The sequence below is a fragment of the Virgibacillus sp. LDC-1 genome (assembly GCF_030137545.1).
Taxonomy (GTDB): domain Bacteria; phylum Bacillota; class Bacilli; order Bacillales; family Amphibacillaceae; genus LDC-1.
The window spans coordinates 1-57,047 of sequence record NZ_JARUVL010000011.1; the positions used below are offsets into that span (position 1 = coordinate 1).

General features: G+C 39.8%; 70 protein-coding genes, 1 rRNA gene, 2 pseudogenes and 2 other annotated features (1 of these 75 running past the window's edge). Of the genes and pseudogenes, 71 read left to right on the forward strand and 2 right to left on the reverse strand.

All coding sequences use genetic code 11. The features are described from left to right. Positions 1-5 precede the first annotated feature (5 nt). Positions 6-121 (forward strand): 5S ribosomal RNA (gene rrf, locus QBK89_RS10370). Positions 122-175: 54 nt separating this feature from the next. On the opposite strand, the gene QBK89_RS10375 is transcribed toward rrf, so the two are convergent. Then, positions 176-796 carry an NUDIX hydrolase gene (locus tag QBK89_RS10375; RefSeq protein WP_284140983.1) on the reverse strand — a complete coding sequence of 207 codons (621 nt, stop codon included), beginning with the start codon at positions 794-796 and terminating at the stop codon, positions 176-178. A 154-nt stretch (positions 797-950) separates the two neighbouring features. Between QBK89_RS10375 and QBK89_RS10380 the strand changes: the two genes are divergently transcribed. The 69 genes and pseudogenes from QBK89_RS10380 to QBK89_RS10720 all read left to right on the forward strand — a co-directional run bounded on the left by QBK89_RS10380 (position 951) and on the right by QBK89_RS10720 (position 55,897). Continuing rightward, on the forward strand, positions 951-1,649 hold the full coding sequence (locus QBK89_RS10380; protein ID WP_284140984.1) for an MgtC/SapB family protein: 699 nt from the start codon (positions 951-953) through the stop codon (positions 1,647-1,649). 241 nt (positions 1,650-1,890) lie between these two features. Next, on the forward strand, positions 1,891-2,358 hold the full coding sequence (locus tag QBK89_RS10385; RefSeq protein ID WP_284140985.1) for a CtsR family transcriptional regulator: 468 nt from the start codon (positions 1,891-1,893) through the stop codon (positions 2,356-2,358). 45 nt (positions 2,359-2,403) lie between these two features. Continuing rightward, positions 2,404-2,940, forward strand: a complete 537-nt coding sequence (gene mcsA / locus QBK89_RS10390; RefSeq protein ID WP_284140986.1) for a protein-arginine kinase activator protein McsA — start codon at positions 2,404-2,406, stop codon at positions 2,938-2,940. Continuing rightward, a complete protein-coding gene (mcsB, locus tag QBK89_RS10395; protein ID WP_284140987.1) occupies positions 2,937-4,004 on the forward strand; it encodes a protein-arginine kinase McsB in 1,068 nt (355 codons plus the stop codon). Before mcsA ends, mcsB begins: the two co-directional genes overlap by 4 nt. 88 nt (positions 4,005-4,092) lie before the next feature. After that, on the forward strand, positions 4,093-6,519 hold the full coding sequence (gene clpC / locus QBK89_RS10400) for an ATP-dependent protease ATP-binding subunit ClpC (protein ID WP_284140988.1): 2,427 nt from the start codon (positions 4,093-4,095) through the stop codon (positions 6,517-6,519). Positions 6,520-6,756: 237 nt separating this feature from the next. After that, entirely contained in the window at positions 6,757-8,127 is a 1,371-nt protein-coding gene (radA, locus tag QBK89_RS10405) for a DNA repair protein RadA (RefSeq protein ID WP_284140989.1), read from the forward strand. A gap of 242 nt (positions 8,128-8,369) precedes the next feature. After that, positions 8,370-9,470 (forward strand): PIN/TRAM domain-containing protein, encoded by a 1,101-nt coding sequence (locus tag QBK89_RS10410; protein ID WP_284140990.1) that lies wholly within the window; start codon positions 8,370-8,372, stop codon positions 9,468-9,470. Positions 9,471-9,649: 179 nt separating this feature from the next. Beyond that, positions 9,650-11,119: a glutamate--tRNA ligase gene (gltX, locus tag QBK89_RS10415; RefSeq protein WP_284140991.1), complete on the forward strand. Its 1,470-nt coding sequence runs from the start codon at positions 9,650-9,652 to the stop codon at positions 11,117-11,119. Between the two features lie 44 nt (positions 11,120-11,163). Beyond that, positions 11,164-11,376, forward strand: a binding site (T-box leader). Between the two features lie 59 nt (positions 11,377-11,435). Further along, on the forward strand, positions 11,436-12,095 hold the full coding sequence (gene cysE / locus QBK89_RS10420) for a serine O-acetyltransferase (protein WP_284140992.1): 660 nt from the start codon (positions 11,436-11,438) through the stop codon (positions 12,093-12,095). Further along, positions 12,085-13,488, forward strand: coding sequence for a cysteine--tRNA ligase (gene cysS / locus QBK89_RS10425; protein WP_284140993.1), 1,404 nt, complete (start codon positions 12,085-12,087; stop codon positions 13,486-13,488). The genes cysE and cysS overlap by 11 nt, the downstream gene beginning before the upstream one ends. After that, complete coding sequence (locus tag QBK89_RS10430) at positions 13,488-13,886, forward strand: Mini-ribonuclease 3 (RefSeq protein WP_284140994.1); 399 nt, start codon at positions 13,488-13,490, stop codon at positions 13,884-13,886. Before cysS ends, QBK89_RS10430 begins: the two co-directional genes overlap by 1 nt. A 15-nt stretch (positions 13,887-13,901) precedes the next feature. Beyond that, positions 13,902-14,645 (forward strand): 23S rRNA (guanosine(2251)-2'-O)-methyltransferase RlmB, encoded by a 744-nt coding sequence (rlmB, locus tag QBK89_RS10435; protein ID WP_284140995.1) that lies wholly within the window; start codon positions 13,902-13,904, stop codon positions 14,643-14,645. Position 14,646: 1 nt separating this feature from the next. Continuing rightward, positions 14,647-15,156 carry an NYN domain-containing protein gene (locus QBK89_RS10440; RefSeq protein WP_284140996.1) on the forward strand — a complete coding sequence of 170 codons (510 nt, stop codon included), beginning with the start codon at positions 14,647-14,649 and terminating at the stop codon, positions 15,154-15,156. Positions 15,157-15,364: 208 nt separating this feature from the next. Further along, entirely contained in the window at positions 15,365-16,018 is a 654-nt protein-coding gene (gene sigH / locus QBK89_RS10445; RefSeq protein WP_284140997.1) for an RNA polymerase sporulation sigma factor SigH, read from the forward strand. 133 nt (positions 16,019-16,151) lie between these two features. Then, on the forward strand, positions 16,152-16,301 hold the full coding sequence (gene rpmG, locus QBK89_RS10450) for a 50S ribosomal protein L33 (RefSeq protein ID WP_284140998.1): 150 nt from the start codon (positions 16,152-16,154) through the stop codon (positions 16,299-16,301). Between the two features lie 34 nt (positions 16,302-16,335). Beyond that, a complete protein-coding gene (gene secE, locus QBK89_RS10455) occupies positions 16,336-16,509 on the forward strand; it encodes a preprotein translocase subunit SecE (protein WP_284140999.1) in 174 nt (57 codons plus the stop codon). Between the two features lie 190 nt (positions 16,510-16,699). Further along, positions 16,700-17,233 (forward strand): transcription termination/antitermination protein NusG, encoded by a 534-nt coding sequence (gene nusG / locus QBK89_RS10460; protein WP_284141000.1) that lies wholly within the window; start codon positions 16,700-16,702, stop codon positions 17,231-17,233. A 206-nt stretch (positions 17,234-17,439) separates the two neighbouring features. Next, positions 17,440-17,865, forward strand: coding sequence for a 50S ribosomal protein L11 (rplK, locus tag QBK89_RS10465; protein ID WP_284141001.1), 426 nt, complete (start codon positions 17,440-17,442; stop codon positions 17,863-17,865). 225 nt (positions 17,866-18,090) lie between these two features. After that, positions 18,091-18,783 carry a 50S ribosomal protein L1 gene (rplA, locus tag QBK89_RS10470; protein ID WP_284141002.1) on the forward strand — a complete coding sequence of 231 codons (693 nt, stop codon included), beginning with the start codon at positions 18,091-18,093 and terminating at the stop codon, positions 18,781-18,783. Between the two features lie 48 nt (positions 18,784-18,831). Next, positions 18,832-18,972, forward strand: a sequence feature (ribosomal protein L10 leader region). Positions 18,973-19,002: 30 nt separating this feature from the next. Beyond that, a complete protein-coding gene (gene rplJ, locus QBK89_RS10475; protein WP_284141003.1) occupies positions 19,003-19,503 on the forward strand; it encodes a 50S ribosomal protein L10 in 501 nt (166 codons plus the stop codon). Positions 19,504-19,560: 57 nt separating this feature from the next. Next, positions 19,561-19,926, forward strand: a complete 366-nt coding sequence (gene rplL / locus QBK89_RS10480) for a 50S ribosomal protein L7/L12 (RefSeq protein WP_284141004.1) — start codon at positions 19,561-19,563, stop codon at positions 19,924-19,926. 127 nt (positions 19,927-20,053) lie between these two features. After that, entirely contained in the window at positions 20,054-20,656 is a 603-nt protein-coding gene (locus QBK89_RS10485; protein ID WP_284141005.1) for a class I SAM-dependent methyltransferase, read from the forward strand. 547 nt (positions 20,657-21,203) lie between these two features. Continuing rightward, positions 21,204-24,740 carry a DNA-directed RNA polymerase subunit beta gene (rpoB, locus tag QBK89_RS10490; protein ID WP_284141006.1) on the forward strand — a complete coding sequence of 1,179 codons (3,537 nt, stop codon included), beginning with the start codon at positions 21,204-21,206 and terminating at the stop codon, positions 24,738-24,740. 146 nt (positions 24,741-24,886) lie between these two features. After that, positions 24,887-28,492: a DNA-directed RNA polymerase subunit beta' gene (rpoC, locus tag QBK89_RS10495; protein WP_284141007.1), complete on the forward strand. Its 3,606-nt coding sequence runs from the start codon at positions 24,887-24,889 to the stop codon at positions 28,490-28,492. A gap of 217 nt (positions 28,493-28,709) precedes the next feature. Further along, a complete protein-coding gene (locus QBK89_RS10500) occupies positions 28,710-28,961 on the forward strand; it encodes a ribosomal L7Ae/L30e/S12e/Gadd45 family protein (protein WP_284141008.1) in 252 nt (83 codons plus the stop codon). A gap of 150 nt (positions 28,962-29,111) precedes the next feature. Next, entirely contained in the window at positions 29,112-29,531 is a 420-nt protein-coding gene (rpsL, locus tag QBK89_RS10505; protein ID WP_284141009.1) for a 30S ribosomal protein S12, read from the forward strand. Positions 29,532-29,569: 38 nt separating this feature from the next. Then, positions 29,570-30,040, forward strand: a complete 471-nt coding sequence (gene rpsG / locus QBK89_RS10510) for a 30S ribosomal protein S7 (protein ID WP_284141010.1) — start codon at positions 29,570-29,572, stop codon at positions 30,038-30,040. A 38-nt stretch (positions 30,041-30,078) separates the two neighbouring features. After that, positions 30,079-32,157: an elongation factor G gene (gene fusA / locus QBK89_RS10515; protein WP_284141011.1), complete on the forward strand. Its 2,079-nt coding sequence runs from the start codon at positions 30,079-30,081 to the stop codon at positions 32,155-32,157. A 128-nt stretch (positions 32,158-32,285) separates the two neighbouring features. Beyond that, a complete protein-coding gene (gene tuf, locus QBK89_RS10520; protein ID WP_284141012.1) occupies positions 32,286-33,476 on the forward strand; it encodes an elongation factor Tu in 1,191 nt (396 codons plus the stop codon). A gap of 418 nt (positions 33,477-33,894) precedes the next feature. Continuing rightward, positions 33,895-34,203 (forward strand): 30S ribosomal protein S10, encoded by a 309-nt coding sequence (rpsJ, locus tag QBK89_RS10525; RefSeq protein WP_284141079.1) that lies wholly within the window; start codon positions 33,895-33,897, stop codon positions 34,201-34,203. Positions 34,204-34,230: 27 nt separating this feature from the next. Further along, on the forward strand, positions 34,231-34,860 hold the full coding sequence (gene rplC, locus QBK89_RS10530) for a 50S ribosomal protein L3 (protein ID WP_284141013.1): 630 nt from the start codon (positions 34,231-34,233) through the stop codon (positions 34,858-34,860). A gap of 26 nt (positions 34,861-34,886) precedes the next feature. After that, positions 34,887-35,510, forward strand: a complete 624-nt coding sequence (gene rplD / locus QBK89_RS10535) for a 50S ribosomal protein L4 (RefSeq protein WP_284141014.1) — start codon at positions 34,887-34,889, stop codon at positions 35,508-35,510. Further along, a complete protein-coding gene (rplW, locus tag QBK89_RS10540; RefSeq protein ID WP_284141015.1) occupies positions 35,510-35,797 on the forward strand; it encodes a 50S ribosomal protein L23 in 288 nt (95 codons plus the stop codon). Before rplD ends, rplW begins: the two co-directional genes overlap by 1 nt. Positions 35,798-35,829: 32 nt before the next feature. After that, the gene (gene rplB / locus QBK89_RS10545; RefSeq protein WP_284141016.1) at positions 35,830-36,660 is read left to right on the forward strand and encodes a 50S ribosomal protein L2; all 831 of its coding nucleotides are present in this window, start codon (positions 35,830-35,832) and stop codon (positions 36,658-36,660) included. A 56-nt stretch (positions 36,661-36,716) separates the two neighbouring features. Continuing rightward, the gene (rpsS, locus tag QBK89_RS10550) at positions 36,717-36,995 is read left to right on the forward strand and encodes a 30S ribosomal protein S19 (RefSeq protein WP_284141017.1); all 279 of its coding nucleotides are present in this window, start codon (positions 36,717-36,719) and stop codon (positions 36,993-36,995) included. An 18-nt stretch (positions 36,996-37,013) separates the two neighbouring features. Beyond that, on the forward strand, positions 37,014-37,355 hold the full coding sequence (gene rplV / locus QBK89_RS10555) for a 50S ribosomal protein L22 (protein WP_284141018.1): 342 nt from the start codon (positions 37,014-37,016) through the stop codon (positions 37,353-37,355). A 3-nt stretch (positions 37,356-37,358) separates the two neighbouring features. Continuing rightward, a complete protein-coding gene (gene rpsC / locus QBK89_RS10560; RefSeq protein WP_284141019.1) occupies positions 37,359-38,000 on the forward strand; it encodes a 30S ribosomal protein S3 in 642 nt (213 codons plus the stop codon). A gap of 18 nt (positions 38,001-38,018) precedes the next feature. After that, positions 38,019-38,453 (forward strand): 50S ribosomal protein L16, encoded by a 435-nt coding sequence (gene rplP, locus QBK89_RS10565; protein ID WP_284141020.1) that lies wholly within the window; start codon positions 38,019-38,021, stop codon positions 38,451-38,453. Then, entirely contained in the window at positions 38,443-38,643 is a 201-nt protein-coding gene (rpmC, locus tag QBK89_RS10570; protein ID WP_284141021.1) for a 50S ribosomal protein L29, read from the forward strand. Before rplP ends, rpmC begins: the two co-directional genes overlap by 11 nt. Before the next feature lie 24 nt (positions 38,644-38,667). Continuing rightward, on the forward strand, positions 38,668-38,931 hold the full coding sequence (gene rpsQ / locus QBK89_RS10575; protein ID WP_284141022.1) for a 30S ribosomal protein S17: 264 nt from the start codon (positions 38,668-38,670) through the stop codon (positions 38,929-38,931). A 43-nt stretch (positions 38,932-38,974) separates the two neighbouring features. After that, positions 38,975-39,343, forward strand: a complete 369-nt coding sequence (gene rplN / locus QBK89_RS10580) for a 50S ribosomal protein L14 (protein WP_284141080.1) — start codon at positions 38,975-38,977, stop codon at positions 39,341-39,343. Between the two features lie 31 nt (positions 39,344-39,374). Beyond that, complete coding sequence (gene rplX, locus QBK89_RS10585; protein WP_284141023.1) at positions 39,375-39,683, forward strand: 50S ribosomal protein L24; 309 nt, start codon at positions 39,375-39,377, stop codon at positions 39,681-39,683. 26 nt (positions 39,684-39,709) lie between these two features. Next, the gene (rplE, locus tag QBK89_RS10590) at positions 39,710-40,249 is read left to right on the forward strand and encodes a 50S ribosomal protein L5 (RefSeq protein WP_284141081.1); all 540 of its coding nucleotides are present in this window, start codon (positions 39,710-39,712) and stop codon (positions 40,247-40,249) included. Positions 40,250-40,272: 23 nt separating this feature from the next. Beyond that, positions 40,273-40,458: a type Z 30S ribosomal protein S14 gene (locus QBK89_RS10595; RefSeq protein ID WP_047185890.1), complete on the forward strand. Its 186-nt coding sequence runs from the start codon at positions 40,273-40,275 to the stop codon at positions 40,456-40,458. A gap of 29 nt (positions 40,459-40,487) precedes the next feature. Next, complete coding sequence (gene rpsH, locus QBK89_RS10600; RefSeq protein ID WP_284141024.1) at positions 40,488-40,886, forward strand: 30S ribosomal protein S8; 399 nt, start codon at positions 40,488-40,490, stop codon at positions 40,884-40,886. A gap of 30 nt (positions 40,887-40,916) precedes the next feature. After that, positions 40,917-41,453, forward strand: coding sequence for a 50S ribosomal protein L6 (gene rplF, locus QBK89_RS10605; RefSeq protein ID WP_284141025.1), 537 nt, complete (start codon positions 40,917-40,919; stop codon positions 41,451-41,453). A gap of 32 nt (positions 41,454-41,485) precedes the next feature. Then, on the forward strand, positions 41,486-41,848 hold the full coding sequence (rplR, locus tag QBK89_RS10610; RefSeq protein WP_284141026.1) for a 50S ribosomal protein L18: 363 nt from the start codon (positions 41,486-41,488) through the stop codon (positions 41,846-41,848). Between the two features lie 22 nt (positions 41,849-41,870). Continuing rightward, positions 41,871-42,374 (forward strand): 30S ribosomal protein S5, encoded by a 504-nt coding sequence (gene rpsE, locus QBK89_RS10615; protein ID WP_443089782.1) that lies wholly within the window; start codon positions 41,871-41,873, stop codon positions 42,372-42,374. A 13-nt stretch (positions 42,375-42,387) separates the two neighbouring features. Continuing rightward, positions 42,388-42,570 carry a 50S ribosomal protein L30 gene (rpmD, locus tag QBK89_RS10620; RefSeq protein ID WP_284141027.1) on the forward strand — a complete coding sequence of 61 codons (183 nt, stop codon included), beginning with the start codon at positions 42,388-42,390 and terminating at the stop codon, positions 42,568-42,570. Between the two features lie 32 nt (positions 42,571-42,602). Continuing rightward, a complete protein-coding gene (rplO, locus tag QBK89_RS10625; RefSeq protein WP_284141028.1) occupies positions 42,603-43,043 on the forward strand; it encodes a 50S ribosomal protein L15 in 441 nt (146 codons plus the stop codon). Then, a complete protein-coding gene (secY, locus tag QBK89_RS10630) occupies positions 43,043-44,335 on the forward strand; it encodes a preprotein translocase subunit SecY (RefSeq protein WP_284141029.1) in 1,293 nt (430 codons plus the stop codon). The genes rplO and secY overlap by 1 nt, the downstream gene beginning before the upstream one ends. 31 nt (positions 44,336-44,366) lie before the next feature. Then, the gene (locus QBK89_RS10635) at positions 44,367-45,011 is read left to right on the forward strand and encodes an adenylate kinase (protein ID WP_284141030.1); all 645 of its coding nucleotides are present in this window, start codon (positions 44,367-44,369) and stop codon (positions 45,009-45,011) included. Between the two features lie 172 nt (positions 45,012-45,183). Further along, a complete protein-coding gene (locus QBK89_RS10640) occupies positions 45,184-45,519 on the forward strand; it encodes a KOW domain-containing RNA-binding protein (protein WP_284141031.1) in 336 nt (111 codons plus the stop codon). Beyond that, positions 45,497-45,715 carry a translation initiation factor IF-1 gene (infA, locus tag QBK89_RS10645; protein ID WP_010095735.1) on the forward strand — a complete coding sequence of 73 codons (219 nt, stop codon included), beginning with the start codon at positions 45,497-45,499 and terminating at the stop codon, positions 45,713-45,715. The genes QBK89_RS10640 and infA overlap by 23 nt, the downstream gene beginning before the upstream one ends. Positions 45,716-45,750: 35 nt before the next feature. Further along, the gene (rpmJ, locus tag QBK89_RS10650; RefSeq protein ID WP_010095733.1) at positions 45,751-45,864 is read left to right on the forward strand and encodes a 50S ribosomal protein L36; all 114 of its coding nucleotides are present in this window, start codon (positions 45,751-45,753) and stop codon (positions 45,862-45,864) included. Positions 45,865-45,889: 25 nt separating this feature from the next. After that, positions 45,890-46,255: a 30S ribosomal protein S13 gene (rpsM, locus tag QBK89_RS10655; RefSeq protein ID WP_284141032.1), complete on the forward strand. Its 366-nt coding sequence runs from the start codon at positions 45,890-45,892 to the stop codon at positions 46,253-46,255. A gap of 21 nt (positions 46,256-46,276) precedes the next feature. Then, complete coding sequence (gene rpsK / locus QBK89_RS10660; RefSeq protein WP_284141033.1) at positions 46,277-46,669, forward strand: 30S ribosomal protein S11; 393 nt, start codon at positions 46,277-46,279, stop codon at positions 46,667-46,669. A 226-nt stretch (positions 46,670-46,895) separates the two neighbouring features. After that, complete coding sequence (locus QBK89_RS10665) at positions 46,896-47,840, forward strand: DNA-directed RNA polymerase subunit alpha (protein WP_284141034.1); 945 nt, start codon at positions 46,896-46,898, stop codon at positions 47,838-47,840. A gap of 179 nt (positions 47,841-48,019) precedes the next feature. Then, positions 48,020-48,373, forward strand: coding sequence for a 50S ribosomal protein L17 (rplQ, locus tag QBK89_RS10670; protein ID WP_284141035.1), 354 nt, complete (start codon positions 48,020-48,022; stop codon positions 48,371-48,373). A 235-nt stretch (positions 48,374-48,608) separates the two neighbouring features. Then, positions 48,609-49,448, forward strand: a complete 840-nt coding sequence (locus QBK89_RS10675) for an energy-coupling factor ABC transporter ATP-binding protein (RefSeq protein WP_284141036.1) — start codon at positions 48,609-48,611, stop codon at positions 49,446-49,448. Then, a complete protein-coding gene (locus tag QBK89_RS10680) occupies positions 49,424-50,296 on the forward strand; it encodes an energy-coupling factor ABC transporter ATP-binding protein (protein WP_284141037.1) in 873 nt (290 codons plus the stop codon). The genes QBK89_RS10675 and QBK89_RS10680 overlap by 25 nt, the downstream gene beginning before the upstream one ends. Then, positions 50,289-51,089, forward strand: coding sequence for an energy-coupling factor transporter transmembrane component T family protein (locus QBK89_RS10685; protein ID WP_284141038.1), 801 nt, complete (start codon positions 50,289-50,291; stop codon positions 51,087-51,089). The genes QBK89_RS10680 and QBK89_RS10685 overlap by 8 nt, the downstream gene beginning before the upstream one ends. Positions 51,090-51,109: 20 nt before the next feature. Next, positions 51,110-51,886: a tRNA pseudouridine(38-40) synthase TruA gene (gene truA, locus QBK89_RS10690; protein ID WP_284141039.1), complete on the forward strand. Its 777-nt coding sequence runs from the start codon at positions 51,110-51,112 to the stop codon at positions 51,884-51,886. Between the two features lie 312 nt (positions 51,887-52,198). Further along, the gene (gene rplM / locus QBK89_RS10695; protein ID WP_284141040.1) at positions 52,199-52,636 is read left to right on the forward strand and encodes a 50S ribosomal protein L13; all 438 of its coding nucleotides are present in this window, start codon (positions 52,199-52,201) and stop codon (positions 52,634-52,636) included. 21 nt (positions 52,637-52,657) lie between these two features. Next, the gene (gene rpsI / locus QBK89_RS10700; RefSeq protein WP_284141041.1) at positions 52,658-53,050 is read left to right on the forward strand and encodes a 30S ribosomal protein S9; all 393 of its coding nucleotides are present in this window, start codon (positions 52,658-52,660) and stop codon (positions 53,048-53,050) included. 349 nt (positions 53,051-53,399) lie between these two features. Next, positions 53,400-53,843: an SRPBCC domain-containing protein gene (locus tag QBK89_RS10705; protein ID WP_284141042.1), complete on the forward strand. Its 444-nt coding sequence runs from the start codon at positions 53,400-53,402 to the stop codon at positions 53,841-53,843. Positions 53,844-54,229: 386 nt separating this feature from the next. Beyond that, positions 54,230-55,342: an FAD-dependent oxidoreductase gene (locus tag QBK89_RS10710; RefSeq protein ID WP_284141043.1), complete on the forward strand. Its 1,113-nt coding sequence runs from the start codon at positions 54,230-54,232 to the stop codon at positions 55,340-55,342. A gap of 13 nt (positions 55,343-55,355) precedes the next feature. Next, positions 55,356-55,525, forward strand: a pseudogene (locus QBK89_RS10715) (MerR family transcriptional regulator); the annotation flags it as partial. A 225-nt stretch (positions 55,526-55,750) separates the two neighbouring features. Continuing rightward, positions 55,751-55,897 (forward strand): transposase, encoded by a 147-nt coding sequence (locus QBK89_RS10720; protein ID WP_284141044.1) that lies wholly within the window; start codon positions 55,751-55,753, stop codon positions 55,895-55,897. A 1-nt stretch (position 55,898) separates the two neighbouring features. Here QBK89_RS10720 and QBK89_RS15115 read toward each other — a convergent pair. After that, positions 55,899-56,057: pseudogene (locus QBK89_RS15115) on the reverse strand (IS21 family transposase); the annotation flags it as partial. A gap of 218 nt (positions 56,058-56,275) precedes the next feature. Here QBK89_RS15115 and QBK89_RS10725 point away from each other — a divergent pair. Beyond that, on the forward strand, positions 56,276-57,047 hold the start of the coding sequence (locus QBK89_RS10725; RefSeq protein ID WP_284141045.1) for a cache domain-containing sensor histidine kinase. The gene runs 995 nt beyond the window's last position; only the first 772 of its 1,767 coding nucleotides appear in the window; its start codon is at positions 56,276-56,278; its stop codon lies off the right edge, out of view.

Genomic DNA, 57,047 nt, shown 5'->3' on the forward strand with positions numbered 1-57,047 from the left:
ATTTGTCTGGTAGCGATAGCGAAGAGGTCACACCTGTTCCCATGCCGAACACAGCAGTTAAGCTCTTCAGCGCCGATGGTAGTTGGGGCATTGCCCCTGTGAGAGTAGGACGCCGCCAGGCGAAAAAAAGTCAGGTCATAGAACCTGACTTTTTTTATTTTGTAAACAATATAGATCAATCAAACCAAACAGGCTTACAAGGATCATTTAAAAACTCAAAGAGCTTATGGATTTGTTGTTTTGTATTTCGTCCCGTAGAAAGTGGGGGAATATTATCCTTTGTAAAAAAACCTACATTAGAAGTTTCTGTTAAGTTGCTTGCTTCTTCTTGATAAATAATTTTGCATTGGATAAAAATTTTATAGTACTGAAATGCTTGTGGTGGATGGTTTTGCTTGTTATTATCTAATAGTGCGAGTAATCTTTCGGTCGTTACGATGCAACCTGCTTCTTCTTTAATTTCTTTTATTATATTTTCGGCTGCGGAAAGCCCTACATCACAAAACCCTCCTGGTAATGCCCATTTTCCGTCAGATTTTTCTTGAACGAGAAGCAACGTATTATTTTTAAACACTACACCTCGGACGTCAATTTTTGGAGTTTGATAGCCAATTTCATTTGCGTATAAATCCTCAATATAGGTCATTGTTGCATTCGTATGCTTGGACATTATTTCGGCACTAATATTTAAAAGTTCTGTATAGCGCTCTTCGTCATATTTGTCTTTTGTAAAGCTTAATCCAGATTGTGCAATTGCTTGTATTTTTCTTGCCCAATTTAACCAATCATTGCTCATTATTTGTTCTCTCCTTTAAAAAAACTTCATCTTTATAAATATTCACGAGCTATTAACATATAAATAGATATTGTATTGTCTTTAGATTTAATGGGTTATTTTATAATGTTATTGTACAATAAATTATATAGCTACTAACAGGGGGGAGGAAGCGGTGATTAGTTTTGTACAAAATATGTTAGGTGATCATTTTTTATTAATTGCTGGTCGCTTGTTTTTGGCGCTTGTCCTTTCTGGATTAATTGGTTTTGAGCGTGAACTTAAAAACCACTCTGCAGGCTTTCGAACACATATACTAGTTGGCATTGCATCCTGTTTAATGATGATTTTGTCGTTGTATGGATTTGAGCATTACATTGATCGCTATGACAACATTCGTTTTGATCCTGCACGTATTCCTTCTTATGTGATTAGTGGGATCGGTTTTCTTGGTGCAGGTACAATTATGGTTTATGGTGGAACGATACGTGGTTTAACGACAGCTGCATCTATTTGGGCGGTGGCTGGACTTGGTTTAGTTGTAGGAGCAGGAATGTATGGAATTGCTATTTTAACGACATTGTTTATTTTACTAAGCTTAATTTTTTTAAATAACTTTGAGAAATTATTTAGAAAAGGGCGTTCATCAATTATTGTTGAAATTACGGTGCAGCGAGACTTACAAGTTAATGAAGTGCTTGCTGTTTTAGAACGATATGATGTATCAATTAAAAAGGTAGAAGTTGTTCAAATTGAAAATGATTTACGGAACATCTTTATAAAAATAGAAAAAGATAATCAATTAAATAGACTCACTATTTTTGAAGAGCTATCCAAAATAGAACAGGTACGGAGTATTATGGAACGAACGTAGAAAATGCTTATTAGTTGTTACATGAAAATAGTAACGATTAATAAGCTTCTTTTTGTAGAACTTCTAAATAAATGAAGTTTTATTTTTAGTTCAAATGTTTTTTCTTATGCTAGCTTGGGTAAAATGGAGGTAGATAGTGGTTTTCTTCTGAATGGATTTGTCGTATAATAATTACATAGTCAAAGATAGTCAAAGTCAAAAATGCTAATACATGAAATGGGTTACGATAGGAGGTGAACTCATGAGCAATATTTCAGATGTAATTGAACAATACTTAAAACAAATACTGCAAGCCAAAGGAAGAAATTCCATTGAAATAAAGCGAAGTGAGATAGCCGATCAATTTCAATGTGTTCCTTCTCAAATAAATTACGTTATTAATACACGATTTACAATTGAAAAAGGATATATAGTCGAAAGTAAACGTGGTGGTGGTGGATATATTCGCATCATTCGCGTGAAGTATCAGGACAAGTCTGAATTGATCGATGAAATCATACAATTAATAAACCCTAAAGTTACACAGCAGGCTGCAATTAACGTTTTAGAAAGGTTGCTGGAGGAAAAAATCATAACAGAGCGTGAAGCGAGGTTGATGGTGAGTGCTGTTGAAAGAAGTACATTGGCATTTCAATTACCCCTTCGCGATGAAGTGCGGTCACGTATATTAACAGCGATGCTTTCTACGTTAAAATACCTGCATGATTAAATGATTTTCGATGCTGTCACAGCATTTTAAAAGGGGAGATAATCAATGGAATGTCAGGATTGTCATGAACGTCCAGCTACCTTACATTTTACACAAGTCATCAATGGCAATAAGACGGAAGTGCATGTTTGTGATGTTTGTGCGAAAGAGAAAGGTTATGTGACATACCCAGAAGAAGGCTATTCACTGCATAATTTGTTAACAGGCCTTTTCAATTTTGATAACCCATCTATGGGAAAACAGCTTCAACAGGTGACCGATTTACAATGTCCTCTATGTAAGTTAACCTTTGCCCAATTTAAACAAACTGGGAAATTTGGCTGTGCGGAATGCTATCATACGTTTTCCGATCGGCTTGATCCGATATTTCGTCGCGTCCATAGTGGGAATACGAAGCATCATGGAAAAATTCCAAAGCGCAAAGGCGGCAATTTACATTTAAAAAAGCAACTACATGCGTATAAAGACGAACTACAGCAATTAATTCAGCAGGAAGCGTTTGAAAAAGCGGCAACCGTAAGAGATAAAATTAAAGACTTGGAAAAACAGATTCAAGCAAAAAAAGCAGGTGATAATGAATGACGCTACAGCATTTCATGAATGAAGCGATAAGTCCGTGGATGCGCCAGGATGGTCCGGATAGTGATATTGTGCTTAGCAGTCGTATTCGGTTAGCTCGTAATTTTTCTGATTATGTATTTCCTATTGTCGCCGATGCCCAGGAACTAGATGAAATTCGAAATTTTTTCCAAGCTTATGCCCATAGATCTTTTCAGGAATATGAGGACTTTGAATTCATTTCAATTCGAGACTTGACGGCAATTGAAAAAAGGGTGCTTGTAGAAAAACATTTAATCAGTCCATTATTAGTAAAAAATGCTTCTTCCGCTGCTGCGCTTATCTCAAAGAATGAACAAGTCTCTGTCATGATTAATGAGGAGGATCATCTGCGTGTTCAATTATATTATCCGGGCTTACAATTAACAAAGGCGTTGGAAAAGGCATTTGAATTTGATGATTGGTTAGAAGAAAACATCAATTATGCTTTTGATGAAACGAAAGGGTATTTAACAAGCTGTCCGACAAATGTAGGTACCGGCATGCGAGCATCTGTTATGATGCACTTGCCAGCATTAGCGTTGACAAAGCAATTAAATCGCATGATTCCAGCTATTAATCAACTAGGTTTGGTCGTCAGAGGTATTTATGGAGAGGGTAGTGAGGCGTTAGGAAACCTTTTTCAAATTTCCAATCAAATTACGCTTGGAAAATCTGAACAAGACATTATTGAAGATTTGCAAAGTGTTGTTCAGCAACTCATTGAACATGAGCGAGTAGCAAGGAATAGGCTAATGGAGCAGTCTCGTTATACACTGGAAGATCGAATTTTTCGCTCATATGGAGTGCTAAAGCATAGTAGAATCATGGAGTCGAAGGAAGCAGCTAATCGGTTATCAAATGTTCGGTTGGGAATTGACCTTGGTTTGATTGAAAATATTTCACGGACCATTTTGAATGAATTAGTTGTATTAACACAGCCTGGTTTTTTACAGCATTATGCGCAACGAACCTTAACCGCTGAAGAACGAGATTTCATGCGTGCATCTTTAATTCGAGAACGGTTAGCGCTCGAGTCAAATAAATGATTAATAGTTCCAAGAGTGGCTATCGTAACAAAACGAACACAACAATAATAACGTATTTATGAAGATTGAATGTAGGAGGTAATGGTATATGATGTTTGGGCGCTTTACAGAAAGAGCACAAAAAGTACTCGCCTTATCACAAGAAGAAGCAGTAAGACTAGGGCATAATAATATCGGTACAGAACATATTTTATTAGGACTCGTTCGCGAAGGAGAAGGAATAGCTGCAAAGGCGCTAGAGGCTTTAGGTCTAGAAGTGTCAAAGATACAAGAAGAAGTGGAGAAGCTCATTGGGGTTGGTAAGCAACCTATGCAAACGATTCACTATACACCACGAGCGAAAAAGGTAGTAGAGCTTTCACAGGATGAGGCAAGAAAGCTTGGTCATTCTTATGTGGGAACAGAGCATATTCTTCTCGGTTTAATTCGCGAAGGAGAAGGTGTGGCCGCTCGGGTATTAAACAATTTAGGTGTTAGTTTAAATAAAGCAAGACAACAAGTGCTTCAGCTTTTAGGAAGTAATGAATCACAAACAGGAAGACAAGGAAGAGGTCAAGCAACGAACGCAAATACACCTACCTTGGATTCTTTAGCACGTGATTTGACACATATCGCAAAAGAAGGAAATATTGATCCAGTCATCGGTCGCAGCAAGGAAATCGAGCGTGTCATTCAAGTTTTAAGTCGAAGAACAAAAAATAATCCGGTCTTAATTGGTGAACCAGGTGTCGGGAAAACAGCCGTTGCTGAAGGACTTGCGCAGCAAATTGTCAATAACGAGGTTCCGGAAACACTTCGCGATAAACGCGTAATGACGTTAGATATGGGGACCGTTGTTGCCGGGACGAAATATCGAGGTGAATTTGAAGATCGTTTAAAAAAAGTGATGGAGGAAATTCGTCAAGCAGGCAATATCATTTTATTTATAGATGAATTGCATACATTAATCGGTGCCGGTGGTGCAGAAGGTGCTATTGATGCTTCAAATATTTTAAAACCTTCTTTAGCTAGAGGAGAATTGCAATGTATTGGCGCGACAACACTTGATGAATACCGCAAATATATTGAAAAAGATGCGGCACTTGAACGACGTTTCCAGCCAATTCAAGTAGATGAGCCAACCTTAGGTGAAACGATTCAAATATTGAAAGGCTTACGCGATCGTTATGAAGCACATCACCGTGTCACAATTACAGATGAAGCAATTGAGGCTGCGGCAAATTTATCGGATCGTTATATTACGGACCGTTTTTTACCAGATAAAGCAATTGATTTAATTGATGAAGCGGGTTCAAAAGTACGTCTTCGTTCGTATACGATTCCTCCGAATTTAAAAGAGCTAGAGGAAAAGCTGGAAGAAGTGCGGAAAGAAAAGGATGCAGCAGTGCAAAGCCAGGAATTTGAAAAAGCTGCTTCATTACGTGATTCAGAGCAACGACTTCGCGAAGAGCTAGAAGCAACAAAGGATAAGTGGAAGGAAAAGCAAGGACAAGAAAGCTCGCAAGTAACGGTAGAGGATATTGCAAGTGTTGTATCTATTTGGACTGGTGTTCCAGTATCAAAGCTAACAAAGGATGAAAGTGAGCGCTTATTGAAGCTAGAGGAAATTTTACATCACCGCGTTATTGGCCAGGAGGAAGCGGTAAAAGCGATCTCTACTGCTATCCGTCGTGCAAGAGCAGGGTTAAAGGATCCAAAGCGTCCAATAGGTTCGTTTATTTTCCTAGGCCCTACGGGTGTTGGTAAAACAGAGCTGGCTCGTGCATTGGCTGAAGCAATGTTTGAGGATGAGGATGCGATGATTCGCATTGATATGTCCGAGTACATGGAAAAACATTCTACGTCTAGACTGGTAGGATCTCCTCCAGGCTATGTAGGCTATGACGAAGGTGGGCAATTGACGGAAAAGGTACGTCGCAAGCCGTATTCTGTCGTATTGCTGGATGAAATAGAAAAAGCACATCCAGAAGTATTTAATATCCTTTTACAAGTGTTGGAGGATGGACGATTAACAGACTCGAAAGGAAGAGTCGTTGATTTTCGAAATACGGTTTTAATTATGACATCGAATGTTGGAGCAAGTGAGCTAAGAAGAAACAAATATGTCGGCTTTAATCTAGAAGATGAAGGCCAGGAATATAAGGATATGAAAGCGAAAGTAATGGATGAGCTCAAAAAATCATTCCGTCCTGAATTTTTAAATCGAATTGACGAAACGATTGTTTTCCATTCACTAGAGAAAAAACATATGAAGAAAATAGTTACCTTAATGGTTGATCAGCTAAAGCGTCGATTAAAGGAACAAGATATATTGTTCACACTTACCGACAAGGCTTTAGAAAAGATTGCTGCCGAAGGATTTGAGCCGGAATATGGGGCGCGCCCATTACGTCGCTCGATTCAAAAGAATGTAGAAGACTTGTTATCTGAGGCACTCTTGCAGGGGACGATTAAAAAGGGTGAAACAGTAAAAATTGGCTTAAACAATAAAGGAGAATTTATTGTTCTTTCGTAAAAGTAAAGCATTCTCAACTTTCATGGAAGGAAAAACTGGAAGAAAAAGCGCTTCCGGTTTTTTCTTTCTCTTTTCTAGTGCTAATTAATGGTAAGATAGAAGCATCAAAATGAAAGAGAAGATAGGGCTTCGGATAGTTTGTGGCATAACTATGGAATTTTTTTAATCAATTGATAGGTTATTGTAACTTTTCGGGCGCATAAATCGTATACAATATAGAAGAAAGGAAAGAGTGCTTTGGCAAAACGAAAAACAAAGTTCATTTGTCAGGAATGTGGCTATGAATCTGCGAAATGGATGGGGAAATGTCCAGGTTGCAATACATGGAATACATTGGTTGAAGAAGTGGAAGCAACCGGCAAGCAAAGTGGTTTTGCAAGAGGGGTGAAGTCCGTAGGCAAGCCTGAAAAAATAACCTCGATTGTATCACAAAAAGAACCACGTATTACAACGTCTTTAAAGGAATTCGACCGTGTGTTAGGTGGTGGGATTGTTCCCGGTTCACTTGTATTAATAGGTGGTGATCCTGGTATAGGAAAATCAACCTTGCTTTTACAAATTTCCTCAGAGCTTGCGCATAAAGATCTTTCTGTTCTCTATATTTCTGGGGAGGAATCGGCTAGGCAAACGAAGCTAAGAGCCGATCGGCTTGGCATTTCCGCTGATCAATTATACGTGCTTGCTGAAACGAATTTACTCGACATTTCGAATCAAATCGAAGCACTACAGCCTTCCTTTGTAGTAATTGACTCGATTCAGACAATCTATCGTGAGGAAGTAACCAGTGCTCCGGGAAGTGTTTCACAGGTAAGAGAATGTACTGGAGAGCTCATGAGGATTGCTAAAATGAATAATATTCCTATTTTTATTGTTGGCCATGTTACAAAAGAAGGAGCAATTGCAGGTCCACGACTCCTAGAGCATATGGTTGATGCAGTGTTGTATTTTGAAGGCGAGCGGCATCATACGTACCGCATCTTACGCGGTGTTAAAAATCGTTTTGGTAGTACAAATGAGATGGGAATTTTTGAAATGAAGGAAGAAGGCCTGCGAGAGGTGCTTAATCCTTCTGAAATATTTTTAGAAGAGCGTTCTGAAGGAGCAGCAGGATCGACTGTTGTCGCCTCTATGGAAGGGACTCGACCGGTATTAGTAGAAATACAGGCGCTTGTTTCGCCATCAAGCTTCGGGAATCCGAGGCGAATGGCAACAGGAATTGACCATAACCGTGTACCGCTATTAATGGCTGTGCTAGAAAAGCGTGTTGGCTTAATGCTTCAAAACCAGGATGCGTATATTAAAGTTGCTGGTGGCGTAAAGCTGGACGAGCCTGCTATCGATTTAGCAATTGCGGTTAGTATTGCTTCGAGCTTTCGAGATCAACCAACCAGGTCAGATGATATTTATATAGGAGAGGTCGGATTGACTGGTGAGGTTAGGCGTGTATCTCGCGTAGAACAACGGGTACAAGAAGCTGCCAAGCTTGGATTTAAACGAGTCATATGTCCAGCTAGGAACTTGGAAGGTTGGACACTACCAAAGAACATTGAGGTTGTCGGTGTATCCTCTGTGCAAGAAGCATTAAAAATAGGTACGATACGCGAATGATATGTGTCTTTTTTTTACAAATCAACCAAAATGATTCAAAAGACACATAAAATAGAATCAATTGGAGAAAAATAGTAAAAAAGGTTGACTTTTAATTGTCGGTGTGTTAAAATTTTATTTTTACTTGTTTGATTGTTTTTTTTACCTGTGCTATTATTTAATAGATACAGACTAGACAATTTGAAAATAATGGTTATTTTTTTATAGTAATAGGTAATAATAATGGGTAGGAGGTGAAAGGTTTGTTAAAGAAGGTAGTGTATTTGTTTTTTCTAATTACTGGAGGAACACTAGGGTATCTATATGTACCTGATATTGTGAATTTCCTAGATTTCACAGATATGAAATGGGTCGCTTCCCCTTTTCTAGGAACTGCATTGGGTGCTATTATTTTATTTCTTATTTCGTTCTGGCTTGTTGATTATATTGTAGGGTTTTTAAAGTGGATTGAAGAGGCGCTTATAAAAATCCCGGTCGGAGATTTGTTTTTTGGTAGTCTTGGGCTGATAATTGGATTAGTGATTGCATATTTAATTAATATTCCACTACAGGATATTAATATTAAATTCGTATCCCAAGTAGTCCCATTGTTCATTACGATTTTGTTAGGTTACTTTGGATTTCAGGTTGGATTTAGACGGAGAGACGAATTTGTAAATCTGTTGAATGTTAGCCGAAAAGAACGGGACAAAAAGCGGATGGTGACAGAGGCCGATTCTGCTGAGACTGCAACCCCTAAAGCAAAGATATTAGACACAAGCGTAATTATCGATGGGCGTATTGCCGACATTTGTCAAACGAGCTTTTTAGAGGGGACGGTTGTAATCCCACAATTTGTTTTAGGTGAATTACAGCATATTGCCGATTCATCAGATGTATTAAAACGAAATCGAGGTCGTCGAGGACTTGATGTACTCAATCGAATTCAAAAAGAGCTTCCGGTTAAGGTTGAAATTTATGAAGGAGATTTCGAGGAAATTCAGGAAGTCGATAGCAAGCTAATTAAACTTGCAAAAGTGATTAATGGTGTTGTAGTTACGAATGATTTCAACTTAAATAAAGTGTGTGACCTTCAAGGGGTTCGCGTTTTAAACATTAATGATTTAGCGAATGCTGTAAAGCCCGTTGTATTACCTGGTGAAGAACTTGTTGTACAAGTGATCAAAGATGGAAAAGAACAGAATCAAGGAATTGCTTATCTTGATGATGGTACGATGATTGTTGTGGAAGAAGGAAGAAATTATATCGGAAAAACAATCGAAGTACTTATTACGAGTGTTCTTCAAACATCTGCAGGTCGTATGATCTTTGCAAAACCAAAATTACTTGAAAAAGCCTTATAAAAAGGGTATAACTTATAATGGATATAGAATAAAAAGTGATAACAGAAATTGTTATCGCTTTTTGTTACTGTTTTATAAAATGATTCGATTCGTGGTCATTTTTAAATAGCGATAGTGTAATGATTATAGATTCGTACCGTTTTAACTAAAATTGTACTTTATGAGGAAGGGGAACCACCATGTCAAAAGAAGTTCGCGTGCGTTATGCACCAAGCCCAACAGGGCACTTGCATATTGGAAATGCTCGTACCGCTTTATTCAACTATTTGTATGCAAGACATTTTAATGGAAAATTTATCATTCGAATCGAGGATACGGATCAAAAGAGAAATGTTGCTGGTGGCGAAGAAAGTCAGCTAAAGTTTCTTAAGTGGCTCGGGATTGAATGGGATGAAGGTGCAGATGTTGGTGGAGACTATGGACCGTATCGTCAAATGGAGCGTTTAACTATTTATGAGAAGTACGTGAATGAGCTATTAGATCGAGGTCTTGCTTATAAATGTTATATGACGGAAGAAGAACTGGAAGCTGAGCGAGAAGCGCAACGTGCAAATGGGCAAGTGCCAAAATATTCTGGAGCACATCGTGACTTAACTGCAGAGCAAATTGCACAATTTGAAGCGGAAGGACGTCAGCCGAGTATCCGTTTTCGTGTGCCTGATCAGGTGACGTATACATTTAATGATATCGTTAGAGGCGATATTTCCTTTGAATCAAGCGATTTTGGTGACTGGGTAATTGTGAAGAAGGATGGCATTCCTACGTATAACTTCGCGGTTGTTATTGATGACCATCTGATGCAAATTTCTCATGTTTTACGTGGTGAAGAGCATATCTCCAATACACCAAAACAAATGATGATCTATGATGCATTCGGCTGGGAAGCTCCAACATATGGGCATATGACACTTATTTTAAATGAAGATCGTAAAAAGCTAAGTAAACGTGATAACCATATTTTGCAGTTTATTGAGCAGTATCATGATCTCGGTTATTTACCCGATGCATTGTTTAATTTCATTACATTGCTCGGCTGGTCTCCGGTTGGAGAAGAAGAGATCTTTGATAAACAGACATTGATTGAAATCTTTGATCCGAATCGTTTATCTACTTCAGCAGCGATTTTTGATCCACAAAAGTTAAAGTGGATGAACAATGAATATATTAAAGCGGCAGAGCTTGAAAACGTAATTGCTTTAGCAATGCCTCATTTAATTGAAGCGGGTAAATTACCAGCGGATATGGATAAAGAAACTAGAAAATGGGCGGAAGATGTGATTACGCTTTATCGTGAACAATTACGTTATGGAGCGGAAATTGTTGAGCTGACCGAGCTCTTTTTCAAGGATGCGATTGCATATGATGAAGCGGCTATGGAAGTGCTGAAAGAAGAGCAGGTTCCTGAAGTACTCCAAGTATTTACCGACAAGCTAATTCACTTAGAATCCTTTGATAAAGATGCAATTAAAGCTCAAATCAAAGCGACACAAAAAGAAACTGGACATCGAGGTAAAAAACTATTTATGCCTATTCGTGTTGCTACTACTGGACAAGTACACGGTCCAGAGCTGCCATTTGCAATTGAACTACTAGGAAAAGAAGTAATTATTGCTCGTTTAGATGAGCTGTTAAAGCAATTAGGAGCTTAAATGATTCACATTCAAGTGAAATTGTAATATAGTATTAGTATTATCATTGAACGAAGAAGAGGAAAAGTAGGAAAGGGATCGCTTATCCAGAGAGAACCACCATGGCTGAGAGTGGTTTAAAGCATTCTTTCTAAAATGCGCCTCGGAGTCTGGCATGGAAAAGAGAGTACATGTTGGCGGATGCTCTTCCGTTATCGGAGCGGGAGTTGGGGGAACAATCCTCAAACAGAGTGGAACCGCGCGAAAGCGTCTCTGTGTATATATGCACAGAGACGCTTTTTTATATGATTTGATTGCTGTATGGGAGGTATAGAAGTTGGGCATATTTAAGCGAATGAAAGAGGATATGGATGTTGTGTTTGAGCAGGATCCAGCAGCACGCACATATATAGAAGTGTTTTTAACTTATTCGGGCTTACACGCAGTTTGGGCACATCGGGTTGCGCATGCTTTTTATAAACGAAAATGGTTTTTTATTGCTCGCGTTATTTCGCAATGGAGTCGGTTTTTTACAGGAATTGAAATCCATCCAGGAGCTAAAATCGGAAGAAGATTTTTCATTGATCATGGGATGGGAATTGTAATTGGAGAAACATGTGAAATCGGCGATGATGTAACTGTATTCCAAGGCGTTACACTCGGAGGAACTGGGAAGGAGAAAGGAAAGCGTCATCCTTCTATCGAAGACAATGTATTAATTGCAACTGGAGCCAAGGTGCTTGGTTCGATTACGATTGGTAAAAACGCAAAGGTAGGAGCGGGATCGGTTGTATTAAAGGATGTTCCAGAGGATGCGACTGTTGTAGGAATTCCTGGAAGAGTAGTTAAACAAAAAGGGAAGAAAGTTGATGGCCATTTGGATCATCATAAATTGCCAGATCCTGTGGAAGATCGCTGTGAGCATCTTCAAAAGGAAATTGATGCATTAACAAAACAATTACATGAATTGAAAGCGGGGGAGCAATATGACGATTAGCCTTTATAATACATTAACAAGGAAAAAGGAAGTATTCGAGCCCTTACAAAAAGGAAAGGTAAGTATGTATGTTTGTGGGCCCACAGTGTATAACTATATTCATATTGGAAATGCGCGTCCGGCAATTGTTTTTGATACAGTGCGAAGATATTTTGAATACAGAGGCTATGAAGTTGATTATGTACTAAATTTTACCGATGTGGATGATAAAATCATTCGCGCTGCGAAAGAGCTTGGTGAAGAAGTGCCACAAGTAGCTGATCGGTTTATAGAAGCATATATGGAGGATGTTTGCCATTTAGGAGTAAAGGAGGCAACCTATAATCCACGTGTGACAGAAACAATGGATGATATTATTGCTTTTATCGGCGCGTTGATTGAAAAAGGGTTTGCATATGATGTGGATGGTGACGTATATTTTAAACCGCGCTCCTTCCCGGGTTATGGAAAGCTATCACATCAGTCGATAGATGAGCTTCGTTCTGGTGCGCGCATACAAGTTGGCGAAAAGAAAGAAGACCCACTCGATTTCGCTTTATGGAAAGGTGCAAAACCAGGAGAGATAGCTTGGGATGCTCCTTGGGGTAAAGGAAGACCAGGCTGGCATATCGAATGCTCTGCGATGGCCAAAAAATATTTAGGTGATACGATTGATATTCATGCTGGTGGACAGGATCTTGCTTTCCCTCATCATGAGAATGAAATAGCGCAATCGGAAGCAATGAATGGGAAGCCGTTTGCTAACTACTGGATGCACAACGGATATATTAATATTGATAATGAAAAAATGTCAAAATCACTCGGTAATTTTATTTTAGCTCGGGACTTAATTGCAAAGCATGATCCTCAGGTTGTTCGATTCTTTATGCTGAGTGTACATTACCGTCACCCGATTAATTTTTCAGATGAACTTCTTGAAGGAGCCAAAAACAGCCTGGAACGAATCACAACTGCAGTAACTAACTTGACGCATCGAAAGCAATCAAGTACAAACCTTGTGAAAGATGAGGAAAAGTGGCTTCAAACAATCTCCCAATATAAGCGTCAATTCGAAGCGGCAATGGACGATGATTTTAATACAGCAAATGCAATTTCTGTTTTGTTCGATTTAACAAAAGAGGCGAATGTGTATTTGCAATCAAAGCAAACATCAACGGTCGTTATTGATGCATTTGTAGATGAAATAACATCCTTGCTTCGAATTCTAGGGATTGAATTAAAAGCGGAGGAAGAACTGTTAGATCAGGATATTGAAGCATTAATCGAGGAACGCAATCAAGCTCGAAAAAACCGAGATTTTTCCCGAGCAGATGAAATCCGAGACATGCTAAAGGAACAAAACATCATTTTGGAGGATACACCTCAAGGGGTGCGTTGGAAGCGGGGAAATTAATGGATATTGATGTAAAACAGATGAAAAGTCTAACGTTAGCGTATATGGGAGATGCAGTTTATGAACGATTTGTTCGAGAGCATCTAATCCAAATGGGCCAGGTAAAGCCGAATCAACTGCATCAACAAGCGATTACATTTGTTTCGGCAAAAGCACAGGCCGCTGTTATTTTAGCTTGGTTAGAGCAAGATGTTGTAACAGAGGAAGAGAGACGCATTGTTGCACGTGGGCGCAATGCAAAATCAGGTTCTATCCCCAAAAATTCATCAGTGCAAGCTTATCGATACAGCACGGCATTTGAGGCGTTGATTGGTTACCATTATTTGAGTAAGAATGAAGAACGTTTAGAAGAGCTGTTAAAAAAAGCAATTGCATTTATCGAACAAAGTAAACAATAGAAAGGAGGAATTAGGATGGATCAGGAAATGATTATTGGTAAAAACCCTGTGATGGAAGCATTGCGATCTGGTCGTTCTGTAAATAAAGTGTTTGTATCAGAGCAATTAAATGCAAATGTACAAGGGAAAATTCAGGCACTTGGAAAGGCAGCTGGAACAATTGTGCAACGTGTGCCTAAAACTAAACTAGACCAGCTGTCAGATGGGAATCATCAAGGAGTGATTGCGTATGTTGCCTCATATCAATATGCGTCACTCGAAGATTTATTTGAGCGGGCGAACAGTAGAAAAGAAGCACCGTTTTTTATCATTTTAGATGAGTTGGAGGACCCGCATAACTTAGGTTCTATCTTACGTACAGCAGACGCTGTTGGCGCACATGGTGTTATCATTCCGAAGCGTCGATCAGTGGGGCTTACTGCTACTGTTGCCAAAACAGCTGCAGGTGCGATGGAGCATATTCCTGTCGTTCGTGTGACAAATATAGCGAATACAGTAGAAGAATTAAAACAACGAAATGTATGGGTGGTCGGTACTGCCGCTGATGGAACAGAGGATTATCGTTCCTTGGATGGAACGTTACCTATTGCAGTTGTTATTGGCAATGAAGGAAAAGGTATTAGTCGACTCGTAAAACAGAAGTGTGATTGGACGGTTAGCTTACCAATGAAGGGAAATGTATCCTCTTTAAACGCATCAGTTGCATGTAGTTTGTTGCTTTATGAAGTATTCCGCAAAAGATATCCGGTTGGTGAATAGCATGGTAATTCTTGTGGTGGATGGCTATAACATCATCGGCGCATGGGAAGAGCTGAGAATTTTAAAAGAAAAAGACATCGGACAAGCTCGTGATCGCTTAATTGAACAAATGGCGGAATACCAAGCTTATGCAGGCTGTCGGGTGATCATTGTGTTTGATGCCTATTATGTACGCGGCGTAGAAAGTAAGTCAGAAAAATTTAACGTTGAAGTAATTTATACAAAAGAAAAAGAAACGGCTGATGAATGTATTGAGAGACTCGTCAAAGAGCTGAAGAATGTTAAAACACAGGTGTACGTCGCAACATCTGATTATGATGAGCAGCGAACAATTTTTGGAAGCGGTGCATTACGCAAATCAGCGCGAGAACTTCTTATTGAGATGGACGATGTGGAAAGAGAAATCGAAGCAAGCGTACAAGCACATAAACAGATTCAGCCTAAATCAACGATTCCATTAGACAAGGACATCCTAGAAGTATTCGAAAAATGGCGAAGAGGTGTGAAGTAAAAGGGCGGTTGGCAAATAGTTGCAATTGCCCTTTCTCCCGCTATTCGGTCTTGTCGATTTTGGTAAATCAAAAAGCAACTAAAAGGATGGAGAATTTTTTAAATTTTAATAATATATGGATAAAATATGTCGTTTGCTGTTGAGTTCTAAAGGGGCTTCTAGTATAATGTTGTTAAATTGACGCAGTATGGGCAGGGGGTCATTCTGGGTGAACGTCAAGCAATTACTTGTAGACACTGAAAACATACATCTGCTTGATGATGAGGAAGTAATAATATTGATTCATCAGGGGAATAGCCATGCATTGGATTATCTTATTCATAAATATAAAAACTTTGTCCGTGCAAAGGCTCGAACATATTTTTTGATAGGGGCTGACAAAGAAGATATTATCCAAGAGGGTATGATTGGCTTATATAAGGCAATCCGCGATTTTGATGGAGAAAAGCTCTCATCATTTAAAGCGTTTGCAGAGCTTTGTATAACGCGACAAATTATTACAGCGATAAAAACAGCTACAAGACAAAAGCATATTCCATTAAACTCGTATATCTCGTTGGACAAGCCGATTTATGATGAAGAATCGGACCGTACATTACTTGATGTGATCGCAGGTTCTAAGGCGTTTGATCCACAGGAGCTATTAGTGAATCGTGAAAAATTCGGGGATATGGAACTGAAATTATCAGAATTGTTGAGCGGGTTGGAAAAGAAAGTGCTTCATTTGTACTTAGATGGACAGACCTATCAGGAAATTTCCGTTGCCTTGAATCGTCATGTGAAATCGATAGACAATGCTTTGCAGCGTGTAAAGCGAAAGCTCGAGCAATTGCTTGAATCAAGTGACATAGGGGTGAATTAGCCTCTAGGTTGTTAAAGCGAGCGTTGACATGCATTGTATAACCGTGCTAATCTAGTTTTAGATTATTTTTTATACTAGAATTAGCTATAATTCGTTATATTTGGTTGCTATAACCCAAATTTGGGGTGAAGATATGAATAAAAAGGTAACATTAGCGTGTACTATCTGTGCGAGCAGAAACTATTCCACTAATAAAAATGCAGTTACTTCATCTACACGCTTAGAAACTCGTAAATTTTGTAAAGTATGTGGCAAGCATACATTGCATCGTGAAACAAAGTAAAAGTTGCATTCTATCGGTCGTTTGGAGGGGTACTATGTTTAAATTTCTAAAAAATGTGTCTCGTGAAATGAAAAAGGTTAGTTGGCCACGCGGAAAAGAGTTAACAGGTTATACGATTACGGTTATTTCAACTGTTGCTTTTGTAGCAATTTTCTTTTTCATCGTTGATTTAGGTATTTCACAGCTTATTGAATTAATTCGTAAATAATAACATCGTTTTTTCTTGAATAAATAACGAATCAATATGCTATAATGATATATAATTAAACGCGCTCAAAAAACCCGGATATGACGGGTTTTTTAAATTGCTTTTTTATAAAGGATTGCATTAGCTGTTATTCTTTTAAAATAGGAATGAACGAAAGGGAGGGAAGGACAAGCAAAATTGTCCTGAAAAAATGGAAAAAAATTGGTATGTGGTGCATACGTATTCAGGCTATGAAAACAAGGTTAAAACGAATCTTGAAAAACGCGTGGAAACGATGGGGATGCAAGACAAAATCTTTCGTGTTATTGTTCCCGAGGATGAAGAAACAGAAATTAAAGATGGTAAGAAAAAGGTAACGAAAAAGAAGGTTTTTCCAGGGTACGTTCTTGCTGAGATGATTATGACAGATGATTCTTGGTATGTTGTTCGAAACACACCCGGTGTAACAGGTTTTATTGGTTCAAGTGGAGGTGGAACAAAACCGACCCCGCTTTTACCTGATGAAGTAGATATGATTTTAAAACGAATGGGAATGGCAGGTCCTGTTGTTCAACTAGATTTTGAGTTGAAGGAAAATGTGCGCGTCGCTGATGGTCCTTTTACTAATTTCACCGGAACGATCGAGCATATTGATATGGATAAGCAAAAAGTGAAAGTGCATGTGAACATGTTCGGAAGGGATACCCCGGTTGAGCTAGACTTTTCTCAAATAGAAAAGCTGTAGCTTGTCATCAGCCTTTCCTATTTAAGAAGTTTCATTCGGAAACCAAGAATAAAGCGTAGAATAAGCTCTTGCATTTTTCTATATTTCATGCTAAAATTCTTGTGTTATTCATGTTCTTGTACTAAGGTACAGAGCGTAATAAGAGTGGGAGGGGAAATTACAATCGCCCCTATTACCACATCACGGACTTTAAGGAGGTGTGTCTCGTGGCTAAAAAAGTAATTAAATTAGTTAAATTGCAAATCCCGGCTGGAAAAGCAAACCCAGCACCACCAGTAGGACCTGCATTAGGTCAAGCGGGTATTAATATCATGGGATTCTGTAAGGAGTTTAACGCACGTACGCAAGAACAAGCTGGTTTAATCATTCCAGTAGAAATTACTGTTTTTGAGGATCGTTCATTTACGTTTATTACAAAAACTCCACCTGCTGCAGTATTGCTTAAAAAAGCAGCTGGTCTTGACAAAGCTTCTGGTGAGCCTAACAAAAACAAGGTTGCTACTTTGAAGCGTGATAAAGTAAAAGAAATCGCTGAAACAAAAATGCAAGATTTAAATGCAGCTGATGTTGAAGCAGCAATGCGTATGGTTGAAGGAACTGCCCGTAGTATGGGGATTACCATCGAAGATTAATGAATGCTTGATTAAAGGAATAGGGTTGCGAATAATGAATGAATGACTCGCAACCTTTTCGTATGAATCGATTGATTCAAGCTAAACTATGTTTATGTTGTATGGTGATGCTCTTGTGGGAATTACCTGCCTGCAGGAAGCATCGCTGACGCAAGCTTTATAAAAGCCTTTGCTTTTATAAGTGGGAGGTATTACCGTTATAACCACAATAGAGGAGGATATTAAATGGCTAAAAGAGGTAAAAAGTATCAAGAAGCTGCAAAGCTTGTTGATCGTTCAAAAACGTATGATATTAAAGAAGCTGTTGAGCTATTAAAGCAAACAGCAAAAGCAAACTTCGACGAAACGGTTGAGGTTGCATACCGTCTTGGAGTTGATCCGAAAAAAGCGGATCAACAAATTCGTGGTGCATTTGTATTGCCGCACGGTACTGGAAAAACACAACGCGTGTTGGTTTTTGCAAAAGGCGAAAAACTAAAAGAAGCAGAAGCAGCTGGAGCTGACTATGTTGGAGACCAAGATTTAATCAATAAAATCAACCAAGGTTGGTTTGACTTTGATGTAATTGTTGCTACTCCAGATATGATGGCTGAAGTTGGAAAGCTTGGCCGTGTACTAGGACCTAAAGGATTAATGCCGAACCCTAAGACAGGCACAGTTACTTTTGAAGTAGAAAAAGCGGTAAAAGATATTAAAGCTGGTAAAGTAGAATATCGTGTAGATAAACAAGCGAATATTCACGTGCCAATTGGAAAAATCTCTTTTGATAATGAGAAGTTAGTTGAAAACTTCGAAGCGATTACAGAAACAATTGTAAAAGCAAAGCCACAGGCATCCAAAGGTACTTACATGCGTAATGTAGCAGTAACGTCAACAATGGGACCTGGAATCAGAATAGACGCATCCAACTACCGTTAATTAGTAATTGACTTTTACAAGTTGATAAGCTATACTAAGTAACGTTATTTAACTGAATACATTATACCGTAGACAGTAGGGGCACTACGCTTAATAACCTGCCGAGGTGTTTGAACAAATAAAATGATTCGTTTATGATATTTGTCAACAAAGCCTCCATGTCTACATGGGGGCTTTGCTTTTTGTACGGTATGATGAATTGCTTTAGGAGGTGGAACAATGTCTAGCATTATGGAACAGAAAAAACAGCTTGTTGAAGAAATCGCTGATAAATTCCGTGCAAGTCAATCTACAGTATTGGTTGACTATCGTGGTCTTGATGTAGCTGAAGTGACTGAATTGCGTAAACAGCTTCGCGAAGCTGGTGTGGAATTCAAGGTTTACAAAAATACAATGACTCGTCGCGCTGCTGAAAGTGTGGAGTTAGGTGAGTTGAGTGAACTTCTAGTAGGTCCAACTGCGATTGCATTTAGTAATGAAGATGTAGTAGCACCTGCAAAGATCATCAATAACTTTGCTAAGGATCATGAAGCATTGGAGATCAAAGCGGGCGTTATCGAAGGCAAGATGGCAACACTTGATCAAATTAAAGAGCTTGCAGAACTACCAAACTACGAAGGTATGGTATCTATGCTACTCAGCGTGCTACAAGCACCAATTCGCAACTTTGCTTATGCAGCAAAGGCTATTGCGGAGCAGAAGGAAGAACAAGGCGCTTAAGCTGGCAACATGTCAGTTAGTCAGTTAATAAAACAATAAAAAATAGGAGGAACAATCATGACAAAAGAACAAATTATTGATGCTATTAAAGAAATGTCTGTATTAGATTTAAACGATCTTGTTAAAGCAATTGAAGAAGAATTTGGAGTAACAGCAGCAGCTCCAGTAGCAGTAGCTGGAGGAGCAGTGGCGGGTGGCGCAGCTGAAGAGAAAACTGAATTTGATGTTGTGCTTGAAAACGCTGGCGCATCTAAAATCAAAGTTGTTAAAGCAGTTCGTGAAATCACTGGTCTTGGCTTGAAAGATGCAAAAGACCTTGTAGACAACGCTCCTAAAGCAGTAAAAGAAGACGTTTCTAAAGATGAAGCAGAAGAAGTTAAAGCGAAGCTTGAAGAAGCTGGAGCAACTGTAGAAGTTAAATAATTTTGGTGTCAATCGATTCGATTGATTTCCATAGATTGGAGCTCGTCGTCATGCGACGGGCTCTATATTTACACTCAACGAATTGTATATCTTCTAACATTGATTACAAAACAAAGTAGGTGCCCGAATGGCTGAGCATTACTTTTCACAAAAACCCCAATCTACAAGTTCACCCAAGAAATGGACGTATCAATTACGCGAACGCAATTTTACTTTTACGAGTGATGTCGGTGTATTTTCCAAGCATGAAGTTGATTTTGGTTCTAGATTATTGATTGAACAATTTCAAGAGCCATCTATTTCAGGAGATATTCTAGATGTCGGCTGTGGCTATGGGCCAATTGGAATTGCGCTAGCAGCTAGCTTTTCTGATCGGAAGGTTATTATGTCTGATGTAAATGAGCGGGCTTTGCAGCTTGCGCGGGAAAATGCGGAGCAGAATAACATTACGAATGTCGATTTCATCAAAAGTGATCGCTTTTCAAACTTAAAAGAGATTCAACTTGCTGCAATCGTTACGAACCCGCCGATACGGGCAGGAAAAAAAGTAGTTCATGGTATTTTTGAAGAAAGCAAACCAGCCTTAATAAAGGGTGGGGAGCTATGGACAGTAATTCAAAAAAAGCAAGGCGCCCCATCAGCAAAGGATAAATTAGAAGAGCTCTTCGGTAATGTAGAAACTGTTGCTCGGGATAAAGGTTATTTTATTTTTCGAGCTGTTAATGATTGACCTTGGTTTGTTGTTATGATAATATAATTAAATGCTAACATGGGATTTCTTTTGTCAAGAAAAACTTTCAAGAGAAAATGCTATGTATAAATCATTGGCGTTGGGAAACAATGGTAAAATAGCCGAATTATGCACGGAGTGTTGTTGGAATAGTGTTGGAGGCAATAAAAAAATAGTCAATCAAGGTTTTTTTATAAAAACCTTTTTTCTATTTGTGTCTATTGCTGATTATTGTTTTTCAGCATCAGTGCGTGTGTATCTACATAGTAAAGTGGGTTATTTCTTTAAAAATGATACCCCATAATGATGTGGATGGCAAGTGCATTCTTAGAAATGTATGTTCTATACGGTTCATTCTGTATCGGAATGCGCGTATGCGAGCTTAGGAGAATGCTATCATTCACCCGGTTGTTAATGATGGATAAGTATCTTTCGTATGTCCAGGAGGAGATAATTTGCTTTGTTAAGTAAAGTTAGATCCTTCTAAAAAATATATTCATTTTGTTTGTTCGCAAACAAAAAATGCATGAGTTGAGAGGTGAAGCAGTTGACAGGTCAACTAGTTCAATATGGACGCCACCGTAAGCGTAGAAGCTATGCGCGTATCAGTGAAGTATTGGAATTACCTAATTTAATCGAAATTCAAACCGCTTCCTATCATTGGTTTTTGGAAGAAGGTTTGAGAGAAATGTTTCAAGACATTTCTCCAATCGAGGATTTTGCAGGAAATTTATCGCTAGAGTTTGTTGATTATAGTCTTGGCGAACCAAAATATCCTGTAGATGAATCAAAAGATCGAGATGTCACCTATAATGCTCCACTTCGAGTAAAGGTTCGTTTGATTAATAACGAAACAGGTGAAGTAAAAGAGCAGGAAGTATTTATGGGAGATTTTCCACTGATGACCGATACGGGAACCTTTATTATTAATGGTGCAGAGCGTGTCATCGTATCACAACTCGTACGCTCCCCGAGCGTGTATTACAATGAAAAGTTCGATAAAAATGGGAAACGAGGGATTGCGGCAACCGTTATTCCTAACCGAGGTGCATGGTTGGAATTTGAAACGGACGCAAAAGACGTCGCATACGTGCGCATTGATCGTACGCGAAAGCTTCCAATTACCGTTTTGTTACGAGCGCTTGGATTCGGATCAGACCAAGAAATCATTGATTTACTTGGTGAAAACGAATACCTAATGAATACGTTAGAAAAGGATAATACGGAAACAACCGAAAAAGCGTTACTTGAAATCTATGAACGCTTACGACCTGGTGAGCCGCCAACCGTAGATAATGCGAAGAGCCTACTTGTGTCACGGTTTTTCGATCCAAAACGCTATGACCTTGCACATGTCGGGCGTTATAAAATGAATAAAAAGTTACACTTAAAAAATAGATTATTTAACCAAGTGTTAGCAGAACCTGTAGTTGATCCAGAAACAGGGGAAGTGCTTGCGCAAAAAGGCGAAAAGCTAGAAAGAAAGCTTTTAAATAAGCTTATTCCTTATTTAGAAAAAACAGAAGACACACTAGGGGAATACACTTTCCAACCAGAGGATGGTGTGCTAGAAGATCCTATTCAATTACAGTCGATTAAAATTGTCGACCCTACTGATCCGAGTGGTGAGAAAGAGCTGACAGTAATAGGTAATGGTAATGTTGATTCAAGTGTGAAGAACATTACACCAGCAGATATTTTAGCTTCGATCAGCTATTTCTTTAACCTACTTCATCATGTAGGCGACACGGATGATATTGATCATCTAGGTAATCGTCGTTTGCGTTCAGTTGGGGAATTGCTACAGAACCAATTTAGAATTGGACTTTCTCGTATGGAGCGTGTTGTTCGTGAGCGGATGTCCATTCAGGATACATCTAGCATAACGCCACAACACTTGATAAACATACGACCTGTTATTGCGTCTATCAAAGAGTTCTTTGGAAGCTCTCAGTTATCGCAGTTTATGGATCAGACGAATCCATTAGCGGAGCTTACACATAAGCGTCGTTTATCAGCGCTTGGACCAGGTGGACTAACGCGTGAGCGTGCAGGTTTTGAAGTGCGTGACGTACACTACTCCCACTATGGTCGTATGTGTCCGATTGAAACGCCAGAGGGACCAAACATTGGTTTGATCAACTCCTTGTCTAGTTATGCGAAAGTAAATAAATTTGGGTTTATTGAAACACCGTATCGTCGTGTTGATCCAGATACCGGGAAAGTAACCTCCCAAATTGATTATCTTACTGCAGATGAAGAGGATAATTTTGTTGTAGCGCAAGCGAATGCTCGACTTGGTGAAGATGGGACGTTTATTGATGATGAAGTCATTGCCCGTTTCCGTGGTGAAAACACCATCGTTCCACGAGAGCAGCTTGATTATATGGACGTTTCGCCGAAACAAGTTGTATCAGCTGCGACTGCATGTATTCCGTTCCTGGAAAACGATGACTCTAACCGTGCGTTAATGGGAGCAAACATGCAACGACAAGCAGTTCCTTTACTGAAGCCAGAAGCACCAATTGTTGGGACAGGGATGGAATATGTATCTGGAAAAGATTCTGGAGCAGCGATTATTTGTCGCAATGAAGGTATTGTTGAAAGTGTCGAGGCAAAAGAAATTGTCGTTCGTCGCATTTCGACAGTTGATGGTAAGGAAGTAAAAGGAGATACAGATCGATATCGTTTACAAAAGTATGTTCGTTCCAACCAAGGAACTTGTTATAACCAGCGTCCGATTGTCCAAGAAGGAGATCGTGTTGTAAAAGGTGAAATTCTCGCTGATGGTCCTTCAATGGAAGATGGAGAGCTTGCACTTGGACGTAATGTTCTTGTGGGCTTCATGACGTGGGAAGGTTACAACTATGAGGATGCTATTATCATGAGTGAGCGCCTCGTTAAAGATGATGTATATACGTCTGTTCATATTGAAGAGTATGAGTCTGAGGCTAGAGATACAAAGCTAGGACCAGAAGAAATCACACGTGATATTCCAAACGTAGGTGAAGATGCGCTTAAAAACCTAAACGAAAGTGGTATTATACGCGTTGGAGCAGAAGTAAAAGATGGTGATATTCTTGTAGGGAAGGTTACTCCAAAAGGTGTTACCGAACTATCTGCCGAAGAACGATTACTTCACGCAATCTTTGGTGAAAAAGCGCGTGAGGTTCGAGATACATCACTTCGTGTACCGCATGGAGCAGGTGGAATTGTACTTGACGTTAAGATTTTTAACCGTGAAGATGGCGATGAATTGCCACCAGGTGTAAATGAACTGGTACGTGTCTATATCGTTCAGAAGCGTAAAATTCACGAAGGCGATAAAATGGCTGGACGTCACGGAAATAAAGGGGTTATCTCTAAGATTCTTCCGGAAGAAGATATGCCATACCTTCCAGATGGTACGCCGATTGATATTATGCTTAACCCATTAGGTGTTCCTTCTCGTATGAATATTGGACAGGTGTTTGAGCTTCATTTAGGGATGGCTGCAAGGCAGTTAGGACTACATGTTGCTTCGCCGGTATTTGATGGAGCAACCGAACAAGATGTTTGGGATACATTAGAAGAAGCTGGTATGCCTCGGGATGCCAAAACAGTATTGTACGATGGAAGAACGGGAGAAGCCTTTGACAACCGTGTATCTGTCGGTATCATGTATATGATTAAATTGGCACACATGGTTGATGACAAGTTACATGCTCGTTCAACTGGACCATATTCACTTGTTACACAACAACCATTAGGTGGTAAAGCACAATTTGGTGGTCAGCGCTTTGGTGAAATGGAAGTGTGGGCACTTGAAGCATATGGTGCAGCATACACCCTTCAAGAAATCCTGACTGTGAAATCAGATGATGTTGTTGGTCGTGTGAAAACATACGAGTCCATCGTTAAAGGCGAGAACGTACCTGAGCCTGGTGTTCCAGAGTCATTTAAGGTTCTTATCAAGGAATTACAAAGTCTTGGTATGGATGTTAAAATTCTAGCTGGTGATGAGACAGAAATAGAGATGCGTGAGCTTGAGGAAGAAGAAACACAAGCAGCAAGCAAGCTAAATCTGGAAGTAGAAGAAAACTAGGGTTTAAGCAGGTATTGTAAAAGAACTCAAAACTAAACGATAGCATTGCATGAAATCGGTATGCATACCGATTTCATGCCATCTCGTTTTTAGATAGCATTGGATACTTTTTAGCAAAATCGTACATTAAAAGGGAGGTAGGCCCCTTGCTAGATGTAAATAATTTTGAGTATATGAAAATCGGCTTGGCTTCACCGGAAAAGATACGCTCGTGGTCTTACGGAGAAGTAAAGAAACCAGAAACGATTAACTATCGTACGTTAAAACCTGAAAAAGACGGCTTGTTCTGTGAGCGTATTTTTGGACCACAAAAAGACTGGGAATGTCATTGTGGAAAGTATAAGCGTGTACGCTATAAGGGCGTCGTTTGTGACCGTTGTGGTGTTGAAGTAACGAAGGCAAAAGTTCGTCGTGAACGGATGGGTCATATTGAGCTTGCTGCACCAGTTTCCCACATATGGTACTTCAAAGGGATTCCAAGTAGAATGGGGCTTGTTTTAGACATGTCTCCAAGAGCATTGGAAGAAGTTATTTACTTTGCTGCTTATATCGTTACAGAGCCAGGCAACACTCCTTTGGAGAAAAAGCAACTACTTTCCGAAAAAGAGTATCGCACGTATTATGAAAAATACGGTAGTTCTTTTAAAGCGCAAATGGGTGCAGAAGCGATTCGGAAATTATTGCAAGATATTAATCTTGAAAAAGAAGTAGATGCACTTAAGGAAGAATTAAAAACGGCTCAAGGGCAGCGGAGAACAAGAGCTATCAAGCGCTTAGAAGTAATGGAAGCATTCCGTCATTCTGGAAACGATCCATCATGGATGGTATTAGACGTACTTCCTGTTATTCCACCGGAAATCCGACCAATGGTACAGCTTGATGGTGGACGCTTTGCGACATCTGATTTGAATGATCTTTATCGCCGAGTGATTAACCGTAACAATCGTCTAAAGCGACTATTAGATCTTGGTGCGCCGAGTATTATTGTTCAAAATGAAAAGCGCATGCTTCAAGAAGCTGTCGATGCATTAATCGATAATGGCCGTAGAGGTCGTCCTGTGACAGGACCAGGAAACAGACCATTGAAATCCTTGTCACATATGTTAAAAGGAAAACAAGGTCGTTTCCGCCAAAACTTACTCGGTAAACGTGTTGATTATTCAGGACGTTCTGTTATCGTAGTTGGTCCAAATCTTCAAATGTATCAGTGTGGACTACCGAAAGAAATGGCATTAGAGCTCTTTAAACCATTTGTGATGAAAGAACTTGTTGCAAATGGAATTGCACATAACATTAAATCAGCAAAACGTAAGATTGAGCGCATGCATCCAGATGTATGGGATGTTCTTGAAGAAGTAATTAAAGAACATCCGGTGTTACTAAACAGGGCACCAACTTTGCATAGATTAGGAATCCAGGCTTTTGAACCTACTTTAGTTGAAGGCCGCGCGATCCGCTTACATCCACTCGTTTGTACAGCGTATAACGCTGACTTTGATGGGGACCAAATGGCGGTTCACGTTCCATTATCTGCGGAAGCACAAGCAGAAGCTAGAATCTTAATGCTAGCAGCCCAAAACATTCTTAACCCGAAAGATGGTAAGCCGGTTGTTACGCCATCACAGGATATGGTATTAGGTAACTATTACCTCACACTAGAGCGCGAAGGTGCGATTGGTGAAGGTAGCATATTTAAGGATGTCAATGAGGCAATCATTGCATATCAGAATGGATATGTTCATTTGCACACACGTGTTGCTGTAAAAGCATCCAGTGTGAATAACAAAACATTTAATGAAGAACAGCAAGGACAATTGCTCCTTACCACCGTAGGGAAATTAATCTTCAATGAAATTTTGCCAGATTCATTCCCATATATTAACGAACCAACAAAGTTAAACCTTGAAGTTCGTACACCTGAAAAATATTTTGTGGAAAAAGGTACAAATATCAAAGAAGAAATTAAAGCGCGTGAAATTGTGAAGCCATTTAAAAAAGGTTTCCTAGGAGACATCATTGCAGAAGTGTTCAAACGCTTTAAAATCAGTGAGACTTCTAAAATGCTTGACCGAATGAAAAACCTCGGTTTTAGATATTCTACAAAGGCAGGTATGACTGTTGGGGTATCTGATATCGTTGTATTAGCTGAAAAAGATGAAATTCTTATTGAGGCACAAGAGAAAGTAGATAGAGTACTAAAGCAATTCCGTCGTGGATTAATCACAGAGGAAGAGCGTTATGATCGTGTTATTGCCATTTGGTCACAGGCGAAGGATACAATCCAAGATAAGCTAATGGACTCCCTGGATAACCGAAATCCAATCTTTATGATGAGTGATTCTGGAGCAAGGGGTAACGCATCCAACTTTACACAGTTAGCTGGAATGCGTGGTCTAATGGCCAACCCGGCTGGACGTATCATTGAATTACCGATCAAATCAAGCTTCCGTGAAGGTTTAACCGTTCTAGAATACTTTATTTCTACACACGGAGCGCGTAAAGGATTAGCCGATACAGCATTGAAGACAGCTGACTCTGGTTACCTAACACGTCGTCTCGTTGATGTGGCGCAAGATGTAATCGTTCGTGAAACGGATTGTGGAACAGATCGTGGTTTGGCTGTTGCTGCACTAACTGACGGCTCTGAAATGATTGAGCCATTAATCGATCGATTAATTGGTAGAACAGCATTTGAAACAGTGAAACATCCAGAGTCAGGCGAAGTGATTGTGGATCGTAACGAAATGATTACAGAAGATCAAGCAAAACAAATCGTAGAAGCTGGTATTGAAGAAGTTACCATACGCACAGTGTTCACATGTAACACGAAGCACGGTGTATGTAAGAAATGTTATGGACGTAACCTCGCTACAGGTGATCAGGTAGAAGTTGGAGAAGCAGTCGGAATCATTGCTGCTCAATCTATCGGAGAACCTGGTACACAGTTAACAATGCGTACCTTCCACACAGGTGGGGTAGCTGGAGACGATATTACCCAAGGTTTACCTCGTATCCAAGAGCTATTCGAAGCTCGTAATCCGAAAGGGCAGGCTGTAATTAGTGAACTTTATGGTACTGTACACGAGATTCAAGAAGCGAAGGATAAACAAGAGATTATCGTTCAAGGAGAAGTTGAACAACGTGCATACGCTGTTCCTTACAATGCTCGCTTGAAGGTTTCCGTAGGTGATGAAGTAATTGCTGGTCAAGAGCTAACGGAAGGATCTGTTGATCCAAAAGAATTAATCCGTGTGCAAGGCGTAGAAGGTGTTCAAGATTATCTATTACGCGAAGTACAACGTGTTTACCGTATGCAAGGGGTTGAAATTGGTGATAAGCACGTAGAAGTAATGGTGCGCCAAATGCTTCGTAAGATTCGGGTCGTTGATTCAGGAGAAACAGACGTACTCCCAGGATCATTACTTGAAATTCATCAATTCCGTGAAGCGAACCGAAAAGTTCTTCAAGAAGGAAAACAACCTGCAGTCGGTAAACCAGTATTACTTGGAATCACGAAAGCATCACTTGAGACAGATTCCTTCTTATCAGCAGCATCCTTCCAGGAGACTACACGTGTCCTTACAGATGCAGCGATTAAAGGTAAGCGTGATGAATTACTCGGATTAAAAGAGAACGTAATTATTGGTAAGCTTGTGCCAGCTGGAACTGGGATGCAACGCTATCGTAAAATTCAAGCCCCTACATTTGAGACAGAAGAAGCAGTTGAAGAGGCTGAAGAAACGATACAATAATTATTGTTTTACATGCTTGAAATAAAATAGGTATGGTGCGTGTAGGAAAAATGTTTTTAGAATGATAAAAAACACCTACACGCACATCCTATCTATTACAAAAAAAAGACGGAAGTAACAACAAAAAAGTTAAAATTTTAATTGACATTAAAAAACGAGAATGATACTATATTCAAGGTGCTTCCGTTTTATTATTGTTACTTTGGAGGATGCGTAGATGTCTTATGAAAAAGTGACACAGGTTAAATCCCGTGCCATTATTGGTCTAAAACAGACATTGAAAGCTATGAAAAATGGCGAAGTAGATGAAGTTTACGTCGCAAATGATGCAGCACAACACATTACGAAAAAAGTGGTGGATTTAGCAAACACACTCGATATCCCATGCTATCATGTTGATTCAATGAAAGATCTAGGTGTTGCGTGTGGAATAGATGTTGGTGCGTCAACGGTAGCAATAAAGCGATAAGAGTTTTGGTGGAACGATGTTTCACGAAGGCTTTGTTTTTTACTTTAAGATGAACCACCTGGATGTGTGGGATTACAATAATCCTTGCCGTTCGTGGTTTTCTAATTCTTTTTTTGAGATATTTGCAAACTAGAAGGGAGGAAAACAAGAATGCCTACTATTAATCAACTCGTCCGTAAAGGTCGTGTAAGTAAGCCGAAAAAATCAGACTCTCCAGCGCTTAACAGAGGGTATAACAGCTTCAAAAAGAAAATGACAAATGTTAATTCACCACAAAAACGTGGCGTATGTACACGTGTTGGTACATTAACTCCGAAGAAGCCAAACTCTGCTCTTCGTAAATATGCGCGTGTTCGTTTGTCGAACAACATGGAAGTAACAGCATACATTCCTGGAATTGGTCACAATTTACAAGAACACAGTGTTGTATTGCTTCGTGGTGGTCGTGTAAAAGACTTACCAGGGGTTCGTTACCACATTGTACGTGGTGCATTGGACACAGCAGGTGTTGAAGGACGTGCACAAGGACGTTCTAAATACGGTACAAAAAAGCCAAAAGAAAAGAAATAATGTAGTAACAACTCAGAAATAGGAAAGGAGGGGGACATATGCCACGTAAAGGACCAGTACCTAAACGCGATGTCTTACCGGATCCACTTTATAATTCAAAATTAGTAACTCGTTTAATCAACCAAATCATGGTGGACGGAAAACGAGGAAAAGCAGAGAAGATTTTATACAATGCTTTTGAACTTGTTGGAGAAAGAAGCGGCCAAAATCCAATGGACGTTTTCGAACAAGCAATGAAAAATGTAATGCCTGTACTTGAGGTTAGAGCACGCCGTGTTGGAGGATCGAACTATCAAGTACCAATGGAAGTTCGCCCTGACCGTCGTCAAACTTTAGGTTTACGCTACCTCGTTAACTATGCACGTCTTCGTGGAGAAAAAACGATGGAAGAGCGTTTGGCAAATGAAATTCTTGATGCATCTAATAACACTGGAGCATCTGTTAAGAAACGTGAAGAAATGCATAAAATGGCAGAAGCGAACAAAGCATTCGCTCACTATCGCTGGTAAAACAAACCAAATAAGGTTTATAGGAAGGAGAAGAATACATGGCAAGAGAGTTCTCCTTGGAAAAGACGCGTAATATTGGGATTATGGCACATATTGATGCAGGTAAGACCACAACTACTGAGCGTATTCTTTTCTACACAGGACGTATTCATAAGATTGGTGAAACACATGAAGGTGCTTCACAGATGGACTGGATGGAGCAGGAGCAAGAACGTGGTATTACAATCACCTCTGCTGCTACAACTGCTCAATGGAAAGGTCATCGTATAAACATTATCGATACACCAGGACACGTAGACTTCACAGTGGAAGTTGAAAGATCATTACGTGTACTTGATGGAGCAGTAACTGTACTTGATGCACAATCAGGTGTAGAGCCACAAACAGAAACAGTATGGCGTCAAGCAACAACATACGGTGTACCGCGAATTGTATTCATTAACAAAATGGATAAAATCGGTGCAGATTTCCTTTACTCTACAGGTACTTTAAAAGACCGTCTAGGAGCAAATGCTCATCCGGTTCAGCTTCCTATTGGTGCTGAAGATCAGTTCGAAGGAATCATCGACCTTATTAACATGGAAGCACACTTCTATACAGATGATCTTGGAACAAAGGATGAATCTCGTGAGATTCCTGCAGAATACAAAGAGAAGGCTGAAGAGCTTCGTGCATCTCTTGTTGAAGCAGTGTCTGAGCTAGACGAAGAATTGATGATGAAGTTCTTAGAAGGAGAAGAAATCTCCAATGAAGAGCTTAAAAAAGCAATTCGTCAAGCTACATTAAATGTTGAATTTTACCCAGTATTCTGTGGTTCAGCATTTAAAAACAAAGGGGTTCAATTAATGCTTGATGGCGTTTTAGACTTCCTACCAGCACCTACAGACGTAGCTTCAATTGAAGGTGTTGTACCTGGCACTGAAGAAGAAGTAACACGCCCATCTGATGACAAAGCGCCATTCTCTGCTTTGGCATTTAAAGTTATGACAGACCCATTTGTTGGAAAGCTAACATTCTTCCGTGTGTATTCCGGAACATTAGAATCAGGTTCTTATGTTAAGAACTCTGTGAAAGATAAGCGTGAACGTGTAGGACGTATCCTACAAATGCACGCAAACCACCGCGAAGAAATCTCTGTTGTATATAGTGGAGAAATTGCTGCGGCAGTTGGTTTGAAAGATACATCAACAGGAGATACACTATGTGATGAAAAGAATCCAGTTATTCTTGAATCTATGGAATTCCCTGATCCAGTTATCTCTGTTGCGATTGAACCTAAAACAAAAGCAGATCAGGATAAAATGGGTATCGCTCTCGGTAAGCTAGCAGAAGAAGACCCTACATTTAAAACTGAAACAAATGCAGAGACAGGGCAAACAATTATTTCTGGAATGGGTGAACTTCACCTTGATATTATTGTTGACCGTCTAAAGCGTGAGTTTAAAGTAGAAGCAAACGTAGGAGCTCCACAGGTTGCTTATCGCGAAACATTCCGCTCTGCTGCTGATGTAGAAGGTAAATTTGTTCGCCAATCTGGTGGACGTGGACAGTACGGACATGTATGGATTCATTTCGAGCCGAACGAAGAAGGAGCAGGCTTCGAATTCGAAAACAAAATTGTCGGTGGTGTTGTACCTCGTGAATACATCCCTGCGGTTGAAGCTGGAGTGAGAGATGCAATGGCAAACGGTGTGTTAGCTGGCTATCCATTAATCGATGTAAAAGCTGCACTCTATGATGGAAGCTATCACGATGTCGACTCAAACGAGATGGCATTTAAAATCGCTGCATCCATGGCTTTGAAAGCTGCTAAAAACAAATGTAACCCTGTAATTCTTGAGCCGATTGAAAAAGTTGAAATCGTTGTTCCAGAAGAATACATGGGAGACATCATGGGTGATGTTACATCACGCCGTGGTCGTGTTGAAGGTATGGAAGCACGTGGTAATGCGCAAGTAATCAAAGCGTTTGTCCCACTTTCTGAAATGTTTGGTTATGCAACTGCATTACGTTCAAACACACAAGGACGTGGAACATATACAATGCACTTTGATCACTATGAAGAAGTACCAAAGAGTATTTCTGAAGAAATTATCAAGAAAAATGCAGGCGAATAATTGATTTTTTCTGCAATCTAACGTATAACTTTTGTTGAAGGCTTAGAAATAACGTGATAAGAAATGTGATTTCTAAGTTTATAAATAAAACTATAAATTCATTTATTTATTTAAAGGAGGAACTATAAATGGCTAAAGAAAAATTTGACCGCTCCAAATCGCACGTTAACATTGGTACTATTGGACACGTTGACCATGGTAAAACAACGTTAACTGCTGCGATTACAACTGTAATGCACAAGAAATCTGGTAAAGGTACTGCTATGGCTTATGACCAAATTGATGGTGCACCAGAAGAAAAAGAACGTGGAATTACAATTGCAACTTCTCACGTTGAGTATGAAACAGACACTCGTCACTATGCACACGTAGACTGCCCAGGACACGCTGACTATGTTAAAAACATGATCACTGGTGCTGCGCAAATGGACGGAGCTATCCTTGTAGTATCTGCTGCTGATGGTCCAATGCCACAAACTCGTGAGCACATCCTACTTTCACGTAACGTTGGGGTACCTGCAATTGTTGTATTCCTAAACAAATGTGATATGGTTGATGACGAAGAATTACTAGAACTAGTTGAAATGGAAGTTCGTGATCTATTAACTGAATACGAATTCCCTGGTGATGATGTACCAGTAGTAAAAGGTTCTGCACTTAAAGCACTTGAAGGCGATGCAGAATACGAAGAAAAAATCGTTGAATTGATGGCTGCAGTTGATGAGTACATCCCAACTCCAGCACGTGATACTGAAAAACCATTCATGATGCCAGTTGAGGACGTATTCTCAATCACTGGTCGTGGAACAGTTGCAACTGGACGTGTTGAGCGCGGACAAGTAAAAGTTGGAGACGAAGTTGAGATCATCGGTCTTGCAGAAGAGTCTTCAAAAACTACTGTAACAGGTGTTGAAATGTTCCGTAAGCTTCTTGATTATGCAGAAGCTGGAGATAACATTGGTGCACTTCTACGTGGTGTATCTCGTGAAGATATCAGCCGTGGTCAAGTACTTGCTAAGCCAGGTACAATTACACCACACACAAACTTCAAAGCAGAAGTTTATGTTCTATCTAAAGAAGAAGGTGGACGTCATACTCCATTCTTCTCAAACTATCGCCCACAGTTCTACTTCCGTACAACGGACGTAACTGGTGTTATCCAACTTCCAGAGGGAGTAGAAATGGTAATGCCTGGCGATAACATTGAAATGACAGTAGAATTGATCTCACCAATCGCGATCGAAGACGGAACTCGTTTCTCTATTCGTGAAGGTGGACGTACTGTTGGATCAGGCGTTGTTTCTTCTATCCAAAAATAAGTATTGATTTTCATTAAAAGAGGTTACGTGACGACGTAGCCTCTTTTTATCATTAAAAAATGCTTAACCAACTCTATTGTAAATGCGGATCAGCATGAAACAATGAACATAAGTTTGGCATTCAGCTGGCTTCCTCATAAACTATGAATCAATAGGACAACTTTCCCAACAAAAAAATCCCGTTCAACCCTTGCAATCACTATAAATAGTAAGTATAATACATAAATGTGCAACCATAAGGTTTTTCTTAAAAAAAGGTTGCATTGACGGCATTCCTTCTATATAATAAGAATGTTGGTCATTAAAGGCGATGAAGTGAAAGGTTGTTGGCACACCCGGCCCCTTTGCCATGGCGGGCTGCCAAGAAATTTTCGCGGAGAATGTCTATTATAAAATGGGCGAAAAAGGAGGGAAAATAATGGCAAAAGAAAAAATCAGAATCCGTTTAAAAGCATATGATCACAGAATTCTAGATCAATCTGCTGAGAAAATCGTGGAAACTGCAAAGCGTTCAGGTGCAGCGGTATCAGGTCCAATTCCGTTGCCAACGGAAAAGGCTGTCTACACAGTATTGCGCGCGGTGCACAAGTACAAAGATTCTCGTGAACAATTCGAAATGCGCACTCATAAGCGTTTAATCGATATTGTTAACCCAACACCACAAACAGTCGATTCATTAATGCGACTTGATCTACCATCTGGTGTTGATATAGAAATCAAATTATAATTTTTTATTTAATAGGAGGTGTAACGGATGACGAAAGGAATCTTAGGTCGTAAAATCGGCATGACACAGCTGTTTTCTGAAAGCGGAGAATTAATCCCTGTAACTGTTGTTCAAGCTGAGCCAAACGTAGTGCTTCAAAAGCGTACGATGGAAAACGATGGCTATGAAGCAATTCAAATTGGTTTTGCTGATAAGAAAGAATCACGTTCAAACAAGGCTGAAAAAGGGCATGCTGAAAAAGCAAACACAACCCCTAAGCGCTACGTTCGTGAAATCCGTAACGCAAACCTTGACGAATATGAAGTAGGTCAAGAGCTTAGCGTTGAATTATTTCAAGCGGGTGACATTGTAGATGTAACTGGAACTTCTAAAGGTAAAGGATTCCAAGGATCTATCAAGCGTCACAATCAATCACGCGGACCAATGGGTCACGGATCACATTATCATAGAGGTCCTGGTTCTATGGGAGCTGTTGATGCAATGCGCGTGTTCCCTGGTAAGAAACTTCCAGGACATATGGGTTCTGAACAAGTAACGATTCAAAATCTAGAAATCGTTAGTGTAGATACAGAACGTAATTTACTTTTGATCAAAGGCAATGTGCCTGGAGCAAAAAAATCATTCGTGAAAATTACGAGTGCAATAAAGGCTAAATAATCATAGACACGAAGGGAGGATATGTCATGCCTAAAGTAGCACTATTTAAACAAGATGGTTCACAGGTCGGAGATATCGAATTGAATGATTCTGTATTTGGCATTGAACCAAACACACATGTATTACATGAAGCAGTAGTGATGCAACGTGCATCATTGCGTCAAGGTACGCACAAGGTAAAAAACCGCTCAGAAGTACGCGGAGGCGGACGCAAACCATGGCGTCAAAAAGGTACTGGTAGAGCTCGTCAAGGTTCTATTCGATCACCACAATGGGTTGGCGGTGGAACTGTATTTGGTCCAACACCACGTAGCTACAGCTACAAGCTACCTAAAAAGGTTCGTCGTTTAGCTTTGAGATCTGCTTTATCTACTAAGGTAAAAGAAGAAAGCATTCTTGTATTGGAGAATCTAGCTTTTGAAGCTCCAAAAACAAAAGAGTTTGTTAACATGCTAACTGCATTAAACGCAAATGGAAAAACACTTGTTGTGACTACAGAAAAAGACGAAAACGTTGTACGTTCTGCTAACAACCTTCAAAAAGTAAAGGTTTTAACAGTTGAAGAGGTTAACGTTTTAGACTTGCTATTGCATGACAAGCTGATTTTAACAAAAGATGCAGCTGAAAAAGCAGGGGAGGTGCTTTCATAATGAAAGATGCACGCGACGTAATCAAACGCCCTGTCATTACAGAAAACTCTGCTGATCTTATGGCGGAGAAAAAGTATACGTTTGAAGTAAACCCGAAAGCAAACAAGACGGAAATCAAAGATGCTGTTGAAACAATCTTTGGTGTAAAAGTCTTAAAGGTAAATACAATGAACGTTAAAGGTAAGTTTAAAAGAATGGGACGCTATGGCGGATACCGTTCAGACCGTAAGAAAGCAATTGTTCAGCTATCTGAAGATAGCAAGGAACTAGACTTCTTTGAAGCATAAGATTTTAACTTAACGTGAAGGAGGGAAAAAAGATGGCGATTAAAAAATTCAGACCTACCTCAAATGGTAGACGTAATATGTCTGTATTAGATTTTGCTGAAATCACTACAGACACTCCGGAAAAATCCCTATTAAGTCCACTACACAAACGCGGCGGACGTAATAACCAAGGGAAATTAACGGTTCGTCATCAAGGCGGCGGGCACAAGCGTCAATACCGTATTATCGACTTTAAACGCGATAAAGATGGAATACCAGGACGCGTTGCTACGATCGAATATGATCCAAACCGCACAGCAAACATTGCTTTGATTCATTATGTAGATGGTGAAAAGCGTTATATATTAGCACCAAAAGGGTTAAAGGTTGGCCAAGAAATTGAATCTGGAGAAAATGCAGATATCAAAGTAGGGAATGCGTTACCGTTAATAAACATTCCTGTTGGTACAATCATTCACAACATTGAATTAAAACCAGGCCGTGGTGGTCAACTTGTACGTTCTGCTGGTGCAGAAGCACAAATCCTTGGTCGTGAAGGTAAATACGTTCTTGTACGTCTTGGATCTGGCGAAGTACGTTTGATTCTAGCAACTTGCCGTGCTACAGTTGGCCAGGTTGGAAATCTTGAGCATGAACTTGTTCGTGTTGGGAAAGCAGGTCGTTCTCGTTGGTTAGGCAAGCGTCCTACTGTACGTGGATCTGTAATGAACCCGAATGATCACCCACACGGTGGTGGTGAAGGACGTGCGCCAATCGGACGTAAATCACCAATGTCACCATGGGGCAAACCTACACTTGGTTATAAGACACGTAAACGTAATAAGCCGTCCGATAAATATATCGTTCGTAAACGCAAAAAATAAGGCGATAGGATGATGGGTAAGAAACCCGTTTCTTAACTCTGAAAGGAGGTTTATCCATGGGTCGTAGTTTGAAAAAAGGACCTTTTGCAGATGACCATCTATTGAAAAAAATCGATCAATTGAACGAAGGCGACAAAAAGCAGGTTATCAAAACTTGGTCACGCCGTTCAACTATATTTCCAACATTCGTTGGTCACACGGTAGCTGTATATGACGGTCGCAAGCACGTACCGGTTTATATCACAGAAGACATGGTCGGACATAAATTAGGTGAATTCGCGCCAACCCGCACGTATAAAGGGCACGCTGGCGATGATAAGAAAACAAAACGCTAATGAGAGGAGGCACTCCACATGCAAGCTAAAGCCGTTGCGAAATCAGTTCGTATTGCTCCTCGTAAAGTACGGTTAGTTATTGATTTAATTCGAGGAAAAAGTGTTGGTGAAGCAGTAGCAATACTCCGCCATACACAACGAGGTGCTTCTCCAGTCGTAGAGAAAGTTTTAAAGTCTGCTATTGCTAATGCAGAGCACAACTACGAAATGGATCCGGATAGTTTAATCATTTCCGAAGCATTTGTAAATGAAGGAGTTACATTGAAACGCTTCCGTCCACGTGCACAAGGACGTGCAAGCAAAATCAACAAACGCACAAGCCACATCACAGTAGTGGTAACAGAAAAGAAGGAGGGATAGTCAGTGGGGCAAAAAGTACACCCAACGGGTCTTCGTGTCGGTATTATCAAAGACTGGGAGTCTAAATGGTACGCTGATAAAGACTACGCAGATCTTTTGCATGAAGATATTAAAATCAGAGAATATCTTGAAAACCGCTTAAGCACAGCTGCTGTATCTTCCATTGAAATTGAGCGTGCAGCAAACCGTGTTAATATTACTATTCACACTGGAAAGCCAGGTATGGTAATTGGTAAAGGCGGTTCTGAAGTTGAAGCATTACGTAAATCATTAAACAGCTTGACTGGCAAGCGTGTTCATATCAATATTGTTGAAATCAAGAAAGTAGATATTAACGCTAAATTGGTTGCAGACAACATTGCTCGTCAACTTGAAAATCGTATTTCATTCCGTCGTGCACAAAAGCAAGCAATCCAACGTGCAATGCGTGCAGGAGCAAAAGGAATTAAAACACAAGTTTCCGGACGTCTTGGAGGAGCAGATATTGCTCGTGCGGAACATTATAGTGAAGGAACAGTGCCATTACACACATTGCGTGCTGATATCGATTACGGTACAGCAGAAGCAGATACAACCTACGGTAAGCTAGGAGTAAAAGTGTGGATCTATCGTGGTGAAGTCCTTCCAACTAAATCCAAAAAATAAGGAAGGGGGAAATGCATTATGTTAATGCCTAAACGTGTTAAATATCGTAGACAACATCGTGGTAAAATGAGAGGCCAAGCAAAAGGTGGTACAACAGTATCATTTGGTGAGTTCGGTTTGCAGGCTCAAGAAGCGTCTTGGATTACAAGCCGTCAGATTGAAGCAGCTCGTATCGCAATGACACGTTACATGAAACGTGGCGGTAAAGTATGGATTAAAATTTTCCCTGACAAACCATATACTGCAAAACCCCTAGAAGTTCGTATGGGATCCGGTAAAGGGGCTCCAGAAGGATGGGTAGCAGTAGTTAAACCTGGGAAGGTAATGTTTGAGATCGCTGGTGTATCAGAAGAGGTTGCACGTGAAGCGTTGCGTCTTGCTTCTCATAAACTACCGATCAAAACTAAGTTCGTAAAACGTGAAGAAATTGGTGGTGAAATCAATGAAGGCTAATGAGATCAGAGAACTAACCACTGCCGAAATTGAACAAAAGGTAAAAGCAATGAAAGAAGAGCTATTCAACTTACGCTTTCAGCTTGCTACAGGTCAATTAGAAAACACTGCACGTATTCGTGAAGTGAAAAAAGCAATTGCCCGCATGAAAACTGTAATTCGTCAACGTGAATTAAGCGTAAATAACTGATAATGAGAGGAGGTTAGCCTCGGGATGACTGAACGTAATAATCGTAAAGTATACACAGGTCGTGTTGTTTCAGATAAAATGGATAAAACAATTACTGTGCTTGTAGAAACTTACAAGTTTCACAAATTGTATGGTAAGCGTGTTAAATATTCAAAGAAATTAAAAGCACATGATGAAAACAACCAAGCAAAGCTTGGAGACATCGTTCGTATCATGGAAACTCGTCCGCTATCAGCTACAAAACGCTTTCGTCTAGTTGAAGTTGTTGAAGAAGCGGTCATTATATAATTAAAGTTCGCTCGGAATGTATCCGAAGGGAGGTCATAGCGATATGATTCAACAAGAAACTCGCTTAAAAGTTGCAGATAACTCAGGTGCGCGTGAGGTTTTAACCATTAAAGTACTTGGTGGATCCGGACGTAAAACAGCTAATATTGGTGATGTAATTGTTTGTACAGTCAAACAAGCAACACCAGGTGGCGTTGTCAAGAAAGGCGAAGTTGTCAAAGCTGTTATCGTACGTACGAAGAGTGGCGTCCGCCGTAAAGATGGGTCATATATTCGTTTTGATGAAAATGCTGCCGTAATTATTCGTGACGATAAGAGTCCAAGAGGAACACGTATTTTTGGACCAGTTGCACGTGAATTGCGTGATGCACAATTCATGAAAATCGTATCTCTAGCTCCAGAAGTTTTATAAGTAGAATTGTCCTGAAGGAGGTGCGTCAAGCATGCATGTAAAAAAAGGTGACAAAGTTAAAGTATTATCCGGCAAAGACCGTGGTAAACAAGGCACTATTTTAGAAACGTATCCTAAGAAGGATCGTGTCCTTGTTGAAGGTGTCAACATGATTAAAAAACACGCAAAGCCTTCACAAGAAAATCCACAAGGTGGTATCTTGAATCAAGAAGCACCAATTCATGTTTCTAATGTATTGCCAATAGATCCTAAATCCGGTGAGCCAACTCGTGTTGGGTATGAAGTACGTGATGGAAAGAAAGTCCGCATCGCTAAAAAATCCGGTGAAGAATTAAAATAATTTAGCGACGAAAGGAGGGCGACATGATGAATCAACTTAAAGAAAAATACCAAGAGCAAATCGTTCCATCTTTGATGGAAAAGTTTAATTATAAATCTGTAATGGAAGTGCCTGTAATTGAGAAAATCGTTGTCAACATGGGTGTTGGTGACGCAGTTCAGAACTCTAAGGCATTAGATAACGCTGTAGAGGAATTAGCGTTGATTTCTGGTCAAAAGCCTGTTGTTACACGTGCGAAAAAATCAATCGCTGGTTTTCGCCTTCGTGAAGGAATGCCTATCGGTGCAAAAGTAACCCTTCGCGGTGAAAGAATGTATGAATTCCTACAAAAGCTTATTTCTGTATCACTACCACGTGTTCGTGACTTCCGTGGTGTATCAAAGAAAGCTTTTGATGGTCGTGGTAACTACACATTAGGTGTAAAAGAACAATTAATTTTCCCAGAAATCAATTACGATAAAGTAAGTAAAGTTCGTGGAATGGATATCGTTATTGTAACCACTTCTAAAACGGACGAAGAAGCTCGTGAACTTTTGGCTCAACTTGGCATGCCTTTCCAAAAATAGAGCTAATACAAGGAGGGAAAATTGTGGCTAAAAAATCAATGGTTGCGAAGCAAAAACGCCCACAAAAGTATCAAGTACGTGAATACACACGCTGTGAGCGTTGTGGACGTCCACATTCCGTAATTCGCAAATTTAAACTTTGCCGTATTTGTTTCCGTGAACTTGCCTATAAAGGTCAAATTCCTGGTGTCAAAAAAGCAAGCTGGTAAACCCCGATTCGGGAAGGAGGTAATGAGTAATGGTAATGACAGATCCAATCGCAGATATGCTAACTCGTATTCGTAACGCCAACATGGTAAAACATGAAAAATTGGAGCTTCCTGCTTCCAAAATGAAAAAAGAGGTCGCTGATATCCTTAAAAGAGAAGGCTTTGTCCGTGACTATGAATTTATTGAAGACAACAAGCAAGGTATTCTGCGTATATTCCTTAAGTACGGTGCCAATGAAGAGCGAGTAATTACAGGTATTAAGCGTATTAGTAAGCCTGGACTTCGTGTTTACGCGAAAGCAGATGAAGTACCACGCGTACTGAACGGACTGGGAATTGCAATCGTATCAACATCCAAAGGTGTACTTTCTGATAAAGAAGCACGCTCACAAGCTGTTGGTGGCGAAGTTCTTGCATATGTTTGGTAATCAACATTAATTGATGAGGAGGTGCATGGAATGTCTCGTATAGGACTGAAACCAATTGAAATCCCAAGTGGTGTAGAAGTAAAATTTAACGGAAATACCGCTACTGTAAAAGGACCTAAAGGTGAATTGACTAGAACTTTTCATAGCGATATGAAAATTAAAATAGAAGAAAATACGATTTTTGTAGAACGTCCAAGTAATGATCGTGAGCATCGTTCCCTTCACGGAACAACACGTAGCTTGATTGCCAACATGGTTGAAGGCGTTCATCAAGGATTTGAAAAGAAACTAGAAATAATCGGGGTTGGATACCGTGCTCAAAAACAAGGAACGAAGCTTGTTGTTAACGCAGGTTATTCCCATCCAGTTGAAATCGAACCTGAAAAAGGTATCGAGATTGAAGTTCCAAAAAACACGGAAATAATCGTCAAAGGGATCGACAAAGAAGCTGTTGGTGCAATTGCTGCTAACATTCGTGCGATCAGACCACCTGAACCTTACAAAGGTAAAGGAATTCGTTATGTTGGCGAATATGTACGTCGTAAAGAAGGTAAAACTGCTAAATAAGGCATGTTAGGGAGCAGAAAGGAGTGACCTAGATGATCACAAAACCTGACAAAAATGTTGCACGTAAAAGAAGACACGCGCGTGTCCGCAAGCATGTTGCTGGTACACAAGAGCGTCCACGTCTAAACGTGTATCGTTCAAACAAAAACATTTATGCACAATTAATTGATGATACAGTAGGTAAAACATTAGCAAGTGCTTCAACAGTTGACAAAGAACTATCGGTTGAATCAACTGGTTCTGTAGAAGCGGCTAAGCAGGTAGGAGAATTACTTGCAAAACGTGCCCAGGATAAAGGATTCAAATCGGTTGTGTTCGATCGTGGCGGCTACCTTTATCATGGACGTGTAAAAGCATTGGCAGAAGCTGCCCGTGAAGCAGGTCTTGAATTTTAATCGATAAAGGAGGGAACCAATAGTGAATAATAATCTTGACCCAAACAAATTAGATATTGAAGAACGTGTTGTTACGGTCAACCGTGTTGCAAAAGTAGTAAAAGGTGGACGTCGCTTCCGTTTTGCTGCTTTAGTAGTTGTCGGTGATAAAAACGGTCATGTAGGATTCGGTACAGGTAAAGCACAAGAGGTACCGGAAGCAATTAGAAAAGCTGTTGAGGATGCGAAGAAGAACCTTATCACAGTACCGATTGTTGGAACTACTATTCCACATGCGATTCATGGTCAATTCGGCTCAGGTAACGTATTGATGAAGCCAGCTTCAGAAGGTACAGGAGTTATCTCTGGTGGACCAGTTCGTGCGGTATTAGAGCTTGCAGGTGTTAGTGATATTCTTACAAAATCACTTGGTTCAAACACACCAATCAATATGGTTCGCGCAACAATTAACGGTTTAAGCAACTTAAAGCGTGCAGAGGACGTAGCAAAACTACGAGGAAAATCTGTAGAAGAACTGTTAGGATAAGGAGGGAAATACTATGTCTAAAAAATTAGAAATCACCCTCACTAAGAGTGTCATTGGTGCAAAAGAAGGACAAAAAAGAACAGTAGAAGCATTAGGCTTGAAAAAAATTCGTCAATCCGTAGTTCTTGAAGATACTCCGGCTATTCGTGGAATGGTTAATAAAGTATCTCATCTTCTAACGGTAAAAGAAGCGTAATTTATAAATTAGCGTAAAGAGGAGGTGCTCAAATGAAACTTCATGAATTGAAAGCATCAGAAGGAGCTCGTAAAGAACGTAATCGCGTAGGTCGTGGAACATCATCTGGAAATGGTAAGACTTCCGGTCGTGGACATAAAGGCCAAAAAGCACGTTCTGGAGGCGGCGTCCGTCCAGGGTTTGAAGGAGGACAAATGCCATTATTCCAACGTCTTCCGAAGCGCGGCTTTACAAACATCCATCGTAAAGAATTTGCAATAGTGAACTTAGATGCGTTAAATCGTTTTGAAGACGGCACAGAAATTACACCTGAGCTATTACTTGAAGAAGGTGTCGTATCGAACCTAAAAGCAGGTCTTAAGATACTTGGTAAAGGTTCTGTAGATAAAAAATTCACAGTAAAAGCTCATAAGTTCTCTGCTTCAGCGAAGTCTGCAATTGAAGCAGCGGGCGGTAAAATAGAGGTGATTTAATGTTCCGTACAATCTCCAATTTTATGCGCGTAGGTGACATTAGACGGAAGATCATATTTACATTATTAATGTTAATAGTATTCCGTCTTGGTACATTTATTCCTGTACCGTTCACGGATAAACAAGCGATTGACTTCATGAACCAACAAAATGTTTTTGGCTTTCTAAACACCTTTGGTGGTGGGGCATTGCAAAACTTCTCCATTTTCGCAATGGGAATTATGCCTTACATTACAGCGTCAATTATTATGCAGCTTTTGCAAATGGACGTTGTACCAAAGTTTGCTGAGTGGAAAAAACAAGGGGAAATGGGGCGTAAAAAGCTCGCTCAAATTACCCGTTATGGAACTGTAGTTCTAGCGTTCGTTCAAGCAATTGCCATGTCAATCGGCTTCAATACATTGGCACAAGGAGATTTAATTGTTAATCCGAGCATAATGAAATTTATCATTATTGCACTTGTTTTGACAGCTGGTACCACATTCCTAATGTGGTTAGGTGAACAAATCACTGCAAATGGAGTCGGAAACGGAATTTCCATTATTATCTTCGCAGGTATTGTCGCAGCAGTTCCAAACGGAATTAAACAATTATATATTCAGTATTTTGATAATCCTGGAGACGAATTGTTTATTAACATCGTAATTGTTGCGCTTATTGCGTTGGTCGTAGTTGCCGTAACCGTTGGAGTTATCTTTATCCAACAGGCATTACGTAAAATTCCAATTCAATATGCTAAAAAGCTTGTTAATCGTTCTCCGGTAGGTGGCCACTCCACGCATTTACCACTAAAGGTGAACGCGGCAGGAGTTATTCCCGTTATCTTCGCAATTGCTTTTATCATTGCGCCGAGAACCGTAGCTGGCTTTTTTGAAGGTAATAAAGTCGCAGAAACGATCGCAAACATTTTTGATTATACACAGCCAATCGGTATGGTTATCTATGTTGCGCTAATTATTGCGTTTACGTATTTTTATACGTTTGTTCAGGTTAATCCAGAGCAAATGGCTGAAAACCTGCAAAAGCAAGGTGGATATATCCCGGGAATACGCCCAGGTAAAAATACAGAAACATATCTCACACGTGTTATGTATCGTTTAACATTTGTAGGATCGATATTCCTTGCAGCAGTTTCTGTACTACCTATCGCTTTAGGCAGTCTTGCAGATTTGCCTTCTGCAGTACAAATCGGCGGCACGAGTTTGCTCATTGTTGTAGGGGTTGCACTCCAAACAATGAAACAACTAGAAGGCCAGTTGGTGAAACGTCACTACAAAGGCTTTATTAAGTAAACCTAGCTGCCAGTGAGAGCGAGGGGATTATGTGAATTTGATTTTAATGGGTCTCCCTGGTGCCGGAAAAGGTACGCAGGCTGAGAAAATAAAGGAAAAGTATAGCATCCCTCATATTTCAACGGGAGACATGTTTCGTCTAGCAATTAAAGAAGGAACAGCACTTGGAAACAAAGCAAAAGCTTTTATGGATCAAGGTGCACTTGTTCCCGACGAAGTTACAATTGGTATTGTAAAAGAACGGTTAAGCAAGGACGATTGCAAAAACGGGTTCTTATTGGATGGTTTCCCAAGAACGATTGCACAAGCAGATGCTTTGCAACAGCTTCTTGCAGAACTAAACACAACCATTGACTTTGTCGTTAATGTGGAAGTACCAGAAGAAAAATTGGTGGAGCGTTTAACAGGACGACGAATTTGTCCAACTTGTGGAACAACTTATCACGTGCTCTACAACCCGCCAAAGGTTGAAGGGATTTGTGATAAAGACGGTTCCCAATTAATTCAACGGGATGATGATACTGCTGAAACGGTTAAGAATCGCTTAGCAGTAAACATCGAACAAAGTAAACCGTTACTGGACTTTTACCAAGAAAAAGGATATCTCGTTACCGTTAATGGTGATCAACCAATTAACAAGGTGTTCGAAGATATTCAATTAGAAATTGAAAAATAAGCAAAGTAACTGTAATTCAGACACGTTTACAGATGAATTATCATCTGTAAAAAGATATAATTATGTCGTAGTGAAACATTACGGTAGACTCGTTAATGGTGACACATTACAGCAGTGAAATTTAAGAAGTCTTTAGATTATATGAATAAAGCCTAAGTGAAGGTGATCGTTGTTGAGCGAAGAGGATTCAGTTCCGCGAATAGGTCAAGTTGTTCGTATTATGCAAGGGCGTGAAGCAGGACAATATGCGATTATCATTAAAGTTCTTGATAATCGGCTTGTATTGCTCGCAGATGGAGAAAAACGCAAATATGATCGACCAAAGAAAAAGAATCTGCATCATATTGAACTAATGGATTATATTTCTCCGGAAGTCCAAAACAGCCTTCTAGAAACTGGTCGTGTCACAAATGGTAAATTACGATTTGCTATAGCTAAATTTTCGAGTGAGGTTGTGACTGATGTAGAGAAGGAGGATCAACACGATGGCGAAAGACGATGTAATTGAAGTGGAAGGTACCGTAACGGAAACATTGCCAAATGCAATGTTTAACGTCGAATTAGAAAATGGCCATACGGTTTTGGCACATGTATCTGGTAAAATTCGTATGCATTTCATTCGCATTTTACCAGGTGACAAAGTAACGGTAGAACTTTCCCCGTATGACTTAACAAGAGGACGAATTACGTATCGTTATAAATAAGCGAATGCGCTCCGATATAAAAGGAGGTAATAACAGTGAAAGTAAGAGCATCTGTAAAACCAATTTGTGAAAAATGCAAAGTCATCAAGCGAAAAGGTAAAGTAATGGTGATTTGTGAAAATCCAAAGCATAAGCAAAAACAAGGATAAATATTGAAGGAGGTGCGACACACTAATGGCTCGTATTGCAGGTATTGACATTCCACGTGACAAACGTGTAGTCATTTCATTAACGTACATTTATGGTATTGGTAAGAATACTGCAGCAAAGATCCTAGAAGAAGCGGGAGTTTCTCAAGATACTCGTGTTCGTGATTTAACAGAGGATGAACTAGGAAGAATCCGTAAAGCGATTGACGCCTATACAACAGAAGGTGATCTTCGTCGTGAAGTTTCATTAAACATCAAGCGTCTAATCGAAATTGGTTCATACAGAGGAATCCGTCATCGTCGTGGCTTACCAGTGCGTGGTCAAAAGACGAAAAACAATTCACGTACTCGCAAAGGACCTCGTCGTACAATTGCAGGTAAGAAAAAATAACGTGAAGGAGGTATGCTAATCATGGCTCGTAATAAAACAAATACTCGTAAGCGTCGTGTGAAAAAGAATATTGAAACAGGTATTGCGCATATTCGCTCTACTTTTAACAATACGATTGTAACGATTACGGATGCTCACGGTAATGTAATTGGTTGGAGCTCAGCTGGTGCGCTTGGATTTAAAGGCTCCCGTAAGTCAACTCCATTCGCTGCACAAATGGCAGCTGAAACTGCTGCAAAATCTGCAGTAGAAAACGGCATGAAAACATTAGAAGTTACTGTAAAAGGACCAGGTGCTGGACGTGAAGCAGCAATTCGTTCACTTCAAGCAGTCGGCCTAGAAGTAACTGCAATTCGTGACGTAACACCAGTTCCACACAATGGTTGCCGCCCACCAAAACGTCGTCGTGTATAATTTTTAGCGTATATAATTTGTCACCCTGTCTATAATGGGTTATGATGGCTAAAGGTATATAGTGAAACGTTTAATCTCATTTAAAACCTTATGTACGGCATCTAGATAGACAAAAATGTACGAAATTAAGACAATAGCGCAGAAACGCCAACTGCCTATTTGGGGAATTTCGGTTAGACACGATCGTCTAACCGGGGTTTCGACGTTTTTAAGGAGGGTTTTATGAATGATCGAAATTGAAAAGCCAAAAATTGAAACGATAGAGATCAGTGATGATGCTACGTTTGGAAAATTCGTGGTCGAACCGCTTGAACGTGGATATGGTACTACTCTAGGAAACTCCTTGCGTCGTATCCTACTATCCTCACTTCCAGGCGCTGCTGTTACATCTGTTCAAATTGATGGAGCACTTCATGAATTTTCAACAATTGACGGGGTCGTTGAGGATGTAACAACGATCATTTTAAATCTAAAAAAGCTCGCACTAAAAATCTACTCTGATGAAGAGAAGGTTTTGGAAATTGATGTTCAAGGCGAAGGAAAGGTAACTGCTGCAGATCTAACCTATGATAGTGATGTAGAAGTATTAAACCCAGAGCTTCATCTTGCAACATTAAATTCTAAAGCAAGCTTGCATATGAAAATCACCGCCGAGCGTGGTCGCGGTTATCGCCCAGCAGAAGAAAACAAACGTGATGATCAACCAATCGGAGTAATTCCTGTTGATTCGATCTTTACACCTGTTGATCGGGTGAGCTACCAAGTAGAAAATACACGTGTAGGTCAAAACGCAAACTACGACAAATTGACTTTGGATGTGTGGACCAATGGCAGCATCCGTCCTGAAGAAGCTGTTTCTTTAGGAGCAAAAGTATATACAGAACACTTAAATATTTTTGTAGGTTTAACCGATGAAGCACAAAATGTGGAAATCATGGTTGAAAAAGAAGAAGATCAAAAGGAAAAAGTGATGGAAATGACCATCGAAGAGCTTGATCTTTCTGTTCGTTCCTACAATTGCTTAAAACGTGCTGGAATTAATACAGTTCAAGAGCTTTCAAATAAATCTGAAGAAGATATGATGAAAGTGCGTAACCTTGGACGCAAGTCATTAGAAGAGGTAAAACTCAAGCTTGATGAGCTTGGTTTAGGTTTGCGCAAAGACGACTGATAACCGATAAATAAAAACCAGACACCTTTAGAAAAAGCGTTCAAAAAGTCTTCGTAAAAAAACAATCGCATCTATGCTTGCTCGCTTTCCATTCCGATGGAGGCAAGTAAGGGTTAGAGTACGCGTTTGTTTGGCGAGACTTCTTTTGAACCTACATTTGAGAAAGGGAGGGATAGTCCATGGCTAGAAAATTAGGACGTACTACAGACGCTCGTATGGCACTTCTTCGTAACCTTGCTGCTGATTTGATTATTCATGAACGGATCGAAACAACAGAAGCAAAAGCGAAGGAACTAAAAACGATTGTAGATAAAATGATTACACTTGGTAAGCGTGGCGATTTACATGCACGTCGTCAAGCTGCATCATTCCTATACAAAAAAGAAGCAAATGAAAACGAAGATGTGATTCAAAAGCTTTTCAATGATGTTGCTGCACGCTATGAAGAACGACAAGGTGGTTATACACGTGTTCTTAAGCTAGGTGAACGCCAAGGCGACGGAGCAAAAATGGCAATCGTTGAACTAGTTTAATGTTTCCATACGTGATAAGGGCAGGACTAAATCTCTTCTATGAGGTGAATCCAAGCCCTTTTTTTGTAGGCTCTGTTCTTCACCAAAGATAAATGGAATGATAGAATAGAGAAGGATATGTAAGAAAACATATTAAACTGGGATCCGTTTTGTAGAGGGTTAACCGAAACAAAACGTAAATGTAATTAATCGATACAATATACCAAGGCGGAGTAGAGAAAGAGGAGAGCGAAATATGAACAAAAAGCTAGTAGAGTTTAGAAATGTATCATTCCGATATACAGAAGAGCAGCCTTGGGTTTTGAAAAATTGTTCTTTTACTATTTATGAAGATGAATGGGTAGCTATCATTGGTCATAATGGATCGGGAAAATCGACGATCGCAAAGCTAATGAATGGACTCCTTTTTCCACAAGAAGGAGAGATTTATATTCACGATCAGCTTGTAAATGAACAATCAGTGTGGGACGTGCGAAAAAAAGTTGGCATGGTTTTTCAGAATCCGGACAACCAGTTTGTTGGTACAACGGTTCAGGATGATGTTGCATTTGGAATGGAAAATCGAGGCTTTTCACGTGAACAAATGGTAGAACGAATTGAGAACACGCTAGAAGCAGTTGGTATGCTTGACTATCGCTTAACTGAACCACATCGGCTTTCTGGTGGTCAAAAACAGCGCGTTGCCATTGCCAGCGTGATGGCGATATCCCCTCAGGTCTTAATATTGGATGAAGCGACCGCAATGCTTGATCCGAAGGGAAGACTGGAGATTATGCAGACGGTTTCCCGTCTTCAAGAGCGAAACAGCCTTTCATTGATTACAATCACTCATGACTTACAGGAAGTGGCTCAAGCCGATCGTGTGATTGTCATGAATGAAGGGGAATTGTGGAAGGAAGCGACACCAAGAGAAATCTTCGCAGAAAAAGCGGCATTACGGGAAATCGGTTTAGATGTCCCGTTCGTTGCGATGCTTGCAGAAGAGCTACAAAAGCTAGGAATTCCCATCTCGAAAGAACCGCTAAACCACACAGAACTGCTGGAGGACCTATGGACATCCTATTCGACAAGGTAAGCTATATCTATCAACAGAATACGCCATTTGCACATAAAGCAATCGAAGATCTATCCTTTCATATCCCGTCAGGCTCGTTTGTGGCGGTTATCGGGCATACGGGATCAGGAAAGTCTACCCTTATTCAACACTTAAATGGCTTAGTCACGCCAAGTGAAGGTGAAGTACGGATCGGGGAATATCGATTAACAAAAGATGAAAAGCCGAAGAACATGAAAGCATTAAGAAGCAAGGTTGGTGTTGTCTTTCAATACCCAGAGCATCAATTGTTTGAAGAGACGGTAGCAAAGGATATTGCCTTTGGACCACAAAACTTTGGGGTGTCAAAGGAAGAAATTCATCGTCGCATTAAACGAATAGCTCCAATGGTCGGAATTTCGGAGGCCTTATTAGATCGATCGCCGTTTGATTTGAGTGGCGGTCAAATGCGCAGGGTGGCCATTGCAGGTGTACTTGCTGTAAAACCAGAAGTACTTGTTCTTGATGAGCCTACTGCTGGATTAGATCCACGCGGTCGGAAGGAAATCATGCGTATGTTCTATGAGCTTCATCAGCGTGAAAAGCTAACGACGATCATGGTCACACATAGCATGGAGGATGCGGTGACATATGCGGATTATGTAATTATGTTAAATAATGGAACGATATACATGGAAGGAAAGCCAGAAGCGGTTTTTACGAAGGCAGAGGCATTAAAGAAGGTACAGCTCGACGTACCAGAAATGATTCAATTTATCCATGCGTTCGAAACCAAATTTGGAACAAGCCTTCCTTTTAAACGACAAACGATACAACAGTTGGCAGAACAAATTCAGCACCGCTTAAAGGGGGCTGAATACGATGAATGATTCGCTTATTATTGGACAATATGTTCCAGGATCATCGATTGTTCATCGACTAGATCCACGAACAAAGATTACCGTAATATTCTTTTTCGTCTTTATCGTGTTTTTTGCTAATTCTTTACCAAGCTATACAGCGATCACTATCTTTGCATTAACGAGTATGCTTGCGACAAAAATATCGGTTCGCTATATCATGAAGGGGTTAACACCTGTTTGGTTTTTAATCGTGTTTACGTTTTTATTACATTTAATTGTTACGAAGGAAGGCTCGGTTTGGCTTAATCTGTTTGGCTGGAAAATATATTCTGGTGGCGTCATTCAAGGGTTCGCTATTTCAATGCGGTTTTTCCTGTTAATTCTCGTAACATCACTATTAACATTAACAACAACCCCGATTGAAATTACGGATGCCATTGAGGATATGCTGCAGCCTTTGAAGAAAATTCGCTTTCCAGTACATGAGCTCGCATTAATGATGTCGATTTCTTTACGATTTATTCCAACGTTAATGCAGGAAACGGATAAAATATCAAAAGCACAGGCCTCACGTGGCGTAGACTTTCGCACAGGCCCATTAAAAGAGCGTATAAAAGCCGTTGTACCACTTTTAGTGCCATTGTTCGTTAGTGCCTTTAAACGCGCAGAGGAGCTGGCAATGGCCATGGAAGCACGTGGCTATCAAGGTGGAGAAGGCCGTACGAAGCTTCGCGAATTAAAAGTCGAAAAGCGGGACATTCTCGTGTACGTAGTGTTTGCTTTTGTCGTTGGCCTATTATTTTTTACAAGAACTTATTAACTAGGAGGATGCGGTACACGATGTTGAAGAAGATAAAATGCATTGTAAGCTATGATGGCAGTCTTTTTTCCGGATACCAAATCCAGCCTAAAAAAAGAACTGTTCATGGAGAATTAGAAAAGGCATTAACCAAAATGCATAAAGGCTCCTCCATCAGAGTGCATGCATCTGGGAGAACGGATACAGGTGTCCACGCGATTGGCCAGACCATCCATTTCGAGACACACTATGATTTAACTCCAACAGATTGGAAAAATGCACTAAATACACTGCTTCCGAACGATATATATATTCAAACGGCTATCGAAGCACCTGCTCATTTTCATGCGCGCTATGATGTTGTAGAAAAAGAATATCGATATGTGGTAAGAAATGAGCGGGAGCCGAACGTGTTCAAACGAAACTATGCCTACCACTTCCCTTATCCGTTAGACATGGAAGCTGTTCATGCAGCTTGTCGGCTTTTTGAGGGCACACACGACTTTACGACTTTTTCATCGGCAAAAGCAACAGTGAAGGGGAGCAAGGAAAGAACGTTGTATGAGGCTTCCTGTCAACAAGAAGGAGAGGAGCTTACCTTTACCTTTCGCGGAAGCGGATATTTATACAACATGGTACGTATTATGGTTGGAACGATTCTTGATATTGGACAAGGAAAGCGCCAGGTAGCAGATATACCCATGCTGTTTGAAAAGCGAGATCGCCGTCTTGCCAGCGCCACCGCGCCAGCACAAGGATTGTACCTGTGGAACGTAACATATAAAGACGAGCTTAAAGCGGATAAAATAGGAAAATAAAACAAGGGCAATTACTTGGAATGATGCTTCTTTACTTAAAGGGATAGATTAACTTGAATCTATGATGTGCAAGGAAAAAAGTGGCTATTTTTGTTCGAGAAACACGTAATGGTAAGTAAAGAAAATTACCATTGATTTTTATTTACTTTATTTGCGGGAATATACCATTATACCTTGACATAAGACCCTGTTTTGGTATATTATGATTTATGGCATTTTATTTCTAAACCATGATTAGCCCCGGAAACTAATTATGTTGAAATATAGGAATAACTACGAAAAATGAAACATTGAATTTGGAGGGAAACCAACATGCGCACAACTTTCATGGCGAATGAAAATAATATTGAACGCAAATGGCTCGTTGTGGATGCGGAAGGCAAGCGCCTAGGTCGTTTGTCAAGTGAGGTTGCTGCAATCCTTCGCGGAAAGCACAAGCCTACTTATACACCACACGCTGACACTGGTGATCACGTGATCATCATTAATGCTGAAAAAGTAGAACTTACTGGAAACAAAATCAATGACAAGATGTACTATCGTCATTCAGGCCATCCAGGTGGTCTTAAAGAACGTACTGCAGATGAAATGCGTACAAAATACCCTGAGCAAATGATCGAGCTTGCTATTAAAGGCATGCTTCCTAAAGGATCATTAGGACGTAAAATGGGTAAGAAACTTCATGTTTACAGAGGTTCTGAGCATAATCATCAAGCACAAAAACCAGAAGTATATGAGCTTCGTGGATAATCTTTAAGGGAGGTAAATCAATTGGCACAAGTACAATACTACGGCACAGGTCGTCGTAAAAAATCAACTGCTCGTGTACGCCTAGTTCCAGGAACAGGTCGTATTGTAATAAATAATCGTGAAGCAAAAGACTATTTTCCATATGAAACACAATTGCTTATCTTGAATCAGCCATTAGTAACTACTGAAACACAAGGTACGTATGATGTTTTAGTAAACGTACATGGAGGAGGATACACTGGTCAAGCTGGTGCTATCCGTCACGGAATCGCTCGTGCACTTCTAGAAGCAAATCCAGAATACCGTGCATCATTAAAGAGTGAAGGTTACCTAACTCGTGACGCACGTATGAAAGAGCGTAAGAAATACGGACTTAAAGGCGCACGTCGTGCACCACAGTTCTCAAAACGTTAATATACTTGGTATATCAATGTCTACCCTCTTTGCTCTTATGGAGCAAGGAGGGTTTTTTATGTCCAATTTTGGTATTTTAACCTCGAGTATCCTTAGTTTAAATGACATTTATTTTTGAACATCTTCCCCGTTATTCTTTTGCTTTATCGGTCACGAGAGTATAGAAATCCATCGGTTATTACTCTGAAATTAGTACAACTTCTTAGTCGCACGTGAGTAGAACATGTGCTACTCTATAGTTGCATGATTAACGTGACAACACTTTCAACTCACTGTGAGACAATATATCTTCCTCATTCCAGTGTATAGAAGAGATGGTGCCTACATTAATTAATAAGGGGTGATGTTTATGGATACTCAAGTAACTACGGAAATTAAAATACTTAGTCCTGCTCCTGAGGTGTTTGAAGCCTTCGTAGACCCGGATAAAATAGGGGGTTTTTGGTTTTCTTCAAGTTCTGAAAGATGGGAGCAAGGTAAAACAATCACAATCAGGTATGATGAATTTGAAACAGAAGGATTAATCAAGGTTTTAGAAGTCGAGAAAAATAGGAAAATTGTGTTTTCGTGGGGATTCGAAGAGAATGATGAAAGGGACGTTACGATTTCACTGAAAGAGTTGGATAATACGAGTACAATAATTGAAGTAATCGAATCCGGGTTTAAAGAAGAGGACCCCCAAATAGTAGACAAGATGATTGGACAAAAAGGAGGATGGGTTTACGCACTAACTTGCTTAAAGGGTTATTTAGAAAATGGTGCTACTAATTTAAGAGCATCGATACTTAAATAACCATCATTTCATGAGGTTATCATTTATCTTAATCAACACAGAGATGAAAGAATGATTTTTTACCATCAGATCTAGTGATTTAATAAAGTTTCTTAATAGAATCTTACTGCAAAAAAAGAAAAAACGCCTGTATCGAATACAGGCGTTTTCTACGTATATTTGTGGCGAAGAATCATGTGTTCACATCCACATGTATTGCAATTCCTCGTCTTACACAAATCAGCTCATCGCTTAAACAGTATACCATGGATGTGAAGTTTAAACCACTGGTTTTTAACTTAATTGTAAGCGTAAAAGTTGCTCAGATATGTTTTAAGGCTGTGCTACTTGACTTCGAGTTACTCAAAGGTGATATACTACCGTTGAAAACGGGGGAGGAAATTATCGTGAATGATTTAGTTGAAAATAAGAATAATCAAAACGGAACAGCGGTTATTGTTGGTGCTTCTCTCTCAGGATTAATGACAGGAATTGCGCTCGCGCAAGAAGGCTTGTATGTAACGATTTTAGAAAAGGTTGGAGAAAATCGAATTGGTGGTTCGGGATTGCGAGTGAATGGAGGAACTATTGGTCGATCGAAGACGGAAAAGCTCCTCAAAAATCTCGTTTCTAATGGGAAGAGTACAGTTCAGCTCTGGTCAACCATCGAGTCACGTTTACGGGCAGAAGCAAAAAAGGATAATAAGATAACCTTGCGATATGATACGCGTGTTGTAAACGTTAATCAGGATGATGAGTCGGTTTGGGCATTAACAGACCAAGGGGAAACGATTCACGGGGATTTGCTGATCGGTGCGGATGGGCATAACAGTCAGGTACGGAAGTATATCGCACCACATAAACCAAACGCCACATATGCGGGTTATATGGGGTGGATTGCGTCGATGAGCGAGAATGACTTGCCGAAGCATCTTCTTCCTAGCACGCATAAGCCAGCAGTGGAGATGTTTGACAGTTATGATGGGTTTAAGTTTGGTTCCATTATCGAAAAAAAGGACGATTCCGCTGATTCTGGAAGTCGTAGAATTGGCTGTACGTGGTATGATAATCGGCAAAGTGCGTTATTGCGTCGTCTTGGATGTGTGGAAGGAATGGTCGTACGTCATTCCTTGAATGGTGCTGATATTCCAGAAAGTACGTTAAAGGAATTAGCAAATCGGGCTGCGAATTGGCCGGAGCCATGGCGATCTGCGGCGCTTCATGGGATAGAAACACATACACTTATTGGCATTCCGATAAAAGAATATGTTCCAGATCGACTGGTGAAAGGACGGATTGCGCTCGTTGGCGATGCGGCACACGTGCCAGCTCCTGTTACAGCAAGCGGGTTTAATGAATCACTCCAAGATGCGGTAGCACTAGGTAAATGTGTGGAAAAGGGAGTGCATGGGCAATTAGCGCTTCAGGCATTGGCGAAGTATGAATCGCTTCGATTAGATAAAGTGCGAGAAATGGTGCAATCAGGACAATTTTATAGTTATTCGTTTGGGCGTCCATAAGGAGAGAATAAAAATGTACACCGTAAAAGAAGTCGCTTCATTGCTTGATTTGACCGAACACACCATTCGCTACTATACGGATAAAGGACTTGTTCCGAATTTAAAGCGGGACGCGAATAATAATCGTTTTTTGATGAAGCAGCAATCAATTGGCTGTTATGTGTAAAGCATTTAAGACAATGCGAAAAGAAGCTGAACTACTCGCCACTTGAAATATGAGGTGAGCTACGAGAAAGTAACCTTTCTTTTTCCCGTATATAGCTATGGTTCTTTTACAACGGCTACACGCCTTTCAAATCGAGTAATATGCATGTTTGATAAGCGCGAGCTAAAAACGGTGGATGTTTTACCTGGCGCTATCGCAATTGATGATTTCAATGAGATCCTGTTGGGAAAAGGTTTCTTATTATGGATATAGAAAACAAAGAATTTATCGATATTCTCCCAGATATAGAAGTGGATATGATAAAGAAATACTTACAATCACGAGATATTAGTCGAGTGAAAATGGTAGTAATGGATTTATTGAAATCATTTAAACAGGCAGTGTGTTAAATAGGAGCAAAGGTATAACCCTATAATAGTCATTAATTGTAGATGATCGATTTCTTGATTTCTTTGGAATAAAACCGTTTAGATATTTATCAACTGTTCTACGATGTACATTTCACTCCCTTGCTAGTCTGCTCTTATTATCCTTATATTTAGTTTCTCCACCAAATTGTCAGGTTTGATTGACTTTCCCCTTTAATCTCTGTCTTAAAGTTTATTGAAACAAGTATATTCCTCACCTCATGCACGTATCTATCAAAGTTGTACATTGTTAAGTGAACGTTTCAGTACATATTAAAGTTAGCATATATACATGCTCCATTTTGACTCCAACATTATCTAGCAATTAGAATGAAAGAAAGGTTTCAAGGGGGATAAAATATGTACCTTGGTAGAAAAATCTTTACAACTTTTACAATTCTGTTGTTAATTCCACTTATTGTAATTGGAATTACTGTACACTTAGTTTTTTCCTCTTCGAAAGTTGAAGAATTCACTTCTTATTCAGAGAACTCTATTAAACAACTAAATAATAGTTTAGATTTAATGATGGAGGATGCAGCTAGATCAACGTTATCATTGCTATATAATAGGCAACTAATAAATATATTAAGGGAGTACGATTATGACTCTTCCCTCGAATATAGAAACCACAAGCACACAAATGAATTTTCACTTTTTCTCTCAGGTATTTTATACAAAAAAGAACCTGTTTATGCAATTCATGTATTTACTAATAACGGTTGGATATTTAGCCATATGGGCGATTATAAAATAAAAGATAAAGTAAATTTAATTGATGAAAATTGGTATCATGAAGCCAAGGATAGTAAAGGATCATGGCTTATAAATTCAGAAGAATATCCCAGTTATTATTTGAACAGCAACAAAAGCTTTATCAGTCTTGTAAGGATTTTAAAAGATCCAATAGATAGCAAAGACATTGGAGCAATTAAAGTAGATTTTTCACCAGAATATATATCAAGGCTTACAGAACAGCTGCCAGGTGAATATTGGCAGATATTAAGAGGCGATAATCCGCTTTTCAAAAGACAGAAAAATGAAATTATTGAAGAATGCAAAGTTAACAATAGTTGGATTAAAGATGAAGGAACAGGAGATAAATACTTATGTGTTACGGATACATCGGTTA

Coding starts and splice junctions, on each gene's coding strand:
- QBK89_RS10440 (WP_284140996.1), top strand. CDS start 14,647: ATGGTAATTCTTGTGGTGGATGGCTATAACATCATCGGCGCATGGGAA.
- rplM (WP_284141040.1), top strand. CDS start 52,199: ATGCGCACAACTTTCATGGCGAATGAAAATAATATTGAACGCAAATGG.
- rpmD (WP_284141027.1), top strand. CDS start 42,388: ATGTCTAAAAAATTAGAAATCACCCTCACTAAGAGTGTCATTGGTGCA.
- mcsB (WP_284140987.1), top strand. CDS start 2,937: ATGACGCTACAGCATTTCATGAATGAAGCGATAAGTCCGTGGATGCGC.
- rpmG (WP_284140998.1), top strand. CDS start 16,152: ATGAATAAAAAGGTAACATTAGCGTGTACTATCTGTGCGAGCAGAAAC.
- infA (WP_010095735.1), top strand. CDS start 45,497: ATGGCGAAAGACGATGTAATTGAAGTGGAAGGTACCGTAACGGAAACA.
- QBK89_RS10675 (WP_284141036.1), top strand. CDS start 48,609: ATGAACAAAAAGCTAGTAGAGTTTAGAAATGTATCATTCCGATATACA.
- rpsL (WP_284141009.1), top strand. CDS start 29,112: ATGCCTACTATTAATCAACTCGTCCGTAAAGGTCGTGTAAGTAAGCCG.
- rplC (WP_284141013.1), top strand. CDS start 34,231: ATGACGAAAGGAATCTTAGGTCGTAAAATCGGCATGACACAGCTGTTT.
- rpsG (WP_284141010.1), top strand. CDS start 29,570: ATGCCACGTAAAGGACCAGTACCTAAACGCGATGTCTTACCGGATCCA.
- rpsS (WP_284141017.1), top strand. CDS start 36,717: ATGGGTCGTAGTTTGAAAAAAGGACCTTTTGCAGATGACCATCTATTG.
- rplO (WP_284141028.1), top strand. CDS start 42,603: ATGAAACTTCATGAATTGAAAGCATCAGAAGGAGCTCGTAAAGAACGT.
- rplE (WP_284141081.1), top strand. CDS start 39,710: ATGAATCAACTTAAAGAAAAATACCAAGAGCAAATCGTTCCATCTTTG.
- rplD (WP_284141014.1), top strand. CDS start 34,887: ATGCCTAAAGTAGCACTATTTAAACAAGATGGTTCACAGGTCGGAGAT.
- clpC (WP_284140988.1), top strand. CDS start 4,093: ATGATGTTTGGGCGCTTTACAGAAAGAGCACAAAAAGTACTCGCCTTA.
- cysS (WP_284140993.1), top strand. CDS start 12,085: ATGACGATTAGCCTTTATAATACATTAACAAGGAAAAAGGAAGTATTC.
- QBK89_RS10665 (WP_284141034.1), top strand. CDS start 46,896: ATGATCGAAATTGAAAAGCCAAAAATTGAAACGATAGAGATCAGTGAT.
- rplQ (WP_284141035.1), top strand. CDS start 48,020: ATGGCTAGAAAATTAGGACGTACTACAGACGCTCGTATGGCACTTCTT.
- QBK89_RS10720 (WP_284141044.1), top strand. CDS start 55,751: ATGGATATAGAAAACAAAGAATTTATCGATATTCTCCCAGATATAGAA.
- rplX (WP_284141023.1), top strand. CDS start 39,375: ATGCATGTAAAAAAAGGTGACAAAGTTAAAGTATTATCCGGCAAAGAC.
- QBK89_RS10680 (WP_284141037.1), top strand. CDS start 49,424: ATGGACATCCTATTCGACAAGGTAAGCTATATCTATCAACAGAATACG.
- rplR (WP_284141026.1), top strand. CDS start 41,486: ATGATCACAAAACCTGACAAAAATGTTGCACGTAAAAGAAGACACGCG.
- rplN (WP_284141080.1), top strand. CDS start 38,975: ATGATTCAACAAGAAACTCGCTTAAAAGTTGCAGATAACTCAGGTGCG.
- tuf (WP_284141012.1), top strand. CDS start 32,286: ATGGCTAAAGAAAAATTTGACCGCTCCAAATCGCACGTTAACATTGGT.
- rlmB (WP_284140995.1), top strand. CDS start 13,902: ATGGATCAGGAAATGATTATTGGTAAAAACCCTGTGATGGAAGCATTG.
- mcsA (WP_284140986.1), top strand. CDS start 2,404: ATGGAATGTCAGGATTGTCATGAACGTCCAGCTACCTTACATTTTACA.
- rpsH (WP_284141024.1), top strand. CDS start 40,488: ATGGTAATGACAGATCCAATCGCAGATATGCTAACTCGTATTCGTAAC.
- secE (WP_284140999.1), top strand. CDS start 16,336: ATGTTTAAATTTCTAAAAAATGTGTCTCGTGAAATGAAAAAGGTTAGT.
- rplF (WP_284141025.1), top strand. CDS start 40,917: ATGTCTCGTATAGGACTGAAACCAATTGAAATCCCAAGTGGTGTAGAA.
- rplB (WP_284141016.1), top strand. CDS start 35,830: ATGGCGATTAAAAAATTCAGACCTACCTCAAATGGTAGACGTAATATG.
- gltX (WP_284140991.1), top strand. CDS start 9,650: ATGTCAAAAGAAGTTCGCGTGCGTTATGCACCAAGCCCAACAGGGCAC.
- QBK89_RS10500 (WP_284141008.1), top strand. CDS start 28,710: ATGTCTTATGAAAAAGTGACACAGGTTAAATCCCGTGCCATTATTGGT.
- QBK89_RS10685 (WP_284141038.1), top strand. CDS start 50,289: ATGAATGATTCGCTTATTATTGGACAATATGTTCCAGGATCATCGATT.
- rpsM (WP_284141032.1), top strand. CDS start 45,890: ATGGCTCGTATTGCAGGTATTGACATTCCACGTGACAAACGTGTAGTC.
- rplA (WP_284141002.1), top strand. CDS start 18,091: ATGGCTAAAAGAGGTAAAAAGTATCAAGAAGCTGCAAAGCTTGTTGAT.
- secY (WP_284141029.1), top strand. CDS start 43,043: ATGTTCCGTACAATCTCCAATTTTATGCGCGTAGGTGACATTAGACGG.
- rplJ (WP_284141003.1), top strand. CDS start 19,003: ATGTCTAGCATTATGGAACAGAAAAAACAGCTTGTTGAAGAAATCGCT.
- QBK89_RS10430 (WP_284140994.1), top strand. CDS start 13,488: ATGGATATTGATGTAAAACAGATGAAAAGTCTAACGTTAGCGTATATG.
- QBK89_RS10385 (WP_284140985.1), top strand. CDS start 1,891: ATGAGCAATATTTCAGATGTAATTGAACAATACTTAAAACAAATACTG.
- nusG (WP_284141000.1), top strand. CDS start 16,700: ATGGAAAAAAATTGGTATGTGGTGCATACGTATTCAGGCTATGAAAAC.
- rpsQ (WP_284141022.1), top strand. CDS start 38,668: ATGACTGAACGTAATAATCGTAAAGTATACACAGGTCGTGTTGTTTCA.
- rpsK (WP_284141033.1), top strand. CDS start 46,277: ATGGCTCGTAATAAAACAAATACTCGTAAGCGTCGTGTGAAAAAGAAT.
- rpsJ (WP_284141079.1), top strand. CDS start 33,895: ATGGCAAAAGAAAAAATCAGAATCCGTTTAAAAGCATATGATCACAGA.
- rpmC (WP_284141021.1), top strand. CDS start 38,443: ATGAAGGCTAATGAGATCAGAGAACTAACCACTGCCGAAATTGAACAA.
- truA (WP_284141039.1), top strand. CDS start 51,110: ATGTTGAAGAAGATAAAATGCATTGTAAGCTATGATGGCAGTCTTTTT.
- rplL (WP_284141004.1), top strand. CDS start 19,561: ATGACAAAAGAACAAATTATTGATGCTATTAAAGAAATGTCTGTATTA.
- rplV (WP_284141018.1), top strand. CDS start 37,014: ATGCAAGCTAAAGCCGTTGCGAAATCAGTTCGTATTGCTCCTCGTAAA.
- rplP (WP_284141020.1), top strand. CDS start 38,019: ATGTTAATGCCTAAACGTGTTAAATATCGTAGACAACATCGTGGTAAA.
- fusA (WP_284141011.1), top strand. CDS start 30,079: ATGGCAAGAGAGTTCTCCTTGGAAAAGACGCGTAATATTGGGATTATG.
- QBK89_RS10705 (WP_284141042.1), top strand. CDS start 53,400: ATGGATACTCAAGTAACTACGGAAATTAAAATACTTAGTCCTGCTCCT.
- QBK89_RS10375 (WP_284140983.1), bottom strand. CDS start 796: ATGAGCAATGATTGGTTAAATTGGGCAAGAAAAATACAAGCAATTGCA.
- QBK89_RS10485 (WP_284141005.1), top strand. CDS start 20,054: ATGGCTGAGCATTACTTTTCACAAAAACCCCAATCTACAAGTTCACCC.
- rplW (WP_284141015.1), top strand. CDS start 35,510: ATGAAAGATGCACGCGACGTAATCAAACGCCCTGTCATTACAGAAAAC.